The sequence below is a fragment of the uncultured Roseovarius sp. genome (assembly GCF_913057115.1).
Classification (GTDB): Bacteria; Pseudomonadota; Alphaproteobacteria; order Rhodobacterales; family Rhodobacteraceae; genus Roseovarius.
The window spans coordinates 1-50,359 of record NZ_CAJXNN010000027.1; the positions used below are offsets into that span (position 1 = coordinate 1).

A 50,359-nucleotide genomic window follows, 5' to 3' on the forward strand; every position below is an offset into this window, starting at 1 on the left:
CAAGCCAGCGTTGGATCGCCGCGCCGCGGCCCGTCGCTGTCGCGGCTTGTCACGCTTGATGAACGTCCACTCCGTCCGCACTTCGGTCACGCGACTTGCCATGCGCGAAGGGCCGCTCCAACCAATCGGCCCACAGGGCGCTTTCTACGGGTCGGGCCTGACAGCAGTCATTGCTTGCGCGGGAGACCACGACCTCGCCCTCCCGCATCACTGACCTTCACACAGATACCCTCCGCGAAGAAGCCCGTCAGGGCTGATGAGCACGCACCGCCGGACCGTACGAAACTCACGTAGGTTTCGTACGTTTCTCACCGCGCGCTCTGTTAACCTGCGGGGTCGCAGAGAAAAATACCGACGCGATACCGACGTTATGCCGACGTGATGCAGTCCGGGGTTTTTATCGTTAACCCAAGGGCTTACCCCCGATTCGCAGCTCCCGGCTTGCCGCCATCCAGAACCTTCGTTTAGATACCCCAGAACAGCACCCCGAGGTCCCCATGGCACACCCGCAAAACATCGTCGTCATAGGCGCAGGCATCTGTGGGCTCAGTTCCGCCATCTGGCTGCGCCGCGCGGGTCATGAGGTCACGCTGGTTGACCGCGACCACCCCGGCGCCGGGGCCTCCTTCGGCAACGCGGGGCTTTTGGCGCAATGGGCCGTGGTGCCGGTCAACACGCCCGATATCATCACTACCGGCTTGAAATACCTCGCAAATCCCGGCTCACCGCTTTTCATGCAATGGTCCTACCTGCCGCGCATGTTGCCGTGGCTGGCACGCTTTGCCGCCCAATCGCGCAACTGCGATCACATGGTCGAAAGCCTGATTCCGCTTCTCACCGATAGCCTCGACCAACACCGTGCCCTGACGCGCGGCACCCGCGCCGAACGCTGGATCGCCAGCAGCGATTTCAGCTATGCCTATGAATCCAAAGCAGATTTTGAGGCCGATAAGCTCAGTTGGGATTATAAGCGCGAGGCCGGGTTCATCCCAGAAGTGCATGAAGGCCCCGCCGTACAAGAGGTCGAACCGATCCTGGGTCCAACTATCCAATGCCTCGCCACCCTCAAAGGCCACGGCCATATCCTCAATCCCGGCGCCTACATGGAGGATCTGGCGCGCGTTCTGGAGGACGAGGGTGGCACATACGCCCGCTCCGAAGTCACTGATATCACTTTGGAAAATGGCCGCGTGACGCAAGTGGAAACCGATACCGGCCCGCTGCCCTGCGACGCCGCCGTGATGGCCGCTGGCATCTGGTCCAAACCCCTCCTGCGCAAGCTGGGCCTCAAGGTGCCGCTTGAGGCCGAGCGCGGCTATCACCTGCATTTTTCCAACCCCTCGCAAATGGTCCGTAACCCGATGATGGTGGCCAAGGGAAAATTCGCCGTGAACCCCATGGAAAACGGGTTGCGCTGCGCCGGAACGGTGGAACTGGGCGGGATCGAAAAAGGCCCCTCCAAGGCCCCCCTCGCCCTTATTCACAAGCACGCCAAACGCGTCTTCCCAAACCTCACCTACAGCCATACCGAGGAATGGATGGGCTTTCGCCCCTCCACCCCCGACAGCCTGCCCTTGATCGGGGAAATCGGCCAAACCGGGGTCCACGCCGCCTTCGGCCATCAGCATATCGGCCTCACGGCTGGCCCCAAAACGGGCCGCCTTCTGGCCGACCGCCTTAGCGGTCGACACCCCAATATCGACATGACGCCCTACGAAGCCAACCGTTTCTAATTAAACGTTTTTCCGGCTCAGTCGTAGCTGCGCTGATCCTCGATCACCTTGCCGTCATTGGGCAAGCTCCCGGGGGCCACGACCTCGATCTTGCCTTTCAGCTTCAGGGCATCGGCCACCGACCCGGCATAGCCATCGGCATCGCCGCCCTCGGCCTCGATCTGCACGGTCATGACGTCCATCTCGCCCTCGCGGCTGGCAATGACCCGCGCCTTGGCAATCTCGGCATGCTTGGCGACAAGCGCCGCCACCTGCTCGGGTCGCACGAACATGCCCTTGATCTTGGTGGTCTGATCCGCCCGGCCCATCCAACCCTTGATGCGGGTATTGGTCCGTCCACAGGGGCTTTCGCCCTCCATGATCGCGCTCAGATCACCCGTGGCAAAGCGGATAAGCGGATAGTCGGGGTTCAACGTGGTCACAACCACCTCGCCCACCTCGCCGGGGGCCACAGGGTCACCGGTGCCGGGCGTCACGATCTCAACGATCACCCCCTCGTCGATGATCAACCCCTCCTGCGCCTCGCTTTCATAGGCGATATTGCCCAAATCGGCGGTGGCATAGCACTGCAAACAGGCGATTCCCCTGTCTGCATATTCCTGCCTGAGCGACGGGAACAGCGCCCCACCGCCCACAGCGGCCTTGGTAATTCCAAGCGAAAGGCCCATCTCGTCGGCCTTATCCAGAATGATCTTCAGGTAATCCGGCGTCCCGGCATAGGCGGTCACGCCAATATCATGTGCCGCCCGCGCCTGAAGCTCGGTCTGGCCCGTCCCGGCGGGCAAAACAGCCGCGCCAACCGCCCGCGCACCATTCTCGAAAATCATCCCCGCCGGCGTCAGGTGATAGCCAAAACAGTTCTGCACAATATCGCCCTTGCCGACGCCGCAGGCATGCAAAAACCGGCCCATGCGCCACCAGTCATGGCTATCGCCGCCCGGTTCGTAAATCGGGCCAGGCGATTGGAAAACATGCGCAAATTGCGAAGCCGCCCGCGTGGTCAGCCCACCGAAGGGGGCCGATGCCCCCTGCGCTTGGCCAAGGTCGGATTTGCGCAGCACCGGAAGCGCCGCCAAGTCCGCCACGGTTTTCACATCCGCCGCATCAACCGCCTTCAAACGATCACCATAACCGGCCAGACCCTTGGCGCGTTCGATTTGCTCAGGCAACGCTTTGCCGATACCCGCGGCACGCTCATCCGCGCTCCGATTTTCCAGATTGTCGAAGTACTTGCTCATACCTTCATCCCCCAAGCGCCACTCTGCTTTACGTTGCGACAGCTTGACCAGTTGCTGTGAGGCGCCGAATAGGCGCATGTTCTGTGAACTTTTGTATACCGCCTTGCGCGCAGCGGTTGGCCAAGGAGGTGCCCACCATGACACAAACGCAGACAGCTATTTCCGATACCGATCTTGACGCTCGCATATCTTTTCACGACGCCGACCAGATCATGGAAGCCAACTTTTCCAACTTCCACTTTCACGACACACAGACCGTCAACCGCTTTTACGATCGCCTTGAAGACCGCATTGCGCAAACCGGCGAAGACCTCTGGTTTTTTCTGGTAAACCTCAACGGCACCCGCATCGACCCCGAGGCCTGGACCGCCTACTCGCGGCGAGGGCGTGCGCTCAACCTGTCTCACTCCATGGGCTCGGTCCGCTTTGACGCCTCCGAAGAAACCCGCCGCCAGATCGAACGCGCCGCCAACACCGAAGCGTTTGACCCCAACCTCTTCTCGGATCGTGACAGCGCCCTCGCGCGGCTGCGCGACTTGCCCAGCAAACGGCGCAAGCGCATCGTGCATGACCCCAATTACGTCACCGCCGATTTCGTCCGCCGCCTGTCGTTTGATGAAGATACTCTCATCATGGAGGTGGACTTCTCGCATTTCACCTTCCACCACAGCCGCGATGTCGATGACTTTTATGACTTCATCCAAGACAGGATCATTGCGACGGATCGCAAGTGGTTCTTCCTCGTCAACCTCAACGGCTGCGAAATCCTGCCCGGAGCCTGGGTCCAATACGCCCTGCGCGGCAAGCGGCTGAACGAGGCCGCCTCGCTTGGGACCGCCCGCTTCGCCGCCGGTTCGGAAACCGAGGCCGACATTCGCCTGCGCGCCGAAACCCAAGGCTTCCGCCCCAACATCCGCAACACGCGGGACGAGGCGATCGCCCTGATCGGTGAAATGAGAAAAGACCTGACCCAAGGGTGAAATCCTCAGCTCAGCCACCGCTTGCGGCGGCGATAGCTACGAACGTCGCGGAATGATTTCCGGCCCTCCTCCGAGACACCCAGGTAGAATTCCTTCACATCCGGGTTCTCGCGCAAGTCCTTGGCCGGACCATCCATCACCACGCGGCCCGATTCAAGGATATAGCCGTAGTGCGCAAAGCGCAGGGCGACATTGGTGTTCTGCTCGGCCAGCAGGAAGGTATAGCCCTCCTCCTCGTTGAGCGATTTGACGATATTGAAGATTTGCTCCACCAACTGAGGCGCAAGCCCCATGCTGGGTTCGTCCAGAAGGATCGTCTCGGGACGGCTCATCAGTGCGCGGCCAATCGCGACCATTTGCTGTTCCCCGCCCGAGGTATAGCCCGCCTGTGATTTGCGGCGCTCCTTGAGACGCGGGAAATAGTCGTAAACCATGTTCAGGTCGGCATCGATCTCGCCGCGGCTCGACCCGCGGGTATAGGCACCCGTCAACAGGTTTTCCTCGACAGTCAGGTGTTCGAAGCAATGCCGCCCTTCCATCACCTGGATGACGCCCTTTTTCACCAGATCAGACGGAACCAAGTCCTGAATCCGCTCACCGCGATAAGTGATCGAGCCTTTCGTCACCTCGCCGCGTTCCGATTTCAGAAGGTTGGAAATCGACTTGAGTGTCGTCGTCTTGCCCGCGCCATTACCGCCCAATAGCGCGGTGATCCCGCCCTTGGGCACGCTCAGGCTGACGCCCTTCAGCACAAGGATCACGTGGTTATAGATCACCTCGATATTGTTGATCTCCAGCAGCTTCTCTTCGGTGCGTCCTGCGTCGAGCATGGGAATTCTCCGTCACGGTCCCGGATATCGGGGCCCTCGTGTGTCTGTGATGGGCGCGGCAGCCATCCCGCCGCGCCCGGTGTCGTCGCAATCAAATCAATTGCAACGCATTTCGATGTCGTTTTCCTCGGCAAACGCCTGGCTATCCGCAGCGATAAGCGGCTGAAGGATTTCCTGATCAGACTGGAAATACTCGGTGATCAGCTTGAACTCGCCAGCCTCCGCATCCCACTGCGACACGGCACCAAAGCCGTTTCCGCCGTGGTTCTCGCAGGTCACCTTGAACTCGGGGCCAAAGTTCGGAAGGCCAAGCGCGGCCATCTTCTCTTCGGTGATCTCAAGGTTTTCCATGCCGTCCCGCATCTGGGCCGAGGTAATGGCCGCGGTACCGTGGATTTCCTGCGCAGTCTTGATCGCTTCGGCAGCCAGCATCGCGGCATACATGCCACGGTTATAAAGCACCGTGCCGATCTGATCACCCGCACCGGCGGCATTGCCGGTCTCGACAACATGCGTCTGGATGTCGTCATAGATCGGGTAATCGCTGCCGATGTTGTGGAAGGTCAGCGCCTTGTAGCCATCGGCACGGTCGCCCGCCGCTTTCACGTCGTTCTCCGAACCCGACCACCAGACACCGATGAAATTCTCCATCGGGTAACGGATGTTCACAGCTTCCTGGATGGCCACCTGGTTCATCACACCCCAGCCCCACATAATCACGTTGTCGGGCTTCTCACGACGGATTTGCAGCCACTGCGATTTTTGCTCCTGACCGGGGTGATCGACGGGCAGCAGGGTCAGGTCAAACCCGTGCTTTTCCGCCAGACCTTCGAGGGTCCGGATCGGCTCCTTGCCGTAGGCAGAGTTGTGATAGACAAGCGCGATGGTCTTCCCGCTGATGTCACCATCGTTCTGGTCCAGAATGTGGGTGATGGCGTGGCTCGCCCCGTCCCAGTAGTTGGCGGGATAGTTGAAGACCCACTCGAAGACCTTACCGTTCTTGGCCGAAGTCCGGCCATAACCCATGGTGTGAAGCGGGATACCATCAGCCGTCGCTTTCGGGATCAGCTGATAGGTGATGCCGGTCGACAGCGGCTGATACACAAGTGCGCCTTCGCCCTTGGTCGACTCGTAGCATTCCACACCCTTCTCGGTGTTATAGCCGGTCTCGCATTCCACGAGGTTGATCATCTCACCGCCGATGCCGCCATCGCGTTCATTCAGCAGGGTGAAGTAATCCTGATAGCCGTCCGAGAACGGGATCCCGTTCGCGGCATAAGGCCCGGTGCGATAGCTGGTATCGACGATCGTCAGATCCGCCAGCGCCGGGGCTGCGGCCATCACGGCCGCCACGGCTGCGCCAAAGATTGTCTTTTTCATCGGTTCATTTCCTCCCTTGGTGTTGTTCCGATGTTGCGATGCGCCGGGGGTTACGCGCCCCCGATCCATTCTCTCCTCTCAGGCCCGCCCCTAGTGCGGGAAGGGCCAAAGCCTCAGTTTTTCCTTCGCCACGCGCCAAAGCTGCGCAAGGCCATGCGGTTCGGCGATCAGGAAGACAATGATCAAGCCCCCCACGATCACGAATTCGAGGTGCGCGGCCAGATCGGTGGGCCAGCCAAGCGTGCCCACCAGCACGTTCTTCAACAGAACCGGCAACAGCACGAGGAAGGCCGCCCCGGCAAAGCTACCAAATATCGAGCCAAGCCCGCCGATGATGACCATGAACAAGACAAGGAATGACTTGTTGATGCCAAAGACCTCCCCAACCTCGACAGCGCCAAGGTACACCGCGAAAAACAATGCCCCGGCGATGCCGACGAAAAAGCCCGAAATCATGAAGGCCGTCAGCTTCGCGCGCAGCGGGTTCACACCGATGATCTCGGCGGCGATGTCCATGTCACGAATGGCCATCCACTTGCGGCCCGCCATGCCCCGCGTCAGGTTCCGCGCAAGGATCGCGCAGGCCACGGTAAAGACCAGGCAGAACAGGTACGCGGCCCAGGGCGCTGTTTCCGCACCGGTCACCGGGACGCCAAAGACGGTCCGCTCAGGTGCGTTGATCTGCCCCGAGGCCGAGTAGTTGTAAAACCACCCCACGCGGTTGAACAACCACACCAGAAAGAACTGTGCCGCCAAGGTGGCAACGGCAAGGTAAAACCCCTTGATCCGCAAACTGGGCAGGCCAAAGAGCACACAGACCGCCGCCGTCACGCCGCCCGACAGGATGACGTGGAACAGGATGTTCACATCGGGAAAGGCGGTCATCAGCTTGTAACAGGCATAAGCCCCGACAGCCATGAAGCCACCGGTGCCAAGCGACACCTGCCCACAGTAGCCCACAAGGATATTCAGGCCAATCGCCGCGATCGAGTAGATCAGGAACGGCAGAAAGACGGCGTTCACCCAGTAATCATTGATGATAAAGGGCACCACGGCAAAAGCCGCGATGAGAACCGCGTAATACCGGTAGCGGTCGAACTTGATCGGGAAGGTCTGGCCGTCCTCGACATAGGAGGTCTTGAAATCCCCCGCCTCACGATAGAACATTACAGAACCTCCCCATGAATTTCGTCTTCCTCGCGCTTTTCCGCGCGGTTTGCGGGCTTGGCATATCCCGTTTCCTCCGAATGGCGCACCAGCCAGAAGTAGGCCAGCATTCCCACCCCACCGCCGAGCGCGGCGAGAATGGCGGCGGTGACCATCTGCCCGGTCTGGTCCACCCCCGCCGTAAGAGCGAGGTAACCAAAGGCCCAGAAGCCCGACCAGGCGATGACATTGGCAATGGCAATCAGCTTATGCATCGCTACACCCTCTCGATGATCTTCTCACCGAACAGGCCCTGCGGCCGGAACACGAGGACGATCAGCGCCAGAACATAGGCAAACCAGTTTTCGGTCGCGCCACCCATCATTCCGCCGAAGGTGAATTCGAACAGCTTTTCCCCCACCCCGATGATCAGGCCGCCCACGATGGCCCCGGGGATCGAGGTGAAGCCGCCAAGCATCAGGACCGGCAATGCCTTGAGCGCGATAAGCGACAGCGAGAATTGCACACCCGATTTGGTGCCCCACATGATACCGGCCACGATGGCAACGAACCCGGCCAGCGACCACACCATCACCCAGATGAAGTTGAGCGAGATACCCACCGAAAGCGCCGCCTGGTGGTCGTCGGCCACCGCCCGCATGGCACGGCCATGTTTCGAATACTGCGCGAACAGCACCAGGCCGATAACCAGCAGGATCGCGATGAAGGTCGCCCAGAGGTCCAGATTGTCGATGAAAAAGCCATAACCGAACAGGTTGTACGTGACCTCGTCGATCGTGCCGTTGATGCCCTGTGGCAGGCCGACATCCAGCTTCTTGATATCAGCACCCCACATGATGTCGCCAAATCCTTCCAGGAAATAGGCCAGCCCGATTGTGGCCATAAAGAGAATGATCGGCTCCTGGTTCACGAGATGTCGGAAAATGAAGTGGTTCACCAGCCAGGCCAGCAAAACCATGACCACCATGGTCAACAAGATCGCGGCCAGCGCCGGGACATGCCAGCCGAAATGGTGGATTTCCGTACCGAACACCGCGTTGATCAGGTGGCTGAACGGCACCTGCCCCTCCATGATGCCCACCAGCGTCAGCGCCGCGAAGAGCGCCATCACGCCCTGACTGAAATTGAAGATCCCCGAGGCCTTGAAAATCAGGACGAAGCCCAGCGCAACCAGCGCATACAGAACCCCAGCCATGAGGCCGTTCAGGAAGACCTCCATTCCCCAAAGTAGCTGTTCAGGCATGATGCGCCTCCTTTTGCGTCCCCACGCTCCGGGCCTGACCCGGAGCCTCTCGCCAGTTGAGGTCCCGGGACAGGCCCGGGACGGGTGTTTGGAAATCAGTCATGCGCCACCCCCAGATAGGCGTCGATCACCGCCTGATTGCTGCGCACTTCGTCCGGTGTGCCGTCACCGATCTTCTTGCCATAATCCATCACGACCACCCGGTCGGACAGGTCCATGACCACGCCCATGTCGTGCTCAATCAGGGCAATCGTGGTGCCGAACTCGTCGTTCACGTCTAGAATAAAGCGGCTCATGTCCTCTTTTTCCTCGACGTTCATCCCCGCCATCGGCTCATCCAGCAGCAGGATCGACGGCTCGGCGGCAAGCGCCCGGGCGAGCTCCACCCGTTTTTTCAAACCATAGGGCAAGCGGCCAACCGGGGTCTTTCGGATGTGCTGAATCTCAAGGAAATCAATAATCTTTTCAACGGCCTCGCGGTTTTCCACTTCTTCGCGCTCGGCCTTGCCCTTCCAAATGGCCTGCGCGAAAAGTCCCGCCTCCATCTGCCGAATGCGGCCGGTCATGATGTTGTCCAGCACCGACATGCCATCGAACAAGGCAATATTCTGGAAGGTCCGTGCGATCCCTTGGCGTGCCACCTGATAGGGCTTCATCGGCGGGCGCAGGTCCCCCTTGTAGAAAACCTGCCCCTCCTGCGGGTTATAAAATCCGCTGATGACGTTCAGCATCGAGGATTTCCCGGCCCCGTTCGGGCCAATGATGGCGCGGATTTCGCCCTCGCGAATATCAAAACTGATATCCTTGATCGCCACCACCCCGCCAAAGCGCAGCGTGATGTTTTTCATCTCCATCACCACCCCGCCGATCTTGCGGCCATCCTCGGTGGTATACCCTTCTGAGGCATCAAGCATCTGTTCTCTCCTTCAGCCGGGGTGCGTTCATCAAGGCCCATGGGCCTTTCTTCACGAAGAAGGCCGTCAGGCCTGATGAGTGTTGCGCGCGTGATTCCATCATTCCGCCGCCACCTTGCCCGGGGCCTCCACCGGCACCACCTTTGCGTCGACGATCTGCAACGTCGCACTGATGCTGCCCTTGCGGCCATCCTCATAGGTCACTTCGGTCGTGGTGTAGATTTCGCCTGACCCGTCATAAAGCGCGCCCAGCAGGTCCTCGAACTTCTCGGCAATCACACCACGGCGCACCTTGCGGGTGCGGGTCATTTCGCCATCGTCGGCGTCCAGTTCCTTGTGCAGCACAAGGAAACGATGCACCTGGCAATGGGCCAGCATAGGGTCCTCGGCAAGGCTGCGGTTCACCTCTTCGACATGCTCTTTGATGGTTTCAAGAACGCGCGGATGCCCGGCCAATTCCTGATACGAGGCATAGCCGATGTTGTTGCGCTCGGCCCAGTTGCCCACTGCCGTCAGGTCGATGTTGATAAAGGCCGTGCATTGCTCGCGCTGGTTGCCGAACACCACGGCTTCCAGGATGTTCGGGAAGAACTTGAGCTTGTTTTCCACATACTTGGGCGCAAACATCCGTCCATCGGCCATCTTGCCCACATCCTTGGCACGGTCGATGATCCGCAGGTGGCCGGTGCCTTCCTCGAAGAACCCCGCATCACCGGTGGCGACCCAGCCTTCCGGGTCCTTGGTCTTCTTGGTGCTTTCCTCGTTCTTGTAATAATACTCGAACGTCCCCGCACTCCGATAGAAGACCTCGCCCGACTCGTCGATCCTGATCTCGACACCGGGGGCCGGAACACCCACCGTATCGTTGCGCACCTCGCCATCCGGCTGCACGGTGATGAAAACGCTGGCCTCGGTCTGGCCATAAAGCTGCTTCAGGTTGATGCCGAGCGACCGGTAGAATTCGAAAATCTCGGGCCCGATCGCTTCACCAGCCGTGTAACCAACCCGCACGTTGCCAAACCCAAGCGTGTCCTTGAGCGGGCCATAAACGAACATATTGCCCAAAGCATACTTGAACCGGTCCCAGCCCCCCACGGGCTTGCCATCAAGAATGGCCGGCCCAACCTTGCGGGCATGCGCCATGAAATGATCGAACAGCCATTTCTTGAAACGGCCCGCATCCTCCATCCGGATCATCACGTTGGTCAGCTGAGTCTCGAACACCCGCGGCGGGGCAAAGTAATAGGTCGGCCCGATCTCGCGCAGATCGGTCTGCATCGTGTCGGCGCTTTCCGGGCAGTTCACGCAAAAGCCCGTCCAATAGGCCTGCCCGATCGAGAAGATGAAATCGCCCACCCATGCCATCGGCAGATAGGCCAGAACTTCGTCATCCTTGTTCAGGTTGTCGAACTCGGCCGAGGATTTCGACGCCTCGATGATATTGCGGTTCGACAGGACGACGCCCTTGGGCTTGCCCGTCGTCCCCGAGGTGTAAAGCATCACGCAAATGCTGTCGTAAGTCAGCTTCTCACGCCGCGCCTTGAGGTCCTCGATAAACTCCCAATAGGCCGCGCGCCCCTGCTCCTGAATGCCGGTGAAGGTGTGCAACTTGTGGTGATCGTATTTCCGAAGGCCCCGAGGGTCGACGTAGATCATGTGCTCGAACTGATGCAGGTCGTCCTGAATCTCGATCAGCTTATCAACCTGCTCCTGGTCCTCGACAATCGCAAACCGCGCGCCGCAGTGGTCCATCACATAGGCCATCTCTTCGGCAGCCGCGTCTTGATACAGCGGCACCGGGATTGCCCCAACCGACTGCGCGGCGACCATCGACCAATAGAAATGCGGTCGGTTGCGCCCGATCACGGCGACGAAATCGCCCTCCTTGATACCAAGATTGATGAAGCCAAGCGCAAGCGCCTCGATCTCTTTCTCGGTTTCCGCCCAGGTCCAGCACTGCCAGATGCCGTATTCTTTTTCGCGATACGCCATTTTCGACGCAAATTGCGTGGCGTTGCGTTGCAATAGCGCCGGAATGGACGCAAGCCCTTCCGCCGCCTGAGACGACTGTACCAAGTTTTCTCCTCCCATTGTCCGCCGAGCGAACCATGCGCCCTTGAGCAAGGCGATTCTTGTGCCCCCTAAGGGTGCTGGACAAAATCTCGCCGTCAACTTTTTCCTGATGTTTTCGCAAACCTTTCGAATTGTAACAGCGTAGCCCCGGCGCTTGACACTCTGCCCGGCGGACCGGAAACCTGTCATACCCACTCCGCAATCCGAGGCGCGCATGACCCGGCCAAAGCTCGAATTCTGGTTCGACTTCGCATCAACCTATTCGTACCTCAGCGCGATGCGCTTGCCCGGCCTTGCGCAGAAGGCCGGCGTCGATGTGGTCTGGCGCCCGTTCCTTTTGGGGCCAATCTTTGCCGCACAGGGCTGGACCACCTCGCCGTTCCTCATCTACCCGGCCAAGGGCAAATACATGTGGCGCGACATGGAGCGTCGCACGCAGGCGCTCGGCCTGCCATTGGTGTGGTCCGACAGCTTCCCGCAAAACAGCGTGCTGGCGGCACGCGTGGCGCAATTGGCCTTGCAAACCAGTCAGGGGGTCGCTTTCTGCCAGGCGGTCTTTTCCGCCGAATTCGGTCAGGGCCACGACATCTCGCAAACCGCCGTCATAACGGATTGCCTGGCGCAATCCGGCCTGCCCGACGGCCTCATTGACGGCGCCGTCGAGGACGACAACAAACTGGCCCTGCGCCATACCACCGAAGAGGCCAGCGCCCGCGGCCTCTTCGGGGCCCCGAGTTTCACGGTTGCCTCCGAACTCTTCTGGGGCGACGACCGGCTGGAAGAGGCAATCCATTGGGCCATCCATCATGGCGAAGCGGGCCGAGGCCGTGACCATGGATAGCATCGACCGCACCCGGCAAGAGATGACCAGTGCAGGCCTGAACCTGATTCAGCAGGCCATTTCGATCTATGACGCGAACCTGCAACTGGCCGTCTGCAATCACCGCTTCCAGGAAATGTTCGATCTCCCCGACCACCTTGTAACGCCGGGGGCCTCCTTCGCCGATACCATCCGGTTTCTGGCCGAACGCGGCGATTATGGCGAGGTGACCGACTTCGACGACTTCGTGCGTACCCGAGTCGAACAGGCCCGCGCGTTCGAACCGCACTACATGGAACGCACCCGCGCCAACGGCCACATCATCAGCGTCGAAGGCACGCCCCTTCCGCAAGGCGGCTGGGTCACCGTTTATACCGACATCACCCGCACCAAGCGGCAAGAGAGCCTGCTGCGCGCCCGGTCCGAGGAACTCTCGGGCCAACTCCTCACCTATTCCGAGGAACTGGCCGCCACCAACCGCGAGCTTTCGGCCACCATCACCGCGCTGGAAGAAACCAAGCGACAGCTCACCGCCTCCGAGGCCCGCACCCGCCTGACAACCGAAATGATGCCCGCGCATATCGCGCACGTCGGCGCCGACCGGCGCTATACCTATTCCAACCGGCGGCTCAGCGCGGTCATGCCCGGCAGCAAATCGGACATCATCGGGGTTCCCATCGACGAGGCACTGGGGCCGAAACCCTATGCCGCGATCGAACCCTATCTCGAAGATGCCTTCCGCGGCAAAGCATCGGTTTTTGAGTTCACGCATGAACCAAGCTCGCGCCGCATTCGCGTGGCCTTCACCCCCGAAGACACCCAGGGCGGCGTCTATATCCTTTCGATGGATATCACCGAAGAGGCGCAAACCCGCTCGGTCCTGCAACAAACCCGCCGCCGGGAAATGGCCGCGCAACTGACCAGCGGTCTGGCACATGATTTCTCCAACCTGCTCACCATCATCCTCGGCATGCAGTCGAAATTGCAACGCATGGATCTGGGCGAAGAGGCCGATACCCTGATCACCGCCACCCTCGGCGCGGCGCGGCGCGGCGGTGGTTTGCTCAACCGGATCGCCGATATGACCGGCCCGCGCGAACACACGCCCGCCGCCACCGATCTGCGCGCCTTTTTGGCAGACCTCGAAACCTTGGCCCGTTCCACCCTGCCCGAACAGGTGCATTTCACCATCAACAACCTCGCGCATCCCGGACGGTATCTTCTGGATGCGGGCATGTTGCAGGATTCGCTGCTGAACCTCGTGATCAACGCCCGCGACGCGGTAGGCCCACAGGGTGCGATCACCTTGACCACCGCCTGCCTGCAAGACACCTGGATCGAGTTCACCGTCACCGATACCGGGCCGGGGTTTTCCAAATCAGCCCTGAGTCATGCGCTTGATCCCTTCTACACCACCAAGGGCGGCGAAGGCTCCGGGCTTGGCCTGTCGATGGTCTACGACATGACCAAACTCGCCGGTGGCCGCGTGAAACTCTCGAATACCGACACCGGCGGGCGTGTCTCGCTTCGCTTACCCATGCGTCTGGCCGGCACGGTGGACACCACTGGCATGGTATTGCTCGTGGAAGACAGCCCCGATTTGCGCGACACCATCCGCGACATGCTCCGCAACCGCGGCCATACGGTGATCGAAGCCAGCTCGGCGGATGAGGCGCTGGCCCTGCTTGACGATTTACCCCAGATTTCCGCACTCCTGTCCGATATCTCGCTGGAAGGCGACAAGACCGGCCTCGACCTGATCCAATCCCTGCCCAAGGGGCATTGCCCGGCGTACCTGATGACCTCGTTACCACCTGGCGACCCGCTTTATGACGCAGCCTGCAAATCCGCACCGGTGCTGCGAAAACCATTCGATGCCACACGCCTCGATGCCTTCCTCAACCCGGATGCCACGCCATGACACAGCCGCTTGTCACAATCCTAGACGATGAACCCGCCATCCGCACGATGCTGGCCGACGCGCTGGAGGAAGCCGGTTTTCAAACCATGGCCTTCGGCCGCGCGACCGAATTCGAAGCCGCCCTGCGCAACGCCGCCCCCGATGTCTGCCTTGTGGACCTGTCGCTGCCCGACCGGGACGGGCTGACGCTGGTTCATCGGCTGGCGCTTGAACAGGGGGCCACCGTTATCATCATCTCGGGCCGCGCCGAGGTGCAGGACAAGATCACCGGGCTGGAACTTGGGGCCGATGACTACATCATCAAACCTTTTGATCCAGCCGAGGTGGTGGCCCGCATCCGCGCCCGCCTGCGCCGCGAAAGTGCCACACCCCAAACCGGCGAAACCGCCCGCTTCAACGGCTGGACCGCCCATTTCGACCGTTATGTGCTTGAGGATGACACCGGTGCCGAAACGCCCTTTTCCCACGCCGAAGGCGAAGTGTTGCGCCTGTTTCTCGAACGCCCCAAGCGCCTGATCTCGCGAAACGCCATGCAAGAGGCGCTTGGCGGCGCGGCGGGCGAGAGTTTTGACAGGGCCATGGACGTGCGCATCTCGCGCCTGCGCACCAAACTACGCGAAGACCCGAAAAACCCGCGTCTGATCAAAACGATCTACGGCGCGGGCTATATTTTTCTGGGCGATGTGAACTGGACCTGACGGGTGTTGCGCGCCCTGCGGCGCGCCCGGGTTGGGGGCGCTGCCCCCGCCGCCCTGCGGGCGACTCCCCCGGAGTATTTTCAGAAAGATGAAGTCTAAAGGCAAAACCTCTTCATCTTTCCCCAAATACTCCCGCCGGAGGCATCCGACAGTGGCCAAAAGCGCCAAGCGGCAGGTTATTCCGCCGCCACTTGCCCGTCTGCCGCCTCAACCCGGACCGCCGAGTATTTGAACTCGGGGATCTTGCCATAGGGATCCAGCGCTGGATTGGTCAGGATATTGGCCGCCGCCTCCACGTAGGCAAAGGGCAGGAAAACCATATCCGGCGCAATGGCCCGGTCGGCGCGGGCCATGACATTGACGCTCCCGCGCTTGGTGGTCAGGCGCACCATACCGCCCGGCTCCACGCCCAGTTTGCGCAGGGTCGAAGGGTGCAACGAACAGTTCGCTTCGGGCTCCACCGCATCCAAGACACTGGCGCGCCGCGTCATCGACCCGGTGTGCCAATGCTCCAATTGCCGCCCCGTGGTCAGAACCATCGGGTAATCGGCATCGGGCAGGTCATCGGGCGGGATGACGCTGGCGGGTGTAAACCGCGCGCGCCCTTCGGGCCGCGGGAAGCCATCGCCAAAGACCACCGGCTCGCCGGGGCCTTCCGGATCATGGCAGGGGTAAGTTACGGCGTTTTCACGCTCCAACCGGTCCCACGAGATGTTGTTGAGCGATTTCATGTTCAGCTTCATCTCGGCAAAGACATCCGCCGGGCTGTCATAGCCCCATTGCAGGCCCATCCGATTGGCCAGCTCCACCGTGATCGCCCAATCCTCACGTGCCTCACCCGGGGGGGTGACCGCCGGGCGTCCCATCTGCACCTGACGGTTGGTATTGGTCACCGTGCCGGATTTTTCATAGAAGGCCGAGGCGGGCAGGATCACATCGGCATAATTCGCCGTTTCGGTGATGAAGATATCCTGCACCACCAGATGCTCCAGCTTGGCCAGCGCATCACGCGCATGCTCCACATCCGGGTCCGACATCGCCGGGTTTTCGCCAAGGATATACATCCCCTTGATCTGATCATCGTGCACCGCATCCATGATCTCGGTCACCGTCAGGCCCTTCTCATCCGAGAAGTCGCCCGAGTTCCAGACCTCGGTAAAGGCATTGCGCACGCCATCGTCGGTCACCGATTGGTAATCGGGCAGGAACATCGGGATAAGCCCCGCGTCCGAGGCGCCTTGCACGTTGTTCTGACCCCGCAGCGGGTGCAGGCCCGCACCCGGGCGGCCCACCTGCCCCGTCATCAGCGCCAGCGAAATCAGGCAGCGCGAGTTATCGGTGCCGTGGATGTGCTGGCTCACGCCCATCCCCCAGAAGATCATCGCGGCCTTGGCACCTGCAAAATCGCGCGCCACCTGCCGCAGGGTCTCGGCGGGGATGCCACACAACTCTTGCATCTTTTCAGGCGGGAACTGCGCCAGATGCTCTTTCTCGGCCTCCCAGTTCTCGGTGAAGGCCTCGATATATTGCTGGTCGTAGAGCCCCTCTTCGACGATCACATGCATGATCGCGTTGAGCATCGAAACATCCGCCCCCGGCTTGAACTGCAACATATGCGTCGCGAACCGGCGCAAGCCCACACCCCGCGGGTCCATGACAATCAGCTTGCCACCACGCTTGGTGAACTGCTTGAAATAGGTCGCGGCGACGGGGTGGTTTTCAATCGGGTTGGCCCCGATCACGATCGCCACATCGGCGTTCTCAATCTCGTTGAAGGTGGCCGTCACAGCGCCCGAGCCGACGTTCTCCATCAGCGCGGCAACCGACGACGCATGGCACAGCCGCGTGCAGTGATCGACGTTGTTGTGGCCAAAGCCCTGCCGGATGAATTTCTGGAAGAGGTACGCCTCTTCGTTGGTGCATTTGGCACTGCCGAAGCCCGCCACCGACTTGCCGCCATGCTCATCCTTCAGGCGTTTCAGCCCACCGGCGGCCAGATCCAGCGCCTCGTCCCACTCCGCCTCGCGGAAGAACTGCTGCCAGTTGCCCGGGTCCACGTTCAGCCCCTTGTCCGGCGCATCCTCGCGCCGAATGAGCGGCTTGGTCAGGCGGTGATCGTGGTGGATGTAGTCAAAGCCAAAGCGCCCCTTCACACAAAGGCGGCCTTCGTTCGCGGGGCCATTGATCCCCTCGACGTATTTCACCTTACCGTCCTTGACCTTGAGGCTCACCTGACAACCCACGCCACAGAACGGACAAACACTATCGACTTCGCTGTCATAATCGGCGCTGTCGCCGACTTGCGCCTCATCCACCACCGTGGCGGGCATCAAGGCCCCGGTCGGGCAGGCCTGCACACATTCGCCACAGGCGACACAGGTGCTGGCGCCCATCGGATCGTCGAAATCGAAGACCGGATAGGCATCATGCCCCCGGCCCGCCATGCCGATCACGTCGTTGACCTGCACATCGCGGCAGGCGCGCACGCAAAGATTACACTGAATGCAGGCGTCCAGATTGACACGCATCGCCACATGGCTGTCATCCAGAAGCGGCACGCGGTCCTGTTCCAGCTTGGGAAAGCGGCTTTCCGTGACACCGTTCAGCTCGGCCATATCCCACAGGTGGCTCGATTGGTCATGCGAGGTATCGCGCTCGGGCTGGTCGGCCAGCAAAAGCTCCATCACCATCTTGCGCGAGGTTTCGGCACGCGCCGAATCCGTGGTCACCACCATGCCATCGGCGGCCTCGCGAATGCAGGAGGCCACAAGCGTGCGCTCGCCTTCCACCTCGACCATGCAGGCCCGGCAGTTTCCGTCCGGCTTGTACCCCGGCGCAGGCTTGTGACACAGGTGCGGAATCGTCAGACCCCGGCCATTGGCCACTTCCCAAAGGGTCATGCCTTTCTCGGCTTCAACTTCCTTGCCGTTCAGGGTCAGTTTGATGGTCTCGGACATGGCGCGCCTCCTTGCTGATGCATGGTAAAGCACGTGCGACAAATTGGGAGTCTTACAATCCCGACACCTCGCCGCGAATTTGCGCCGTGAAAGGCGCGTAAGTTTCCGATCCGCAACAGATTGCGCCTTGGGAAAAATCCCGCGCGCCGCCTTCCAAGTCCAGCCGCGCTATCCTATGCATGGGCGTCGGAGGGAAACGCATGACCGAAATCACACTGGTTCGGCACGGACAGGCCAATGCGGCGGCCAAGGACCCGGACAGTTACGATTACCTGTCCGATCTGGGCCATGATCAGGCTCGGTGGCTGGGCGACTATATCGCGCCCTTGGGCCAATATGACCGCGTGATCTCCGGCACCCTGCGCCGCCAGTTGGGCACCGCCGAAGGGGCCAACCCCACCGGCCTGCCCCATACCCACGATGCCCGCCTCAATGAACTGGATTACTACGGCCTCGCCCATTCCCTGCGCGACAGCCACGGCATCCCCTTCCCCGACAGCCCCGAAGGTTTCGCCGCCCATGTGCCGCATGTTCTCGATGTCTGGCGCTCGGGCGGCATGTCGCCCGATCTGGAAAGCTACGAGGCGTTTCGCACGCGCATCACCGAGTCGCTAAACGAAATCGCCAAGGATGGTCCCGGCGCGCTCGTCGTCACCTCCACCGGTGTCATCGCCACGCTGACGGCCATTGCCCTTGGGCTGGACACCTCGGCGAAAACCAAGATGTTCCTGACCGTGGCCCATACCTCCATGCATAAATTCGAACTGCGCCGCGATGGGGTTTACCTCACCCAATACGGGGCGACACCACACCTCGATGCGCCCGACCGGGCCTTTGCCCGCACTTTCGTCTGAAAGGCCTGACCCTATGAAGTTCTACTACGCCCCCAAAACCATTTCCGTCGCCACCGCCGTGATGCTCGAAGAAACCGGCCTGCCCTACGAAGGCATCCGCGTCGATTTCGCCGCTGGCGAACAAACCAGCCCCGAATACCTTGCCATCAACCCCAAGGGCCGGGTGCCCGCCCTCGTGACCGACGCGGGTATCCTGACCGAGACCGGCGCGATCCTCGAATACCTCGCCACCCAAGCCCCCGACAAGGTGACCCTGCCCAGCGACCCGTGGCAGGCCGCGCAACTGCGCAGCGTGATGTATTACCTCGCCTCGACCTTCCACGTGAACCACGCCCACCTGCGGCGCGGCCACCGCTGGGCGAACGAGGAAAGCTCCCTGCGCGACATGACCGCCAAGGTGCCCGAAACCATGGCCGCCTCCGCACGCTTCATCGAGGAAAACTGCGCCCTTACACCCTTCGTCATGGGTAAGGCTATCACCCCCGCCGACCCTTGGCTTTTCGCCATTTGCACATGGCTTGAAGGCGATGGCGTGGACATCACCAAAACCCCGAAACTCGCCGCGCATTTCGCGATGATGAACGCCCGCCCATCCGTCGCCGCCGTGCGCAAGATGGGCCTTCTGGACTAAGGATAACAGGCATGACACACCTCTGGGTCCGATCCGAGCAACGCCCCAACGAAGACCGCACCGGCCTGACCCCCGAAGGCGCGGAAAAACTCATCGCCAAGGGCCTGCGCGTCACGGTCGAAGAAAGCAGCAGCCGCATCATCCCGATTGACGGCTACCGCGAGGCGGGATGCGAGATTGCGCCGGAAAATTCATGGCCCGATGCCCCCCGAGATGCCATCATCTTCGGCCTCAAGGAGCTGCCCGACGATGGCACCCCCCTGCCGCATCGCCACATCATGTTCGGCCATGCCTTCAAGGGCCAGCACTCGGGCCGCCGCCTTCTGGAACGCTTCAAGGCCGGGGGCGGCACGCTTTACGATCTGGAATACCTCGTCGATGAAAAAGGCCGCCGCGTCGCCGCTTTCGGCTATTGGGCGGGCTACGCGGGCGCGGCGGTCAGCCTCATGGCATGGGCGGCGCAAAAATCCGGCGGCCTCTGCGGCCCGGTCTCGGCCTACCCCGACAAAGACGCGATGCTGGCCGATCTGGCGCAACAACTCGACGCCACCAGCCTGCCCCGCCCCTCAGCTATCGTCATCGGCGCGTTGGGGCGCGTCGGCACGGGCGCCGCCGACCTCTGCACCGCCATGGATGTCACCCCCACCCGCTGGGATATGCAGGAAACCGCCCACGGCGGCCCCTTCCCCGAAATCCTCGCGCATGACATCTTCCTGAACTGCATCTTCGCACGCCCCGGCACGCCCGTGTTCGTCCCGAAAGACGCGCTCACGGCGGATCGCGCCCTCTCGGTCATCGGCGATGTCGCCTGCGACCCGGATAGCGATTACAACCCTGTGCCGGTCTATAGGCAGGCCACCACTTGGGATGCCCCGGCCACCCGCGTGCACGACACACCGCCGCTGGACGTCATGGCAATCGACAACCTGCCCTCCCTCCTGCCGCTGGAATCGTCGCAGGACTACGCCGAACAACTCTTGCCTTCGCTCCTGACCCTCGACACCCTGACCGAAGGTGTCTGGGCACGGGCCGAGGCCACATTCAACGACAACATGAAAGGTATCTGAGCGATGACAATTCACTGGTGCGGCACTGGCCTTTCGGCCATCCCCGGGCTCCGTCGCCTGATCAAGGCGGGCCACGACATCTGCGTCTGGAACCGCTCGACCGACAAGGCACAAGCCGCCGTGGGCGACCTCACGGACAAGATCAAAGCCTTCGATTTCGACACCCTCTCGGGCGAGGTCTCCGAGGGCGATCTGGTGGTCTCCATGCTGCCCGGCGACTGGCATGTGCCGCTGGCCGAAATGTGCATCAACAAGGGCGCGCATTTCGTCTCAAGCTCCTACATCGCACCGGAAATGCGCGCGCTACATGCCAAGGCTGTCGTGCGCGGTATCTGTGCCGTCAATGAAATCGGGCTTGATCCGGGCATCGACCACCTGATGGCGCATCACCTCGTGGCCGACTACAAAGCCTCCGACGCTTACGATCCTGAAAATGACCTCAGCTTCATTTCCTACTGCGGCGGCATCCCGAAAACCCCCAACCCCTTCCGGTACAAGTTCAGCTGGTCGCCCTTGGGCGTGCTCAAGGCGCTGCGCTCCCCCTCGCGCTCCATCCGCGACTTCGAGGAACTCAACGTCGCTCGCCCATGGGACGCGATCAGCAGCTACACCGCGCCGCTGCCCGAGGCGGAAACATTCGAGGTCTACCCCAACCGCGATTCCATTCCCTTCATGGAGGATTACCAATTCGCCCCCGACTGGCGGGTCAAACAATTCGTCCGCGGCACCCTGCGCCTGAATGGCTGGACCGAGGCTTGGGCCGATGTCTTCCGCGAAATCGAAACGCTGGAAGGCGAAGCCGGTGAGGCCCGCCTCAAGGAAATGTCCGATCAGTTCTGGCGCGAGAACGCCTATGACGAAGGCGAGCCTGACCGGGTGGTGCTCTGCGTCTCGCTCAAAGCCGAACGCGACGGTAAAACCGTCTGGCACAAGACATACGTGATGGACGCATGGGGCGATGAGGATGGCACCGCCATGGCGCGGCTCGTCTCGATCCCCCTGTCGCTGGCCATCGAATCCGTCTTGGGTGGCGAGATCGAACCGGGCGTCTCCCCCGCCCCGAACGACCCCGCCTTGGTGGAACGCTACTTGGGCGAAGTGAGCAAACTCGCCCAACACCTCGCCGTGGTCGACCACCTCGCCTAAGGTACAACACCCGTAGGGTGCGCAGTCTCTGCGCACCCAAACCGATTTCTTCAAAAGAAATCGGTCCGAAATCTTTTAAAGATTTCGGCCTCAAACCGGCAGCGCGGTGGTCTCTTTCAAATCCTCCATAACGAAGCTGGCCGAGACATCGGCGATCTGCACCTTCTCGATCAGGCGCTGATAAAACCGGTCATAGGCCACCATATCGGCCACCCTGACCCGCAGCACGTAATCCAAATCCCCGCTCATCCGCTGCGCCGACATGATCTCGGGCATCTCGCGCACGGCCCGGCGAAAGGCCTCCAGCCATTTGGCGCTATGGTCATTGGTTCGGATCAGAACAAGCGCCTGCAAGGCCAGCCCAAGCGCCTGAGGGTCCACGATGGCCACCCGCTTTTGAATGATCCCATCCGCTTCAAGCCGCTTCACCCGCCGCCAACAGGCATTACGCGACAGATTCACATTCTCGGCAAGCTGATCCACGCTCAGCGAGGCGTCACGCTGAAGCAGGTTGAGGATTTTTCGATCAATATCGTCGATCATTTGAACCATAAACGGGATATTATCTCAACTTAACCCGAACTGAAAATGCAATTTGGGACACTTGCTTAGACGCCATCGCATAAATTACCCCAAACACCGCGAACAGGAGGCCAAAACATGACCCGCACATTCCAGCGTATCTTTGTCGAACACCCGCAATCCGTCGATGAAACCTATTTTCAACACATGCGCTTTGCCGGATGGTTCGCCGCGCAACTTCTGGGCGCAGGCTTTGCCGCCCTCGTACACGCGGTCATTCCCTGCCTCTTTGAAAAAACCGCCAGCCGCATGATCCAAAACATGCACGCCCGGCTGACCAATCGGCGCTGACACGCTGGTAGCAAAACGTACGAAACGCGCGTACGTTTTGTACGTTTCTCACCGCGCGCCCTGTTAATTCCGGGGGGTGCGGTAAAAAATACCGACGCAATACCGACGTGAAACCGACGCGATGCAGACAGGGGTTTTTGTCGTTAATACAGTGGCTTAGGCCCGATTCGCGGGTCTTAGGTCGGATCGCGCCACCGGTTAACAATCGGATACCGCCGATCCAACCAGAACGCCCGCTTGGAAAGCCGCGTGCCCGGGGCTGACTGGAACCGTTTGTATTCCGAGATATAAAGCAGGTGCTCCACGCGCTTTGCCTCGTCGCGGTCATACCCTGCGGCCACGCAATCGGCGATGCTGCCGTCCTGATCCACAAGGATATCAAGGATACCATCCAGCACCGCGTATTCCGGTAAGCTGTCCTCGTCCTTCTGATCGGGGGCCAGTTCGGCACTGGGCGGGCGGTCGATGATCCGCTGCGGGATAACCACTCCACCGGGGCCTTGCATCCAGTCACGATGCTCCTCATTGCGCCAGCGGCAAGTCTCAAAGACACGAGTTTTATACATGTCTTTCAACGGGTTATATCCACCGGACATATCGCCATAAATGGTCGCATAGCCCACGGCGACCTCGGATTTATTGCCTGTCGTCAACAGCATTTCACCGAACTTGTTGCTGATCGCCATCAACAACAATCCCCGCAACCGCGACTGGATATTCTCCTCGGTCACATTGGGTTCTGTGCCCTCGAATAGCGGGGCCAGCGTGTTGGTGATCGCCTCCCGCCCCTCTGCAATCGGAACAAAATCATACCGGCAGCCAAGGTTTTCCGCCAGCGCTTTGGCATCCTCAAGCGAGATGTCGGCGGTGTATTCAGAAGGCAGCATCACGCAGCGCACGTTTTCCGGGCCGAGCGCATCCACGGCCACCGTCGCCACCAAGGCCGAGTCGATTCCACCCGATAAGCCCAACAAAACCTTGGAAAATCCCGTTTTGCGCATGTAATCCCGCAAGGCCAGAACCATGGCATGATAGTCCTGCTCATGCGCCTTTGGGATTGGTGCAAGACCGCCCTTCTCGATACGCCAGCCATCAGGCCCGCGCACCATATCCACATGCGCGATCCCCTCTTGCATCAGTGGCATTTGCAGCGCCAGTTCACCACCGGGGTTCAAGGCGAATGTGCCGCCATCAAACACCTGATCGTCCTGCGCGCCCACGAGGTTAAGGTATATCAGCGGCAATCCCGTCTCGACCACGCGCGACACCATAAGCTGATGCCGAACCGCCAATTTGTCGCGGTAATAGGGCGAACCGTTTGGAACCAAAAGGAATTCTGCCCCCGTTTCGGCCAGCGTTTCGGCCACATCTTCGTACCAGCTATCCTCGCAAATGGGCGAGCCGATCCGAACACCGTCTACAGCGTAAGGCCCATTGACCGCACCCGAAGCATAGAGCCGCTCTTCATCGAAGACGGTTTCATTCGGCAAATGATGCTTAAGCACACAGGCCGTGATCCGCCCGCCTGACAGAATGTAATACGCATTGAAAAGGCTTGCCCCTTCAAGTGCCGGACCACCGATACCAAGCGCGGGACCATCCGCACATTCCTGCGCCAAAACCTCAATCGCGGCAATTGCGGCTTGATGGAAAACTGGTTTCATTACAAGGTCTTGGGTATTGTAACCCGTGATGAACATCTCCGGCAGCGCGACCAGATTTGCGCCTGCCTGCTTGCCTGCCTCCCAAGCTGCACGCGCTTGGGTGGCATTGCCGTCAATATCACCCACGGTCGGGTTCAGCTGCGCCAATGTCAGGCGAAAGCGATCAGACATGCATTTACCCCCGGGCTTGCATTCTGCGCCAGATTTAGCAGATCGTCGCGCAAGGGAAAGCCGATTTGGGCAAAAGCCGTTGTCAGCCCTGCGCGCCTCCTCTAAATTTCCCCAAAGCCGCTACACTGTGGCGTGCCGGGGCATTGGGGGCAGTCTATGACGAAATCGCTGATTACATCCGTTTTGTTTGGGGTCACGCTCGCCAGCTTTGCCTATGCGCAGGACGGCGAAGTTCAAACCAAGCAATACGACGATGGAGGGGTCTACGAAGGCACTTTCAAGAACGGGCTGCAACACGGGACTGGCACCTACACCCTTCCTAACGGGTATGAGTATGTCGGCGAATGGGTCGATGGGGAAATCAAGGGCCAAGGCGTTGCACGGTTTCCCAATGGCTCGGTCTATGAAGGTGAGTTCGAGAAAGGCAAACCCCACGGTGTCGGAAAGATCGTCTTCACCGACGGGGGCACCTATGAAGGCACTTGGTCGGAAGGGAAAATCACCGGTCAGGGCCTTGCGGTCTATGCCAATGGCACCCGATACGAAGGCGGCTTTCGCAACGCCATGCACCATGGCCGCGGCCGCATGGAAAGCCCGGGCGGATACGTCTACGAAGGCGATTGGGTGAATGGCGTCAAGGAAGGGCAGGCCTCGATCACCTATCCGGACGGTGCCGTCTATGAAGGCGCTGTTCAGCGCGGAGCCCGGCATGGCGAAGGTAAGCTGACCATGCCGGACGGCCTGATCTACGAAGGCCTTTGGAAAGAGGGCCAGATTGATGGTGAAGGCCGTTTGATCCAGCCGAATGGGGATGTCTACGAGGGGCAACTCGTCAGCGGACGGCGTGAAGGCAAGGGCAAAGTCACCTATGAGAATGGGGACATCTACGAAGGGGATTTCGCCGATGATCGTCGCCATGGTCAGGGTGTTTTCACCGGGACCGACGGATACCGCTATGAAGGCTCTTGGGTTGCCGGAAAAATCTCAGGCCAAGGTAAGGTGACTTATCCCGATGGCTCTGTCTATGAAGGCGAGTTCCGCGACGATCTGGCGAATGGGCAAGGCAAGATTGTTTATCCCGATGGTTCGACCTACGAGGGCGAATGGCGTGGCGGTGTGATTGACGGACAAGGCACGGCCACCTATCCCAACGGGCTTGTCTACGAAGGTGAATTTGAAAACGCCAAGAACGATGGCTATGGCGTGATGACCTATGCCGACGGCTATCGCTACGAAGGCGAATGGCAAGATGGTCAACGCCACGGTGAAGGCACGGCGACCTACCCTGACGGCACGATCTATGAAGGCGAGTTCGCCAATGGCCAGCGGCACGGTCAAGGCAAAATCACGATGCCTGATGGGTTCACCTATGAAGGTGAATGGAAAGAAGGCGAAATTTCCGGGCAGGGGGTCGCCACATATGTCAACGGGGACGTCTATGAAGGGACATTCCTGGACGGCAAGCGCCAAGGCGAAGGCACGATGCGCTATGCCACGGGCGAAGAGGCGACCGGCCAATGGCAAGACGGCGCCTTAACCGAGGCCACGACCACCACGACGGAAGACACCGAGGCAACCTCGGAAGATCCACAAAACGACACATCCACCGAATAAGCTCATACCGCCGTATGGAGTGAAGAGGGCCGGTCAACGACCGGCCCATTGTTTGTGTGGACGTTTGTAAGGACACTGAATTCAAGTTTCCGTTTCGGCATCCTCTAGCCATTCCCAAGGCCGCACGAATTGTCCCAGAACATCGGCGATGGCAGCCTCATCGACGTCGCCGGTTTTCTCAATTTGCGCAACCAGGCCGCGCTTTTTCGAATCAACGACGCTCACCACGCGCGCATCGACGCCGGCCTCCTCAAGGGCGGCGTTATAGACCCGCGTGATGGCACGCTTGCGAAGATCCGGCTTGAAGACCTTGCCGACAGCGGTTTTCGGAAGTTCATCCAGAACTTCGACATATTTCGGAACCGCGGCGCGTTCGTGAACATGGACCTTGCAGTGTTCACGCAGATCCTCTCCGGTAGCCGAACCGCCTTCGACCAGCTCTACGTAGGCACAGGGAATTTCCCCCGAATGTGCGTCAGGTTGCCCGATGGCCCCGGCCATTCCCACGTCATGGTGCGCCATCAATGCTTCTTCGATGTCAGCAGGGTCAATGTTGTGTCCGCCACGGATGATCAGGTCCTTTGCTCGCCCGGTGATCCAAACGTATCCGTCCGGGTCGATGCGGCCCAAATCACCCGTCCGCAGGTGCGTCCCATAGTGATACAGGTCTTTGTTCTTCGCTGCCTCGGTATAGGTGTTGCCTGCGTAGACGCCGGGGCTTGATATACAGATTTCACCAACCTCGTCGGCGGCGCATTCGAGCGGTTCGCCATCTGAACCGACATTGATGATACGGACGTCAGTGTAGGGGAACGCCACGCCAACCGAACCAACCTTCTTTTCACCGGTCGGCGGGTTGCAGGACACAAGACAGGTTGCCTCGGTCAGGCCATATCCCTCGATTACGGTCATACCAGTCGCCGACTCGAAGCGCTTGAAGAGTTCGAGCGGCATCGGGGCCGAACCGGAGAACGCGTTTTTCACCGTCGAGATATCCGCATCAACCGGACGCTGCATCAAAGCCGATACAGCAGTCGGCACGGTAATCACGAAGGTCGTCTTCCAGCGCTCCAAGAGCTTCCAGAAGTTGTCGAAAACGCCATCACCGCGATAACCGGCCGGTGTCGGAAACACCACATGCGCCCCGGATTTAATCATCGCCATCAGAATCACGTGACAGGCGAAGACATGGAACAACGGCAGTGGACACATCACGCTGTCTTCTTCGGTAAACAACAGACGATGACCAAGCCAACCGTTGTAGACCATTCCGGAATAGCGATGCTGCGCAACCTTTGGCATGCCGGTTGTACCACCCGTGTGGAAATAGGCAGCCACCCGATCCCCGGCGCTGTCATCGAAGGACAACGTGTTCGGGTATTTTGCCATTTCCTTTGCAAAGCACTTCACATCCGCATGGTGATTGCCCGGGTTCTTCGGCCGCACCAAAGGCACGATCCAACTTTTGGGCGGACTGAGGTATCGGTTCAGATCGATCTCGAGCACAGTATGGACCGCAGGCGCGTGGCGCACCGCTTCGGCGGTTTTCTGTGCGATATCCGTCTTGGGAAAGGCCTTTAGCGTCACAACGACCTTGGCATTGGTTTCGCGAAGGATTGCACCGATTTGCTCAGGTTCAAGCAACGGGTTGATCGGATTCACGATACCCGCAACGGCACCTCCAATCGTGGCGACTGCGGTTTCCAAAGAGTTCGGCAGCACAAGCGCCACGACATCCGATTCGCCGATCTTGAGATCGCGAAACAGGTTTGCCGCGCGGCAAACCTGATCGTGGAACTGTTGCCACGTCATTGTCTGCGCCTTGTCGGTCGGACCGGACAGAAGCTGGTAGCTTATCGCCGGACGGTCGGGGAATGCATCCACCGAGTCGCGCAGCATGGAATACAGCGTTGCTGGCCGGTCACGCTTTTCCCATGGCATTTCATTTTGAATATCAATCGCATCCTGCCGCGAGGCAAAACTCATCTTCGATCCTCCCCGAAACACGCCATTTTTCTTGGCGCGGTTTTCTTCCCTGCGTGTCAGCATGGTCAGCTTTGGCCGCCCACGCAAGTTTTACGCTACGTTTCGGGAGTTTTCAGCTATCACACGCACGGCAGGCCATCCGTTGTCAGATCGCAGCATTTGGTTTTAACCCTCCGCGGACGACGTGGCGCCATGGGCACTTTGCTCGAAGTATCACCCCATTAGGCCACGGCGGATCAGATTACCCCCGGCGAGGAGCAAAACCAGAAGAGTCAGGCGTCTGAAGGCGGTTTGGTTTATCCGATCCTGTATCGCAAAGCCAAAGCCGATCCCGATCACGGCGGGCACAACCAATAATGCGGAAAACGGTGCTGTTTCATGGCGGAAAACGCCAGAGGCCATATGCGCGAACATCAGGGCAACCGCACCCAGCCCAAAGATCACTCCCTGAATGCGCATCTGCTCGTTCTTGTTGATGTGCTGCGCCGTCAGCATCGCAACCGTGGTCGCTCCCCAAACACCCGACACACCGCCAAAGAAGCCCGTCAGACCGCCAATAAGCCCTTCGGCGAATGGACTTGGGTTCGGCGGAAAGCGCAAGGGTCGCCCCAAGAGGGATGATAGCGCGAATAGCAGAATGGGCACACCAATGATCAACAGGACAATATTCTGCGGAAGAATCGCCACTAGCTGCGCGGCAAAGATCAAAACGGCCACCCCAGCCAGCAGGAAAACCCGAAAGCGTATGATCGCAGTCCATGCCGCTCTCGGGCCTTGCCGCAGGGCTTGCCAGAGATTTGTCACGAGCGCGGGCAAAATCATCCCCGCAATCGCCATTTCAGCCGAAACGACGGACCCAAGCCCCGAGACCATGACCATCGGCATTGAAAACCCGACAACGCCCTTAACGAGGCCGGCGAAAAACGCGACGCAAAGCATGATAATCCATGCGGAAGGCGAGGCGATCTGCACTACATAATCCATTCACACCTCTTAGCAGCTTGGGCTAGCGCTGTAGCGCAAAAATTCAAGGCGCAACTTTTGAACAATAATGACGCAGTTTTGGCATAATAGTTGCGCTGCACCTGCGAAATAGCTAGGTAAGGACAACTCGGAAAAGGATATGATTCATGGCACATGACGGACAAGACATCGCAATGGCAGAGTCGATCATTCTGGATGACCTGCTTGACCTGACGGGCAAAGCCGTTGCCCCTGCTGAATCAGTGCTGGATCAGGCCCGAGACAAGCTGCGCGAGCAGGTGGTCTCCGATGGTCGTGTTTCAGGCGGCTTGGTTGAGGAAAACCAAACCGCGGCACATGGGCTTGCTTGGCTTGCCACTTACGTCGAGTCCCTGCGTCAGATGCAGAACTGGGCCACAGGCCTGAACAGCGAGGGCAAATTCGGCGAAGTCGAACAATTGATTCATCAAATTGCCTTCGGGGAGTATCTCCAACAGATCGCTGGCGGTATTCCGATGAACCAAGGTGAAATCGTGCGGGTGCAAGACCTTGGCCTTGGCTGGGACGCGCTTAAAGGTTTCCAGGCCCCCGAAGTGCAAACGCTTATTGCAAAGGGCAATACGCAGGCCGCGCGCACCCGTCTGGTGCAATTGATGCAAGAGCGCAGCGCCGAAGTAACCGTTGGCAACAGCGGCCTGGATGACGAACTCGAAATGATCCGCGAACAGTTTCGCCGTTTCGCCATCGACAAAGTAGAGCCATACGCCCACGAGTGGCACCTCAAAGACGAACTGATCCCGATGGAGATCATCGAAGAGCTGGCCGAGATGGGTGTTTTCGGCCTGACCATCCCAGAAGAATATGGCGGGCTTGGCCTTTCGAAAGCCTCCATGTGTGTGGTCTCGGAAGAACTCAGCCGTGGGTACATTGGCGTTGGCAGCCTTGGCACCCGCTCGGAAATCGCTGCGGAACTCATCATTGCGGGCGGAACCGAAGAGCAGAAGCAAAAATGGCTGCCCCGTCTGGCCAGTGCCGAAACCCTACCGACTGCCGTTTTCACCGAACCCAACACCGGCTCGGACCTTGGCAGCCTGCGCACCCGTGCGGTGCAGGACGAAAACGGCGATTGGAAGGTCACCGGCAACAAAACCTGGATCACCCACGCGGCCCGGACCCATGTGATGACGCTTCTGGCGCGGACCAAGCCCGACACCACCGATCATCGGGGCCTGTCGATGTTCCTGGCCGAAAAAACCCCGGGCACCGACGAAAACCCCTTCCCCACCGAGGGTATGACCGGCGGCGAGATCGAGGTGTTGGGTTATCGCGGGATGAAGGAGTACGAACTGGGCTTTGATAACTTCCATGTGAAGGGCGAAAACCTTCTGGGCGGCGAAGAGGGCAAAGGCTTCAAGCAGTTGATGGAGACTTTTGAATCCGCGCGCATCCAAACCGCGGCTCGGGCAATTGGTGTGGCACAGTCGGCCCTAGATATCGGCATGCAGTATGCGCAGGACCGCAAGCAATTCGGCAAATCCCTGATCGAATTTCCGCGCGTCAGCGGGAAATTGGCGATGATGGCGGTTGAGATCATGGTCGCCCGCCAGCTGACATATTTCAGCGCATGGGAAAAGGACAACGGCCACCGTTGCGACCTGGAGGCTGGCATGGCGAAACTGCTTGGTGCGCGTGTGGCTTGGGCCGCCGCGGACAACGGCCTGCAAATCCATGGTGGTAACGGATTCGCCATGGAATATGCCATCAGCAGGGTGCTGTGTGATGCTCGGATCCTGAACATTTTCGAAGGAGCGGCCGAGATTCAGGCGCAGGTGATCGCGCGCCGGTTGCTCGGCTAATCACCAGCTAGAACAGACGAGAAGGGCCGCCGAATGGCGGCCCTTGCTGTTTCTGGCGTCACATGGTTCAGAAGCTGAGAACGGTTGTGTTGTCCGCGATCAAGGCTGCCGCCATGGCCGGTGGCTTCGCCGCGGTCACCCCATCCAACAGGGCCGAAGCATCGACGCCTTTGTTTGGAAGATAGATTGCGCAGACTTCGACCTTGGTGTCAGTTTTATCCATGATCATTTTCATCAGACCCTGGGGGCTCATGTCCTTGGGTTTCTGTGGTGCAGTTGCGCTTTCAGGTGCGTCCTTCAGCGCCATGTCAGCGGCGGGACCGCACAACAAGATTTGCGCCTTGGCACCCTGCTGCACCGATTGCATGGTCAGCACCATCGACATGAGTTGTGTCTGCGCGTCGGGCGAGGTGACGACCGTCACCAAGTTCTTTGCTTCTTCTGCCTGAACAGGTGCAGAGATAGCAGTCGCCGCCGCGAGGGTTAGGGAAGCCAGCGTTTTACGCATTGGAAGTCCTTTTCAAGTTGGAGTGAGAAACATATGCCGTTCATTCAGGTTGGAAGACCGCGCCAGACGTCACGGCACGAAACGTACGAAGCAAAAGCGCGGCAAGGGTGACAGACAGGATCAACAGGAGGCCAATTCCGATGACGCGATGCGCATCAGAGCCGGTCGCTTCAGCATAATGCAAACTCGCGATTGTCAGCGCCGCAATAGGAAAACTGAGCGCCCAAAATGACATCGCGAAGGGCAGGCGCAGGATGCGCGGGATTTGAACCGCAATGATCAGAGCGAACAAATACGCGCTATTGAGCAGAATGCGCGCGAAATGATCGATCTCGCCAGTCAAGGTGATCCACGCCAAAAAGCCAACTGCGGGCGGGGCAATAAGGATCACCAAGGTTGGCTGCAAACGCTCCGGTAGAGGATCGTGGAAGACGAGCCGGTTCACAACCAAGGTCAAAAGAACAATCCAAAACACCAAGCCCGCGGATAGAAAAAACCAACTGAGCTCGACATATCCCAAAGGAGCACCTGCAATCGGTACAATCACGTTGCCAACGGCCGGAATGAACCACGCAGGCGACAAATGTCCGTGCAGGAAAGACCGCGCGCCGATCCAACCCGAGATCACGGCAAGCGTCAAAACGCCTTGCCCCATAGCACCCGCCACCCACATCACATGAGCTGTGGGGACGGAGATTGGCAAAGTTGCCGCCGCCAACAGAAGCAGACCGATTGATATGGCAGGAAAGAACGCAAGCTTAACCGGATGCGCCCATTCGGCGCGTACGGCCTGTGGAAATCGAATTGCCTTTGCGACATAGCCGCTGGCGATCAGGGCGAAAAGCACAAGAGTCAGCAGGTAAGTCGCACTGGACGCCAAATGCCTGAAGCCAAGGCTAAGCTCTCCCGCGCGCAAGGCAAGGGCTAGTCCCGCCATACCCATCACAATGGTGAAAAGGGTCACTGGATAGTTCTCTAGTGCCGAGTGGTCTTCGCCATGCATGGAATGCCTCCCAAAAGATACATTCCATATTCAGCATATAAATGAAGATGTCTCGTTGATCCAGATCAACCCGGAAATGGAATAATGCGCCGCAACATCACGCGCGCCTAATTCACTCGCATTGTCCTATTGAAACACTGACCGATTGTAGCCCGTCGACCTCTCCCAACAAGGTACTTCCAGGCGCGATTGCCCCCACACCCGCCGGCGTTCCTGTATAGATCAAATCACCGGGCAGAAGGTGGTAGTACTGCGACAAATGCGCAATCAACTCAGGCACGGACCAGACCATATCGGACAACTGAGCATCCTGCACCACGATGCCGTTGTGGCTCAGCGCGATGCGCTGTGATTCGGGTTGCCCGAACTTGTCGGCTCTCGTGATCGGCGCGATGACAGCTGCATTCTCAAAATCCTTGCCAAGATCCCAAGGGCGGCGCTTTTCCTTGGCGGCAGCCTGCAAATCCCTGCGTGTCAGGTCGATACCACAAGCGTATCCATATACGGCTTCAAGGGCTGTTTCTTGGCGCGCCCGGAATGCTTCTTCGCCAATTGCCACGACAAATTCCATCTCATAGTGGCAATCCTCGGTCGCAAGCGGAAAAGAAATTTCTGAACCGGAAAGGCATAAGGCATGAGCTGATTTCGTAAAATAGAACGGGGCCTCGCGATCCACTTCATTGCCCATCTCGGCCGCATGAGCCGCGTAATTGCGTCCAACACAGAATATTCTGCGAACAGGAAACTTGCGCTCCTCCCCGTCTATGGGGATGGCGGGCGGCAGCGGTGCGTCAAAAAGCAGATCGTTGATCATGTCTTGCTTATGCGGGCAGAAACATGCGCTGTCAAAAGGTCATGCAACTCGCGCGCCCTTGGACCAGACCGACCGCAAGGCTGGCGCACCTCCGCGCATCGCAAAGTGGATCAAATCCGCACGTTTGCCTATGGCAATCTCACCGCGATCATCCAAGCCAACCGCATGCGCAGGATTGCATGTCACCGTCGCCAACCCCTTGGCCCAATCATCCCATTGCTCTGAAAGACGCACGGCCGCCAGCAAGAGAGCGGCGGGCACATAATCGGAGGATAGAATATCCAAATACCCGGCCTCGGCTAGTTCATGCGCTGCGACATTGCCGGAATGCGATCCACCGCGAATAAGGTTCGGAGCCCCCATGATCACGGGAATATCATGTGCGTGACAGGCCCTTGCGGCCTCCAACGTCGTTGGAAACTCGGCCATGCTGATACCATACCCGGCTGACACCTTCACCTGCCCTTCGGTGGTATCATCATGGCTGGCTAAAACCGCACCATACCGCTTTGCAGCGGCCACTGCTTCGGTTTCGTGATGGTCACCATGTGTTTCACGCAGTGCCTTCAACTGGGCGACATGATTGGTGAACTCCTCATCCGACATAGAAAGCTTACCTTTCACATAGGCTTCCAGTTTCGAGATATCTCGAAACTGCCTTTGACCTGGCGTGTGGTCCATGAGGCTGACGATCCCCACACGGTCTTCGGGGCCAAATTCTTCCATTTCCTCAACCAGAGTTTCAGAACAAACCTCGGCGCGCAGGTGCAAGAAATGACTGATTTTCAAGGCATCATCGGCGCGCAGCGCCAAAAGCTCACTTGCCAATTCCCGCGCATATTTAAGGTATCGCCCCTTTCCTGAAGGGATCGACCCCACGCGCATCGCATCGAATACTGTCGTGATCCCGGTGCTGGCCAGTTCCGCGTCATGCGCGAGGATCGCGGCGTTGTGAGGCCAGTCGACCTTTGGTCGCGGCTGAATATGACGTTCCAGATTGTCGGTGTGCAACTCGATCAATCCCGGTGCCACGATATCGCCACCACAATCAATCGCACCTCTGGGCACATTGGGCCCGGTCGCGATATCCATGATTACCCCATCTTTTATCACAAGGGAGCCGGTCAAGGATTCTTCCGGCAAAACGAGGCTGGCATTGGCGAGAATGAAGTCTTGTGTCATGGGAAGGTTACACTGTCTTGGCATGCGGTCATGCGGTTTCGGAGGCATCCATGGAATTCAAAAGATACGCGATCTATTTCACGCCCGCGCCGGGGCTCTTGGCCGATTTCGGAGCGGCGTGGCTGGGGTGGGATCCTGTTCAAGGTGTGGCCGTGGCGCACCCGGAGATTGACGGCCTGCCGCGACCCATTGCGGAGGTCACGGAAACACCTCGCAAGTACGGGCTGCACGCCACGATCAAACCACCTTTTCGACCGAATGCCGCGGCCACCGAAAGCGCGCTTTGCGCGGTGCTTGAGGCGTTTTGCGCCGATCAGCCAGTTATCACATTGGACGGCCTCAACGTCGCACAGCTTGGCCGATTTCTGGCGCTGCGGCCCGTTGGGGATGAGGTCAAGCTCAACAGCATGGCCAACAACGCGGTACGCGCCTTCGATCCATTCCGCGCCCCACTTACCGAGGACGAACTGGCCAAGCGCCGCGCCGGGGGCCTGACAGCGGCTCAGGATGCATTGCTGCAATCTTGGGGCTACCCCTACGTGATGGAAGAATTCCGCTTTCACATCACCCTGACAGGTAAAATGCCCAAGACTGAAGGCAAAGTACTTGTTCCCCGACTGGAAACCCTGATGCAACCCCTTTTGCCACGGCCATTTCTTATCGATGGGTTGGCCTTGATGGGCGAAGATTTGACAGGAAGATTCCATCAGATCACACGGCTTTCTTTTTCCGGGTAGAGCGCGGCAAGCACCAAGTTTGCTGTATCCTCAAGTTGCCCGTCGTTACGGATTCCGATAACTGCGTCCAGCCCTTGAGGAAGTGCGAAATCCCTGCGCGCCAATCGTCCCTCGACCTCGGACTGGCTTTCGCGCCCACGCTCAATCAACCTTTGGCGTAGGATCTCCTCCGATGCCCTCAAAACCAGCGTCGTGAAGCCAGGAAACTGCGCTTGCGCATGCCCTAAGACCGATCTCGACAGGTTGACCAGCAGGTCATGCCCCTCGGCCAATTGACTTTCAATGTCCCGAGGCACGCCATAGCTCATGCCATGGGCTTGCCAATGCAGGGCAAACGCCCCGGCCTCGCACCTCGTCTCAAACTCTCGCTCGGTGACGACATCGCAGTCTTCGCCCACAGCGCCCCCTGTGCGGGTGATCACCCGTCGTACTAGACGCAGTCCGGGATGCGCCTCTGACAAGGCCCGCATTACGGTGTCCTTGCCCACACCCGAGGGTCCTACAACCCCGATAAGGCGCCCTTGTCCCGTCATGCTGCCACCGGCGTAAAGGCGGTTACGTCAATCTCGCGGTCGCAAACCCTCTGGCGCGCGGCCTCGTCATGGAAAATCCCCACTATGGCCGCCCCGCGCTCCTTGGCCTCTTCAACCAATGACAAAACCGTGTCTCGGTTTTGGGCATCAAGGCTTGCCGTAGGTTCGTCCAACAATAGCGCGGGATAGGCATGGGCAAATCCCCGGGCGATATTGACCCGCTGTTGCTCGCCCCCGGAAAAGGTCGTGGGGCTGAGGCCCCAGAGCCGTTCGGGGATATTGAGGCGGGTCAGCAACTCACCGGCACGGGCAAGCGAAGCCTGGCGCGGCTCCCCCACCATCAAGAGCGGCTCGGCCACCACCTCAAGAGTCGGTACACGCGGCACCACCCGCAAGAACTGGCTGACGTAACCAAGTGTATGGCGGCGCAGGGTCAGGATTTCGCGGGGTGCGGCTTGGGCCACGTCGACCTCGCCCACCACGATACGCCCAGAGGCCGCAAGGTAATTACCGTAGATCATCCGCATCAGGGTGGATTTGCCCGCTCCCGAGGCGCCGATCAAAGCCACACATTCACCTGGCTGGACACTCAGCTTCGCCCCCTCCATCACCGGGATAACGGCGCTACCCTGATTATGCAGCGTGAAGGTTTTGCTGACGTTCTCGATCTCGATCATTTCATCAATCCCCCGTCACACCTGCAACACGCTGGAAACCAGAAGCTGCGTATAGCCATGCTGCGGGTCGTCCAGCACCTGATCGGTGAGGCCGGTTTCCACCACATGGCCGTCTTTCATCACCATAAGTCGATCCGCCAACAGGCGCACCACGGCCAAGTCATGCGTCACGATGATCGCCGAAAGGCCCATCTCGCGCACCAGCCCACGCAGCAGATCCAAAAGCCTTGCTTGCACGCTGACATCCAGCCCCCCTGTCGGTTCATCCATGAACACCAACCGCGGTCCCGTCACCAGATTCCGGGCAATCTGCAACCGCTGCTGCATCCCTCCGGAAAAGGCTGTGGGCTTGTCATCCACCCGATCTTCGGAAATCTCGACTCGCCCCAGCCAGTCAATCGCTTGGTCACGAATATCGCCGTAGTGCCGCGCGCCCACGGCCATCAGGCGCTCACCAACATTCCCGCCAGCACTTACCCCCATTCGAAGGCCTTCCCGTGCGTGTTGATGGACAAAGGCCCAATCGGTCCGCGCCAGCATCCGGCGCTCAGGTTCGGACATCTTCAGCGTATCGCGCGGCCCTTCGCCGCGCGTGTCGAACAAAACCTCGCCGGTATCAGGAGCTAACTGACCGGCGAGGCAGCCGAGAAGAGTGGATTTCCCCGAGCCACTCTCCCCGACAATCCCCATGACCTCTCCGGGGTAAAGGTCAAAGCCCACATCGCGACACCCAAGCCGCGCACCATAGAACTTCGAAATATCACGGACCTGCAAAAGCGGTTTCATGCACCTGCCCCCTCTTTCATAGCGGGTGCTTGCGCCCCGACATGCCCCGCCTCTCGCCGCGCCCGGCAATAATCCGTGTCCGAGCAGACAAACATGCGGCCGCCCGCGTCATCCGTGATGACCTCATCAAGGTAGCTGTCCTCAGCCCCGCAAAGATCACAGGGGTGATCGGCTTTGCTGGGATCAAAGGGATGATCTTCGAAATCCAGGCTGACCACTCGGCTGTAAGGCGGCAGGGCGTAAATCCTTTGCTCCCGGCCCGCCCCGAACAGTTGGATCGCCGGGCAATCGGCCATTTTCGGGTTGTCAAATTTCGGGATCGGGGACGGGTCCATCACATAGCGGCCTTCCACCTTCACCGGATAGGCGTAAGAGGTGGCAATCGCACCATGCTGACTGATGTCTTCATAGAGCTTCACATGCATCAGCCCATATTCCTCAAGGCTGTGCATCTTGCGTGTCTCGGTCTCGCGAGGCTCCAGAAAGCGCAGCGGTTCAGGGATCGGCACTTGGTAGACAAGCACCTGATCTTCGTGCAGCGGGGTTTCCGGGATCCGGTGCCGGGTCTGGATGACCGTTGCCTTCTCGGTTTCCTCGGTGGTCGCCACCCCCGCCGTTTTCTCAAAGAACTTGCGGATCGAAACCGCATTCGTCGTGTCATCGGCCCCTTGGTCGATCACCTTGAAGGTATCATCGGGCATCAGGGTGGCGGCACTGACCTGCACGCCGCCGGTGCCCCAACCATAGGGCATCGGCATCTCGCGACTGGCGAAAGGCACCTGATAACCGGGAATGGCAAGCCCCTTGAGAATCGCGCGGCGGATCATCCGTTTGGTCTGTTCGTCCAGATAGGCAAAGTTATAGGATTGGTCAGTCATTCCGCAGCCTCCGGCATGGATGTAGCTTGTGCTTCGCGCCGCAGTTTGCGCACCAGTTCCAACTCGGATTGAAAATCAACGTAATGGGGCAGCTTGATGTGCTCCAAAAAGCCCGTTGCCTGAATATTGTCGGCGTGCATCAAGACAAACTCTTCGTCCTGCGCCGGGGCACCCTGGTCTTCCTCGCCCAACTCTTTCCACCGCAACGCGCGATCGACAAGCGCCATGGAAATCGCCTTGCGCTCGGTCTGTCCGAAGACAAGGCCATAGCCGCGCGTGAACTGCGCCGGTTCGGTTTTGGAGCCGGTGAACTGGTTTACCGTTTCGCATTCCGTCAGGGTGATCTCGCCAATCTCGATGGCGAATCCCAATTCAGGCACCTCCATCTCGACCGCCACGGCACCGATGCGCAATTCCCCCACAAAGGCATGGTTGCGGGCATATCCGCGTTGCGTGGAATAGGCCATCGACAGGATGAATCCCTCATCCCCCCGGCTTAGCGATTGCAGGCGCAAGGATCGGTTCGCCGGAAGCTCCATCGGCTCGCGCGTCAGATCAGGCGGGATCTCATCGCCCTCAGGCTCGGACTGGATCACCCCCTCACGGTTTAAAAACCCGGTGATGTGCGGCGTCGGCCCTCCTGCCGGTTCGGCCTCTGGCGCTTGCGGTGTCTCCCCTTCGGCAGCCAACTTGAAATCAAGCAAGCGGTGCGTATAGTCGAACGTCGGCCCCAGAACCTGCCCACCCGGCGCATCCTTGAAGGTGGCCGAAATCCTGCGGTCACAAGCCATCTTGGCGGTCTCCACAGGCTCCGATGCACCCAACCGGGGCAGCGTGGTGCGATAGGCCCGGATCAGGAAGATTGCCTCGATCAAATCACCCCGCGCTTGTTTGATCGCAAGCGCCGCGAGGTCAGGATCGTAAAGCGACCCCTCTGCCATGACCCGGTTCACGGCCAGAGCCAACTGTTCGCGAATTTGCGAGGTCGAGAGCTCGGCCACTGACGTGTCTCCACGACGCTCTTCGGCCAGCCAAGCGTGGGCATTGTCGATGGCACGCTCGCCACCTTTGACTGCAACATACATCAGGTACTCTCCACCTTGGTTGAACGTGGCAACGCGGCGGCTTCGGACCCGCAGGTAAAAAAGAAATCCAACCCCAAAGGATAGAGAGCTGCGTTTGCTTGAAAAGACGCCACTTCGGGCAAGGCAAATCCGGTCACATCCTTGACGCCCGGCCCTGATAGCCTCGCACCGGTGGCGCTCAGTTCCGGCATTTCGACAATCAGGGTTGCCGACCGATCAGGGTAGTCAGGCGTGCCTTTGGGGAATCGTGAAATCGGATGAAGCGACGGCCAGTTGCCAAGAACAAAACTTGCGGATTCCGGCTCTGCGATCGGTGCTCCGGTATGGAAGGCAATCCAGGCTCTTACATCCGGGCAATCATGCATACCCGCAAGGTGGATCGGAGTTTCCGGATCGCACAGTGTCAGGATCAACGCACCCGCCGCACGCGACATCGGGGCCGGGGGCCGGGCACCATCCAAGAGTTCGATCCGTCCGGGGCGCGCCATGGCGTTCATGGCGGCACGAAACGCCTTCGCCGACTGGACGGAGGCGTCGGCGAAGCCTCCTTTCAATGTATCCGCCTGCATCAGTCTTCCCCCCGTGCCATGGTAAAGAAATCAACCTTCGTAGCGGCGGCGCGGGCAGCACGCGCGGCGCGCGCCTGCTCAAGGTCTTCACGTAGAGGATCAAGGATATGCTCACGCAGTGTATCAGCCTTGCCGGTCTGCATAAGCGCATCGATAACCGCGGCCTGGGTGGCATGTGTTTTGTCACGACCTTGGACATAAGCGTGGCCGATTTCGCCGCCCTCAAGCTGCACCGAACAGCGCGCAACTGTCATCTCGCCAAGATTAAACGGGGCACCCGTTGCTCCCGCCCTGCCACGAACCATGACAGCCCCGACTTCGGGCACGCGGAGAAAGCTGAACTGCACGTCCATCGACACTTTGGCCCAAAGACGCGCAAGATCTTGGGGGGCGGCCTTTGCAAGCAGGCCCATCCAGTGTTTTCGCGATGCATCATCCGTCATCTAGACACCTTGCAGATTTGTCTATTTTCCTATACAACTAGACAAATAGTTACCCGATTCCCGCTGATCCAACAATCCCCAATGACGTGAAGTTTTCGTGACATGAACAAGAAGACACCAGTTTGGAAGTCCATTCACAGTAGCCTGAGCACGGATATCGCCGAGGGGCGGTATCATCCCGGAGACAAGCTGCCGACGGAGGCGGCTTTGTCGAAACGCTTTGGCGTGAACCGGCATACGGTCAGGCGCGCGTTGGGACAGTTGGCCGAGGATGGAATTGTGCATGCCAGGCGGGGGGCCGGAGTGTTTGTGGCGATGTCGCCGGCAGAGTATCCGATTGGCCGCAGGGTTCGATTTCACCAAAACCTCGAAGCGGCGGGGCGGATGCCCGCGAAGGAAATACTGTCGATCGAAACCCGTTCTTGCGACACGCGAGAGGCGGAGGCGCTCAATCTGCACATGGGCGATCTCGTGCATGTCTATTATGGCCTGTCACTCGCGGATGGACAGCCTATCGCCCTGTTTCGCAGCGTCTTTCCAGCCCAGAGGTTCCCCGATCTGCCGCAACTTTTGGAGCAAAAGCGCTCGGTGACCGCAGCCCTTAAACATATGGGAGTAAAGGATTATACCCGCTTTTCAACGCAGCTTACCGCAAAGCTGGCCAGTGCCGCTCAGGCGCTTCACCTGCGGGTCACAGAGGGTGCCCCAATTCTGCGGTCGGTGGGTGTCAATGTGGATGAGGACGGAGCACCCATAGAATACGGGCGCACATGGTTTGCTGGTGATCGGGTGACACTGACCCTGAACGAAGATGACATGACATGACATGAAGTCGTTACAGATTCGAGATAACATTCTGCATATTCTTTGTCCCCATTATTTGAGCACCTAACCGGGGGTGACCCCAGGGTCGCCCCCTTTTCGCCTGCGTACGACTCGTACGTTTTGCATGCGAGTTTCGTACAAAAACAGGGTGTTCGGCCAAGGCCTCGTACGGGTCGTACGAAAGTCTGGCCCCAAACGTCAAACAAAGCACAATTGCCGAGACCAATCAGCGTCAGGTGGAGGTATCCGCGCGCGATGCCTCAATCGCGTGGTTCGCCAAACTTCGTCCCGCTTCGCGCATGGTCAAGTAAGTTCGGCTGGCACCAGCTTCCTGGATCATTCCAACATGTTCTTCGTGCAAGGCATGGCTTACGATTGGCCCGGCGAACCCCTTGGATCGTAGTGTCCGCGTCGCAATGAGTTTGGCCTCCAAATCATCCATGGCCAGAACCGCCGCCTTGATGCCATCAAGGGTGACACCGTTCCAGAAATTGCTGTCTTCGGCATCGGCAAAGACCACATTGCGCCCTGCATCGGCATGGGCGCTTGCCTTGTAGGTATCCGCATCCAGCCCAACGGGACGAAGGCCGCTTCCGGACAAGGCCTCATAGGCTGCGGACCCGGTTCGCCCCATCCCGAAGATCAAGACATTCGCGTCCCCTAAATCGGTGGGCTGCTCGTCGGGATGCCGGGTCTTGCGCTCGAAACGCTGAAGCTGTGTCTCGAAGCGTTCAAAGAGCGGATGGGCCATACGGTTGAGAGGCGCGCCGATCAGGAAGGACACCGAAACCGCGATGGCCAGCGGCACAAGAAACGGCTCCGCCGCCGGAATGCCCGCCGCCACGATGAGCCCGAATTCGCTGTAGACCCCCAAGGCCAGCGACGTCAGGAAGGCTGTTCGGGCGCGCAGGCGGAAGGCCACGAGCAAGAAGAAAAACGCGATCGCCTTGAGTGGCAACAGCACGCCCATTGCCACCGCGAATACAATCGCATTCCAGTCCGGTAGGCCCGACATTCCGATCGACAGGAAGAAGCCGACAAGGAAAAGCTCTTTCAGGGACCAGAGTGACTTGGACAATTCGCTGGCCCGGGGGTGGTTGGACAGCATCAGCCCCATGACAAGTGCGCCGATCTCGCCCTTCAAGCCGATGACCTCGAAACCATACCCCCCGATCACAAGCGCCAGTGCCATCCCGGCAAGGATCAGAACTTCGTCATGCCCCGCGAGATCAAGGAGCTTGTAAAGCATGGGCCGCAGCAAGGGCACGGCAAAGATCAACAGCGCCCAAGGCCCCGGCACCTTGCCCGAGAAGATCGCAAGCACCACGAGCGCGATGATATCCTGCACAATCAGGATGCCGATGGCCGCGCGGCCGTGGAAATTGCCCATTTCGCGCTTGGCTTCCAGCATTTTGGCCGCAAGCACGGTGGACGAAAATGCCAACCCGATCCCCACGAGCAACGCGACCGTCCAGTCTGACGTAAAAAACAACCGCGCGATTGGTGTGAACAGCACCACGGAGAGCGCGAAATGCAAAAGCGATACCCCGATCACATGCGGTTCACCAATCTGCCGAAGTTTGAGCTTCAGCCCGACGGTGAACAACAGGATCAAAACGCCAAGATTGGCGATATAATCGAGGATCGGCCCAGTTTCTGATGGCATGCCAAAGCGTGGGCCAATTGCATTTATGAAAAACCCGGCGGCGAGAAACCCGACAAGTGGCGGCAGGCCAAGCGGCCGAACAGCCAAGCCAAAAACAAACGCCGCGCCGATGGCAAAAACCTCAAAGACCATGTGAATATCCCAATGATACTGTTCGTGTCGTGGTTTCAAATGACTGCAATGCGTAGGGACGCAGTATTTGATTTTGCAAATAAAGACGCGTTGCGGCAACACAAACATGCCGAGTGCCATTGCTTGAGCGCTGAATGCTTACTCAGAAACTCATTCAAAGGGCGTTTTCACCAGTGATCGGCGCGCAAAGTCGATCAGCGCCCCCACTTGCAAAGGCGAGCGGTGTATACTCGACTTACTTCGGGGTCGGTGGTCACCCCCCATGTTTCTCCAAGAATGCCTCGACCGAGAAACTACGGAAGTCTTCAAGCGCGGCGCGCAACTGGTCATGGCTCCAATCCCACCAAGCAAGCGCAATGAGGCGCTCGGAGATGGCGGGCGGGAAGCGATCACGAACGGGTTTCGCGGGAAGGCCCGCAACGATGGTATAGGGGGCCACATCGCGCGTGACCACGGCCCCGGAGGCAACGACAGCGCCATGGCCGATGGTCACCTCGGGTTTGATTTGCGCATTATGCCCGATCCAGGTGTCATGGCCGATATAGGACAGCCGACTGCGGCGATGATCGAACCAATCGGTATCGTCTTGGGCGTCATCCCAATAGCTGGCGGAACGATACATGAAGTGGTGCAGGCTTGCGCGATCAAGCGGGTGATCGGTGGCGCCGATGCGCGTGAAGCTGGCGATATTGGCAAACTTGCCGATGCGGGCATTGGCGATGTCGCAATAACGGTCGCAATAGGAGTAATCGCCCACCACGGAATGCGCTACGCGGCTGCCCCGACCGATTTCGGTATAGGCCCCGAAGCTGGTATCGGTGATCTCGCATTCAGGGTGAATGGCGGGCGTTGTGGCGGAAAGTTTGGGCATTGGGATTGGTCCTTTTTCCGCCGCCGTAGCCCGCCAATATGACAGTTTCTTGATGCGCAACAAAAAAACCCCCGCAGGTGGCCTGCGGGGGTCATTCAGCTTGATATCCTGGCGAAAACTCAGCTGGTTTTCTTGCCCTTGATCGGCGCCCAGATACGCTTGTTCGTGAGATAGAGCAGCACGGTCAGAACGGTGAGGAAGATCACACCGGTCAGGCCAGCCTGTTTGCGCGCCATCATCTTGGGCTCAGCCGCCCACATCAGGAAGGCGGCGACGTCCTCGGCCTCGTGTTTGAGGCTGTTGGAATGGCCATCGGCATACTCGACATCCTCACCATAAAGCGCGGGAGCCATCGAAATCCAGCCGCCGGGGAAGGCGGTGTTTTCGTAAAGGGTCACGCCCGCTTGGGTCTTGGTCTCGCCCGTATAGCCTTCGAGCAGCGACACGATGTATTCCGGTCCGCCCATACCTTTGAACAATTGGTTCAGACCGGTGCCATAGGGCCCGCTGAACCCGGCGCGGGCTTTGGCCATCAGGCTGAGGTCCGGCGCGGTTTCCATATTCGACTCGGGGAAGTGATCGGTGGGCTTGGCGGTGCGGAACTCATCAAGCTCCTCGTCGTAGACTTCGAATTGAGCCGCGTAGGCGCGCATCTGATCTTCGGGCAGATGTGGGCCGCCCTCGTCCGAGAGCGTGCGCAGCGGCACGTATTTCAGGCCGTGGCAAGCCGCGCAGACCTCGGTGTACACCTGAAGGCCGCGTTGCAGCTGGTTCTGATCGAAGGACCCGAAGGGCCCTTCGAAAGAGAAGTCGACGTCTTTGACTTTACCGGCACCACCCGCCGCAACCGCGGCCCCCGTCGAAAGGGTCAGGGCGGCAACTGCGGAAATCGCGAGTTTCTTAAACATTATCCCGTTTCCTTTCTTATTCAGCCGGCGTGCCGGATTTCGGGTAGTGCGATGCGAAGTCGTCTTCGATCGTTTCGGGCTGGGCTTGCGGCTTCTCGATCACGCCAAGCAGCGGCAGAATCACGAGGAAGTAGGCAAACCAGTAGGTCGAACCGATGAGCGAGATCGTCGAATAAGGTGGTTCCGCGGGCATGGCCCCGGCCCACATCAGCACCATGAAGTCCACGACCAGCAGCGCAAACCACCACTTGAACATAGGGCGATAACGCCCCGAGCGGACCGACGAGGTATCGAGCCAAGGTGCCAGCGCCATCACGATGATCGCGCCGAACATCGCCAGAACGCCGAAGAACTTGGCGTCGATGATGCCGCCGGTGATCCAGCTTGCGAACATCACAACCCAGACATCCGAGGTGAAGGCGCGCAGGATCGCGTAGAACGGCAGGAAGTACCATTCGGGCACGATGTGTGCGGGGGTCACCAGCGGGTTGGCCTCGATGTAGTTGTCGGGGTGGCCCAGGTAGTTGGGCATGAAGCCGACGACGGCAAAGAAGATCACCATGATCAGGGCGAGTGCGAAGAGGTCCTTGATCACGAAGTAGGGCCAGAAGGGTACGGTATCTTTCTCGGCCTCGGCCTTGGAGCCGCGGCGCACTTCGACACCGGTGGGGTTGTTGTTGCCCGTGGTGTGGAAGGCCCAGATGTGCACGGCGACAAGCGCCGCGATCACGAAGGGCAGCAGGTAGTGCAGCGAGAAGAAGCGGTTCAGCGTGGCGTTATCCACCGCCGGTCCGCCCAGAAGCCACGTCTGGATCGGTTCACCGATGAAGGGGATCGCGCCGAAGAGGCCGGTAATCACCGTGGCGCCCCAGAAGGACATCTGACCCCAGGGCAGCACGTAGCCCATGAAGGCGGTGCCCATCATCATCAGGTAGATCAGCATGCCGATGATCCACGTCACCTCGCGCGGGGCCTTGTAGGAGCCATAGTAGAGGCCGCGGAAGATGTGCAGGTAAACGGCAAGGAAGAAGAGCGATGCCCCGTTCATATGCAGGTAGCGGATCATATGGCCGCCGTTCACGTTGCGCATGATGTGTTCGACGCTGGCGAAGGCCAGATCGACATGCGGCGTGTAGTGCATCACCAGGATGATGCCGGTGATGATCTGCAAGGCAAGGCAGAAAGTGAGGACGATCCCCCAGATCCACATCCAGTTGAGGTTCTTGGGTGTGGGGATCATGATGGTGTCATAGAGCAGCCCGACGATGGGCAGGCGCGAATGAAGCCATTTCTCGCCGCCCGTTTTGGGCTCGTAATGATCGTGCGGAATTCCGGACATTTGCGCGTTTCCTTATCCCAGTTTGATCGTCGATTCGTCGACGAATTCGGCCACCGGTACCGGCAGGTTTTCCGGCGCGGGCCCTTTGCGGATGCGGCCCGAACTGTCGTAGTGCGAGCCGTGGCAGGGGCAGAACCAGCCGCCGACGCCCTCGGGGCCGACGTAATCGCCCGCGTCGTTGAGCGGAACGCAGCCAAGGTGGGTGCAAACGCCCATCTGGACCAGCCATTCACCGCTTTCATCGAGGGCACGGTTTTCATCGGTGGCGGGAACTTCGCCGTCGATATTGTTGTTACGCGCGATGGGGTCGGGCAGATCATCGAGTGCGACAGAACGCGCCTCCTCGATCTCGGCGGGGGTGCGGCGGCGGATGAACACCGGCTTGCCCAGCCATTTGACCGTGATTTGGGTTCCTTCCGAGATGCTCGCGACATCAACCCGGATCGAGCTGAGCGCCTGAACGTCTGCGGAGGGGTTCATCTGGTCCACAAGCGGCCAAACGGCGGCCCCTGCGGTTACGGCACCTGCACCGGCGGTAGCGTAGTAGAGGAAATCCCTACGGGTGCCTTCGTGATCTTCTGCGTGGGACACGAGGTTTTCTCCATTCTCAAAGCCGGGACCGGCCACATACGGATTCGCAGGCCGTCCAAATTTGAAAAGCCTTCTGGCGCGCTATTTAGCCGGGGTTTGAAGGGCAGTCCAGTGTGCAATGCGCCCGAAATGAAGGTGGTGCGGATGTGTCGCGCTTGCGACACCGCGCACGCGTGCCCACGTGTCGCGCTTGTGGCACCGCCATGGCGGGTGTAAGCAGACGCCGAGATAACCGTTCAACTGGAAGGTCCAGCCGATGAAACGCCTTGCAAAAACCGCGATTGCTGCCAGCGTGGCGGCGATGATTGCCGCCCCCGCCGCGGCGGAAATGGAATTGAGCCTCTATCTGGGTGTGCAAAGCGTACAGGACAGCACGGCCTCTGGGACGGTCCCGGGCGCCGGAGCTGTCAGCCAATCAGTCGACTGGGAAGGCAAGCCGCTTGAGAATCCTTTTTACTATGGTGCGCGCGCAACATGGTGGACAGCCAACAACCTTGGCTTTAGCGTGGAACTGACCCATGCCAAGGCCTATGCCGACGCGGCATCCCAAGCCGCACTTGGCCTGAACCGCCTTGAGCTATCGGATGGGCACAACATCATCACTGCCAACGTGATGAAACGCTGGCCCGGGGCTTTCCCGAAAACCCCGAAATTCACGCCTTACGTTGGTGCGGGCCTTGGTTTTGCCATGCCGCATGTCGATGCACAGCCCACTGCGGGCGGTGCGGTTCGGACCTTCGGATATGAAGTGACAGGCCCCGCCGCGCGCGGGATTGCGGGCCTGAAATACGACCTAAACCAGGATTGGGCCTTGTTCGGCGAATACCAGGTGACATGGTCGGACAACGACCTGACCATTGATGGCACCCCGGCGGGCAAGCTGAGCACCGAGATCGTGACTCATGCGGTCAATTTCGGCGTCAGCTACAGTTTCTGAGGTCACTTGACCTGAGGTGCCGCAGCCAAGACCCGGCGTTTCAGGCCAACCGCGAAAACGGGGCGTTCGCGCCCCGTTTTTCATGCGTGGTTACGAGCGGGGCAGTTCAGGCGTCAGCGGGGATACAAGGTTCGCGGCGCCCCATGCGTCTCGGCCAGCAAACGTCAAACCGACATAAAAAAACCGCCGTCCCTGAGTCCCTATGGGATCACCATGAGCTTGGTAGCTTCCAGCAAAAGCTGTGAATTTGCGCGGCGTCCGCCGTAAGGCGAAGAAACCGCTCGGTTCGGTGCTTGTTACAAACTGCACGCTAGCATGCCGCTCGCACCTTACTCACAATTGTCTCCAGAACATCATCAAGTAGACCCAAGTTCTCGGCCTCGGCCATGACACGGATCAATGGTTCCGTCCCCGACTTCCTGATCAGCAACCGCCCCGACCGACCAAGTCGTTCTTCGGCCTGTTTGATGGCCGCCTGGACAGCATCCTCCTCCAAAGGGGCTTTGTGTTCCGCATACCTCAGGTTGATAAGCTTTTGTGGGACCGGCGTGAAAACACGTGTAAGGCTGCTGGCTTTGTCGCCGGTTTCGACCATGGCCGACAGGAATTGCAACGCGCCGATCAACCCGTCGCCGGTGGTGGCATAATCTGTCATAACGATATGGCCTGATTGCTCGCCACCCAGATTAAATCCACCCTCGCGCATACGCTCCACCACATAGCGATCACCGACTTTAGTCCGCTCTAGCGCGATACCTTTATCTTCTAGGAAACGTTCCAGCCCGAGATTGGACATAACCGTCGCCACGAGCGCATCGCCAGCCAACCGACCCTGCGCCGCCCATCGTTCGGCGATCAGGCCCATGATCTGGTCCCCGTCGGCAATATCCCCTTGCTCGTCAATCAGGATCACTCGGTCAGCATCCCCATCCAGACAAATGCCGAGATCAGCGCGCGTTTCACAGACCCGCTGCGCTGCAACCTGCGGATGGGTCGATCCGCATTTCTCGTTTATATTGAACCCGTCCGGTGACACTCCAATCGGGATCACCTCAGCGCCCAGTTCCCAAAGAACTTTGGGCGCAGCGTTATAGGCAGCACCATTGGCGCAATCTAAGACAATACGCAGACCGTCCAGCCTTTGCCGTCTCGGAAAGGTTGTTTTGGCATATTCAATATAGCGCCCTCTCGCATCCTCAAGACGACGGGCACGACCGATCGCATCAGGTTTCGCAGGAGAAACGCCTTTGTTAAAAAGCCGCATGATCTCCGCCTCAGCCTCATCCGAGAGCTTGAAGCCATCGGGCCCAAAAAACTTGATACCGTTGTCGGCAGCCGGATTGTGACTAGCAGATATCATGACGCCAACATCCGCCCTTAGGGAATGCGTCAAATACCCTATCGCTGGTGTCGGAACCGGGCCTAACAGAAAAACATTCATACCAGTTGAAGTGAAGCCTGCAGTCAGAGCATTCTCGATCATGTAACCCGAAAGTCGCGTATCTTTTCCGATCACAACGCGGTGCTCTTGCTGGTCGCGGCGGAAATAGCGCCCTGCCGCAGCGGCAAGATTCATAGCCACTTCTGCCGTCATTGGCCATGAATTTGCTTCGCCACGCACTCCATCGGTACCAAACAACGTCTTTTGGCTCATTTCAAAATTCCCTCACAACAGTTTGAGTGCTGAGCACGCATGTCTTAAAGGAAGCAACGCGCGGCAACAACATCCCCTTATACCCCTGCAGCGCGTTTTGGCCTCAATAACGTACCGCTTGAGCTTGAAACGCATGAAGCCCCCATAAAGGGTATAAACCCCAGTAGCAAAAAGTGAGCCGCTTTTGGGTTCTGACCTGCCCCCGAAACTTCCCTCGTTGTGATGTAGAGTTTGCTCGACCTTTCGAAGGAGCAAACGAATGCGAAAGAGCCGTTTCAGTGAAGCTCAAAGCATCGGGATGATCAAAGAACAGGAAGCCGGAATGCCGACGGCGGAGGTGTGCCGCAAGCACGGCCTCAGCCAAGGCACCTTTTACAAATATAAATCGAAATATGGCGGCATGGAGGTGTCCGACGTCGCGAAGCTGAGAGCAATGGAAGACGAGAACGCCCGGCTTAAACGTCTGCTCGCTGACACGATGCTGGACAATGCTGTTCTGAAGGATCTGCTGGGAAAGAACTGACGACACCGATTGAGCGGCGAGAGGCAGCGCTCAGGGCGATGCGGGATCATGACATCTCGCAGCGCCGGGCCTGCCGACTTGTCCATTGCCCGGCAGGGCATTGCGAAGCAATGTCCCGAGAGGGGGGTGTCGATCCAAAGACGGTACGGCGTGAACGCCCGCCGGATAACCCTGAGATACGCAAGGAGATGAAAACCGTCGCGGCCAAGCGCCGCCGGTTCGGCTACCGGCGGATCGGGGTGATGTTGGAACGCAAAGGGATGATCAGGAACCACAAGAAGCTCTATCGGCTTTACACCGACGAGAAGCTGGGCGTCAGGCGACGACGAGGCCGGAAACAGACCCGTGGCTCTCGGACACCGATGTTAGAGGCGCTGAGGCCGGGCGAACGCTGGTCGTTGGGCTTTCTGTCCGACACCTTCGGGGCCTCGCGTCGGTTCCGCATCCTGGCGGTGAACGATGATTGCTGCCGCGAGAACCTGTGCCTGATGGCGGATACCAGCATCTCGGGTGCCCGGGTTGCGCGGGAGTTGGATGCACTGGTCCGGGTCTATGGCAAGCCCGCCAGTATTGTCAGCGACAACGGGACCGAGTTCACCAGACGGGCGATCCTGAAATGGGCTAACGGCAACAGTGTCCAGTGGCATTGCATCGACCCGGGCAAGCCGCAGCAGAATGCCTTCATCGCGTCATTCAACGGAAGCCTGCGCGATGCGCTTCTGAACGAGGAGATGTTCGACAACCTGGATGATGCACGTCGAAAGCTGGCGCTTTGGCGCTACGACTACAACAATGTCAGACCACACTCATCGATCGGAAATCAAACGCCCGCAGAAGCGCGTCGGACGCTTGAGCAATTTGAGGGCTCCGCGCCCGGCGCGCTTGCCCAAACTGACGACGAAGAATATGAAAACCAGAC

47 protein-coding genes are annotated in these 50,359 nt (G+C 59.3%); 17 read left to right on the forward strand and 30 right to left on the reverse strand.

The features are described from left to right. Nucleotides 1–214 (forward strand): hypothetical protein (locus QZ498_RS11860; RefSeq protein WP_294622495.1); only part of this gene is annotated, 214 nt, incomplete at its 5' end. A gap of 283 nt (nucleotides 215–497) precedes the next feature. Next, a complete protein-coding gene (locus QZ498_RS11865) occupies nucleotides 498–1,733 on the forward strand; it encodes an FAD-binding oxidoreductase (protein ID WP_294622497.1) in 1,236 nt (411 codons plus the stop codon). Nucleotides 1,734–1,750: 17 nt separating this feature from the next. Here the strand turns inward: QZ498_RS11865 and QZ498_RS11870 are convergent, their stop codons facing one another. Then, nucleotides 1,751–2,971, reverse strand: coding sequence for a phenylacetate--CoA ligase family protein (locus QZ498_RS11870; RefSeq protein WP_294622499.1), 1,221 nt, complete (start codon nucleotides 2,969–2,971; stop codon nucleotides 1,751–1,753). 137 nt (nucleotides 2,972–3,108) lie between these two features. Here QZ498_RS11870 and QZ498_RS11875 point away from each other — a divergent pair, with 137 nt between their 5' ends. Then, on the forward strand, nucleotides 3,109–3,951 hold the full coding sequence (locus QZ498_RS11875) for a hypothetical protein (protein ID WP_294622501.1): 843 nt from the start codon (nucleotides 3,109–3,111) through the stop codon (nucleotides 3,949–3,951). A 5-nt stretch (nucleotides 3,952–3,956) separates the two neighbouring features. On the opposite strand, the gene QZ498_RS11880 is transcribed toward QZ498_RS11875, so the two are convergent. The 7 genes from QZ498_RS11880 to QZ498_RS11910 all read right to left on the reverse strand — a co-directional run bounded on the left by QZ498_RS11880 (nucleotide 3,957) and on the right by QZ498_RS11910 (nucleotide 11,561). Beyond that, on the reverse strand, nucleotides 3,957–4,781 hold the full coding sequence (locus QZ498_RS11880; RefSeq protein WP_294622503.1) for an ABC transporter ATP-binding protein: 825 nt from the start codon (nucleotides 4,779–4,781) through the stop codon (nucleotides 3,957–3,959). A 96-nt stretch (nucleotides 4,782–4,877) separates the two neighbouring features. After that, the gene (locus QZ498_RS11885) at nucleotides 4,878–6,161 is read right to left on the reverse strand and encodes an ABC transporter substrate-binding protein (protein WP_294622505.1); all 1,284 of its coding nucleotides are present in this window, start codon (nucleotides 6,159–6,161) and stop codon (nucleotides 4,878–4,880) included. Between the two features lie 90 nt (nucleotides 6,162–6,251). Further along, nucleotides 6,252–7,328 (reverse strand): branched-chain amino acid ABC transporter permease, encoded by a 1,077-nt coding sequence (locus tag QZ498_RS11890; protein ID WP_294622507.1) that lies wholly within the window; start codon nucleotides 7,326–7,328, stop codon nucleotides 6,252–6,254. Next, nucleotides 7,328–7,582 (reverse strand): hypothetical protein, encoded by a 255-nt coding sequence (locus QZ498_RS11895; RefSeq protein WP_294622509.1) that lies wholly within the window; start codon nucleotides 7,580–7,582, stop codon nucleotides 7,328–7,330. The genes QZ498_RS11890 and QZ498_RS11895 overlap by 1 nt, the downstream gene beginning before the upstream one ends. Before the next feature lie 2 nt (nucleotides 7,583–7,584). Further along, a complete protein-coding gene (locus tag QZ498_RS11900) occupies nucleotides 7,585–8,571 on the reverse strand; it encodes a branched-chain amino acid ABC transporter permease (protein ID WP_294622511.1) in 987 nt (328 codons plus the stop codon). Between the two features lie 95 nt (nucleotides 8,572–8,666). Beyond that, on the reverse strand, nucleotides 8,667–9,485 hold the full coding sequence (locus QZ498_RS11905; RefSeq protein ID WP_294622513.1) for an ABC transporter ATP-binding protein: 819 nt from the start codon (nucleotides 9,483–9,485) through the stop codon (nucleotides 8,667–8,669). 99 nt (nucleotides 9,486–9,584) lie between these two features. After that, entirely contained in the window at nucleotides 9,585–11,561 is a 1,977-nt protein-coding gene (locus QZ498_RS11910; protein WP_294622515.1) for an AMP-binding protein, read from the reverse strand. 211 nt (nucleotides 11,562–11,772) lie between these two features. On the opposite strand from QZ498_RS11910, the gene QZ498_RS11915 reads away from it, so the two are divergent. The 3 genes from QZ498_RS11915 to QZ498_RS11925 are packed head-to-tail and all read left to right on the forward strand — an operon-like array spanning nucleotide 11,773 to nucleotide 14,997. After that, entirely contained in the window at nucleotides 11,773–12,399 is a 627-nt protein-coding gene (locus tag QZ498_RS11915; protein ID WP_294622517.1) for a 2-hydroxychromene-2-carboxylate isomerase, read from the forward strand. Continuing rightward, complete coding sequence (locus tag QZ498_RS11920) at nucleotides 12,392–14,299, forward strand: PAS-domain containing protein (RefSeq protein WP_294622570.1); 1,908 nt, start codon at nucleotides 12,392–12,394, stop codon at nucleotides 14,297–14,299. The genes QZ498_RS11915 and QZ498_RS11920 overlap by 8 nt, the downstream gene beginning before the upstream one ends. Beyond that, nucleotides 14,296–14,997 carry a response regulator transcription factor gene (locus tag QZ498_RS11925; protein ID WP_294622518.1) on the forward strand — a complete coding sequence of 234 codons (702 nt, stop codon included), beginning with the start codon at nucleotides 14,296–14,298 and terminating at the stop codon, nucleotides 14,995–14,997. The genes QZ498_RS11920 and QZ498_RS11925 overlap by 4 nt, the downstream gene beginning before the upstream one ends. Nucleotides 14,998–15,173: 176 nt before the next feature. Here QZ498_RS11925 and fdhF read toward each other — a convergent pair whose 3' ends face one another. Continuing rightward, nucleotides 15,174–17,954: a formate dehydrogenase subunit alpha gene (gene fdhF, locus QZ498_RS11930; RefSeq protein WP_294622520.1), complete on the reverse strand. Its 2,781-nt coding sequence runs from the start codon at nucleotides 17,952–17,954 to the stop codon at nucleotides 15,174–15,176. A 200-nt stretch (nucleotides 17,955–18,154) separates the two neighbouring features. Between fdhF and QZ498_RS11935 the strand changes: the two genes are divergently transcribed. From QZ498_RS11935 to QZ498_RS11950, 4 genes are read left to right on the forward strand one after another with little or no spacing between them, the layout of a single operon-like run. Further along, the gene (locus QZ498_RS11935) at nucleotides 18,155–18,808 is read left to right on the forward strand and encodes a histidine phosphatase family protein (RefSeq protein ID WP_294622522.1); all 654 of its coding nucleotides are present in this window, start codon (nucleotides 18,155–18,157) and stop codon (nucleotides 18,806–18,808) included. Between the two features lie 13 nt (nucleotides 18,809–18,821). Beyond that, nucleotides 18,822–19,439, forward strand: coding sequence for a glutathione S-transferase family protein (locus tag QZ498_RS11940; RefSeq protein ID WP_294622524.1), 618 nt, complete (start codon nucleotides 18,822–18,824; stop codon nucleotides 19,437–19,439). Between the two features lie 11 nt (nucleotides 19,440–19,450). After that, the gene (locus QZ498_RS11945; protein ID WP_294622526.1) at nucleotides 19,451–20,506 is read left to right on the forward strand and encodes a saccharopine dehydrogenase; all 1,056 of its coding nucleotides are present in this window, start codon (nucleotides 19,451–19,453) and stop codon (nucleotides 20,504–20,506) included. 3 nt (nucleotides 20,507–20,509) lie between these two features. Next, nucleotides 20,510–21,652, forward strand: coding sequence for a saccharopine dehydrogenase family protein (locus tag QZ498_RS11950; protein WP_294622527.1), 1,143 nt, complete (start codon nucleotides 20,510–20,512; stop codon nucleotides 21,650–21,652). Nucleotides 21,653–21,742: 90 nt separating this feature from the next. On the opposite strand, the gene QZ498_RS11955 is transcribed toward QZ498_RS11950, so the two are convergent. Next, a complete protein-coding gene (locus QZ498_RS11955) occupies nucleotides 21,743–22,204 on the reverse strand; it encodes an Lrp/AsnC family transcriptional regulator (RefSeq protein WP_294622528.1) in 462 nt (153 codons plus the stop codon). Nucleotides 22,205–22,312: 108 nt separating this feature from the next. On the opposite strand from QZ498_RS11955, the gene QZ498_RS11960 reads away from it, so the two are divergent. Continuing rightward, entirely contained in the window at nucleotides 22,313–22,525 is a 213-nt protein-coding gene (locus QZ498_RS11960) for a DUF6356 family protein (protein WP_294622530.1), read from the forward strand. A 176-nt stretch (nucleotides 22,526–22,701) separates the two neighbouring features. Here the strand turns inward: QZ498_RS11960 and QZ498_RS11965 are convergent, their stop codons facing one another. Next, complete coding sequence (locus tag QZ498_RS11965; protein WP_294622531.1) at nucleotides 22,702–24,360, reverse strand: NAD+ synthase; 1,659 nt, start codon at nucleotides 24,358–24,360, stop codon at nucleotides 22,702–22,704. Nucleotides 24,361–24,516: 156 nt separating this feature from the next. Between QZ498_RS11965 and QZ498_RS11970 the strand changes: the two genes are divergently transcribed. After that, the gene (locus QZ498_RS11970; RefSeq protein ID WP_294622532.1) at nucleotides 24,517–25,974 is read left to right on the forward strand and encodes a 2-isopropylmalate synthase; all 1,458 of its coding nucleotides are present in this window, start codon (nucleotides 24,517–24,519) and stop codon (nucleotides 25,972–25,974) included. 81 nt (nucleotides 25,975–26,055) lie between these two features. Here QZ498_RS11970 and QZ498_RS11975 read toward each other — a convergent pair whose 3' ends face one another. Both QZ498_RS11975 and QZ498_RS11980 read right to left on the reverse strand, forming a co-directional pair. Beyond that, nucleotides 26,056–27,960: an acyl-CoA synthetase gene (locus QZ498_RS11975; protein WP_294622533.1), complete on the reverse strand. Its 1,905-nt coding sequence runs from the start codon at nucleotides 27,958–27,960 to the stop codon at nucleotides 26,056–26,058. A gap of 213 nt (nucleotides 27,961–28,173) precedes the next feature. After that, entirely contained in the window at nucleotides 28,174–28,944 is a 771-nt protein-coding gene (locus tag QZ498_RS11980) for a sulfite exporter TauE/SafE family protein (RefSeq protein WP_294622534.1), read from the reverse strand. A gap of 146 nt (nucleotides 28,945–29,090) precedes the next feature. On the opposite strand from QZ498_RS11980, the gene QZ498_RS11985 reads away from it, so the two are divergent. Further along, nucleotides 29,091–30,779: an acyl-CoA dehydrogenase family protein gene (locus QZ498_RS11985; RefSeq protein WP_294622535.1), complete on the forward strand. Its 1,689-nt coding sequence runs from the start codon at nucleotides 29,091–29,093 to the stop codon at nucleotides 30,777–30,779. A gap of 67 nt (nucleotides 30,780–30,846) precedes the next feature. Here QZ498_RS11985 and QZ498_RS11990 read toward each other — a convergent pair whose 3' ends face one another. From QZ498_RS11990 to QZ498_RS12005, 4 genes are all read right to left on the reverse strand, one after another. Further along, the gene (locus QZ498_RS11990) at nucleotides 30,847–31,287 is read right to left on the reverse strand and encodes a hypothetical protein (RefSeq protein WP_294622536.1); all 441 of its coding nucleotides are present in this window, start codon (nucleotides 31,285–31,287) and stop codon (nucleotides 30,847–30,849) included. 40 nt (nucleotides 31,288–31,327) lie between these two features. Next, a complete protein-coding gene (locus tag QZ498_RS11995; protein ID WP_294622537.1) occupies nucleotides 31,328–32,290 on the reverse strand; it encodes an SLAC1 anion channel family protein in 963 nt (320 codons plus the stop codon). A gap of 112 nt (nucleotides 32,291–32,402) precedes the next feature. Continuing rightward, the gene (locus QZ498_RS12000; protein WP_294622538.1) at nucleotides 32,403–33,104 is read right to left on the reverse strand and encodes a fumarylacetoacetate hydrolase family protein; all 702 of its coding nucleotides are present in this window, start codon (nucleotides 33,102–33,104) and stop codon (nucleotides 32,403–32,405) included. Between the two features lie 39 nt (nucleotides 33,105–33,143). Continuing rightward, nucleotides 33,144–34,286 carry an alpha-D-ribose 1-methylphosphonate 5-triphosphate diphosphatase gene (locus QZ498_RS12005; RefSeq protein ID WP_294622539.1) on the reverse strand — a complete coding sequence of 381 codons (1,143 nt, stop codon included), beginning with the start codon at nucleotides 34,284–34,286 and terminating at the stop codon, nucleotides 33,144–33,146. A 50-nt stretch (nucleotides 34,287–34,336) separates the two neighbouring features. Here QZ498_RS12005 and QZ498_RS12010 point away from each other — a divergent pair, with 50 nt between their 5' ends. Further along, a complete protein-coding gene (locus QZ498_RS12010; RefSeq protein WP_294622540.1) occupies nucleotides 34,337–35,023 on the forward strand; it encodes a DUF1045 domain-containing protein in 687 nt (228 codons plus the stop codon). Here QZ498_RS12010 and phnN read toward each other — a convergent pair. Genes phnN through phnG form a run of 7 tightly spaced genes read right to left on the reverse strand, consistent with a single transcriptional unit; the run spans nucleotide 34,993 to nucleotide 39,994 of the window. Next, nucleotides 34,993–35,556 (reverse strand): phosphonate metabolism protein/1,5-bisphosphokinase (PRPP-forming) PhnN, encoded by a 564-nt coding sequence (gene phnN / locus QZ498_RS12015; RefSeq protein WP_294622541.1) that lies wholly within the window; start codon nucleotides 35,554–35,556, stop codon nucleotides 34,993–34,995. The two genes, QZ498_RS12010 and phnN, sit on opposite strands and share 31 nt — an antisense overlap. Next, the gene (gene phnL / locus QZ498_RS12020; RefSeq protein WP_294622542.1) at nucleotides 35,553–36,233 is read right to left on the reverse strand and encodes a phosphonate C-P lyase system protein PhnL; all 681 of its coding nucleotides are present in this window, start codon (nucleotides 36,231–36,233) and stop codon (nucleotides 35,553–35,555) included. The genes phnN and phnL overlap by 4 nt, the downstream gene beginning before the upstream one ends. A 15-nt stretch (nucleotides 36,234–36,248) precedes the next feature. Further along, nucleotides 36,249–37,019: a phosphonate C-P lyase system protein PhnK gene (gene phnK, locus QZ498_RS12025; RefSeq protein ID WP_294622543.1), complete on the reverse strand. Its 771-nt coding sequence runs from the start codon at nucleotides 37,017–37,019 to the stop codon at nucleotides 36,249–36,251. Continuing rightward, nucleotides 37,016–37,897: an alpha-D-ribose 1-methylphosphonate 5-phosphate C-P-lyase PhnJ gene (locus tag QZ498_RS12030; RefSeq protein ID WP_294622545.1), complete on the reverse strand. Its 882-nt coding sequence runs from the start codon at nucleotides 37,895–37,897 to the stop codon at nucleotides 37,016–37,018. Before QZ498_RS12030 ends, phnK begins: the two co-directional genes overlap by 4 nt. Further along, nucleotides 37,894–38,982, reverse strand: a complete 1,089-nt coding sequence (locus QZ498_RS12035) for a carbon-phosphorus lyase complex subunit PhnI (RefSeq protein ID WP_294622547.1) — start codon at nucleotides 38,980–38,982, stop codon at nucleotides 37,894–37,896. The genes QZ498_RS12030 and QZ498_RS12035 overlap by 4 nt, the downstream gene beginning before the upstream one ends. Then, nucleotides 38,982–39,551, reverse strand: a complete 570-nt coding sequence (gene phnH, locus QZ498_RS12040; RefSeq protein WP_294622549.1) for a phosphonate C-P lyase system protein PhnH — start codon at nucleotides 39,549–39,551, stop codon at nucleotides 38,982–38,984. The genes QZ498_RS12035 and phnH overlap by 1 nt, the downstream gene beginning before the upstream one ends. Continuing rightward, nucleotides 39,551–39,994 carry a phosphonate C-P lyase system protein PhnG gene (gene phnG / locus QZ498_RS12045; RefSeq protein WP_294622551.1) on the reverse strand — a complete coding sequence of 148 codons (444 nt, stop codon included), beginning with the start codon at nucleotides 39,992–39,994 and terminating at the stop codon, nucleotides 39,551–39,553. Before phnG ends, phnH begins: the two co-directional genes overlap by 1 nt. Nucleotides 39,995–40,096: 102 nt before the next feature. On the opposite strand from phnG, the gene phnF reads away from it, so the two are divergent. Continuing rightward, nucleotides 40,097–40,819 carry a phosphonate metabolism transcriptional regulator PhnF gene (gene phnF, locus QZ498_RS12050; RefSeq protein ID WP_294622553.1) on the forward strand — a complete coding sequence of 241 codons (723 nt, stop codon included), beginning with the start codon at nucleotides 40,097–40,099 and terminating at the stop codon, nucleotides 40,817–40,819. A gap of 232 nt (nucleotides 40,820–41,051) precedes the next feature. Here the strand turns inward: phnF and QZ498_RS12055 are convergent, their stop codons facing one another. The 5 genes from QZ498_RS12055 to petA form a co-directional block, all read right to left on the reverse strand. Next, on the reverse strand, nucleotides 41,052–42,617 hold the full coding sequence (locus QZ498_RS12055; RefSeq protein ID WP_294622555.1) for a cation:proton antiporter: 1,566 nt from the start codon (nucleotides 42,615–42,617) through the stop codon (nucleotides 41,052–41,054). Between the two features lie 253 nt (nucleotides 42,618–42,870). Next, a complete protein-coding gene (locus QZ498_RS12060) occupies nucleotides 42,871–43,488 on the reverse strand; it encodes a chloramphenicol acetyltransferase (RefSeq protein WP_294622557.1) in 618 nt (205 codons plus the stop codon). Between the two features lie 119 nt (nucleotides 43,489–43,607). Continuing rightward, on the reverse strand, nucleotides 43,608–44,396 hold the full coding sequence (locus QZ498_RS12065; protein WP_294622559.1) for a cytochrome c1: 789 nt from the start codon (nucleotides 44,394–44,396) through the stop codon (nucleotides 43,608–43,610). A gap of 16 nt (nucleotides 44,397–44,412) precedes the next feature. Next, on the reverse strand, nucleotides 44,413–45,735 hold the full coding sequence (petB, locus tag QZ498_RS12070) for a cytochrome b (protein WP_294622561.1): 1,323 nt from the start codon (nucleotides 45,733–45,735) through the stop codon (nucleotides 44,413–44,415). 12 nt (nucleotides 45,736–45,747) lie between these two features. Beyond that, nucleotides 45,748–46,326 (reverse strand): ubiquinol-cytochrome c reductase iron-sulfur subunit, encoded by a 579-nt coding sequence (petA, locus tag QZ498_RS12075; protein ID WP_294622563.1) that lies wholly within the window; start codon nucleotides 46,324–46,326, stop codon nucleotides 45,748–45,750. A 256-nt stretch (nucleotides 46,327–46,582) separates the two neighbouring features. Between petA and QZ498_RS12080 the strand changes: the two genes are divergently transcribed. Beyond that, nucleotides 46,583–47,263: an outer membrane beta-barrel protein gene (locus tag QZ498_RS12080; RefSeq protein WP_294622565.1), complete on the forward strand. Its 681-nt coding sequence runs from the start codon at nucleotides 46,583–46,585 to the stop codon at nucleotides 47,261–47,263. A gap of 310 nt (nucleotides 47,264–47,573) precedes the next feature. Here QZ498_RS12080 and glmM read toward each other — a convergent pair whose 3' ends face one another. Then, nucleotides 47,574–48,917, reverse strand: a complete 1,344-nt coding sequence (gene glmM, locus QZ498_RS12085) for a phosphoglucosamine mutase (protein ID WP_294622567.1) — start codon at nucleotides 48,915–48,917, stop codon at nucleotides 47,574–47,576. 259 nt (nucleotides 48,918–49,176) lie between these two features. On the opposite strand from glmM, the gene QZ498_RS12090 reads away from it, so the two are divergent. Continuing rightward, nucleotides 49,177–50,359, forward strand: a protein-coding gene (locus QZ498_RS12090; RefSeq protein WP_294622568.1) for an IS3 family transposase whose coding sequence is annotated in 2 segments (ribosomal slippage) — nucleotides 49,177–49,426 and nucleotides 49,426–50,359 — 1,184 coding nt annotated over the 2 segments. Because the reading frame shifts where the segments join, the coding sequence is not laid out codon by codon here. This gene is flagged as partial in the annotation.

Coding starts and splice junctions, on each gene's coding strand:
- QZ498_RS11865 (WP_294622497.1), top strand. CDS start 498: ATGGCACACCCGCAAAACATCGTCGTCATAGGCGCAGGCATCTGTGGG.
- QZ498_RS11870 (WP_294622499.1), bottom strand. CDS start 2,971: ATGAGCAAGTACTTCGACAATCTGGAAAATCGGAGCGCGGATGAGCGT.
- QZ498_RS11875 (WP_294622501.1), top strand. CDS start 3,109: ATGACACAAACGCAGACAGCTATTTCCGATACCGATCTTGACGCTCGC.
- QZ498_RS11880 (WP_294622503.1), bottom strand. CDS start 4,781: ATGCTCGACGCAGGACGCACCGAAGAGAAGCTGCTGGAGATCAACAAT.
- QZ498_RS11885 (WP_294622505.1), bottom strand. CDS start 6,161: ATGAAAAAGACAATCTTTGGCGCAGCCGTGGCGGCCGTGATGGCCGCA.
- QZ498_RS11890 (WP_294622507.1), bottom strand. CDS start 7,328: ATGTTCTATCGTGAGGCGGGGGATTTCAAGACCTCCTATGTCGAGGAC.
- QZ498_RS11895 (WP_294622509.1), bottom strand. CDS start 7,582: ATGCATAAGCTGATTGCCATTGCCAATGTCATCGCCTGGTCGGGCTTC.
- QZ498_RS11900 (WP_294622511.1), bottom strand. CDS start 8,571: ATGCCTGAACAGCTACTTTGGGGAATGGAGGTCTTCCTGAACGGCCTC.
- QZ498_RS11905 (WP_294622513.1), bottom strand. CDS start 9,485: ATGCTTGATGCCTCAGAAGGGTATACCACCGAGGATGGCCGCAAGATC.
- QZ498_RS11915 (WP_294622517.1), top strand. CDS start 11,773: ATGACCCGGCCAAAGCTCGAATTCTGGTTCGACTTCGCATCAACCTAT.
- QZ498_RS11920 (WP_294622570.1), top strand. CDS start 12,392: ATGGATAGCATCGACCGCACCCGGCAAGAGATGACCAGTGCAGGCCTG.
- QZ498_RS11925 (WP_294622518.1), top strand. CDS start 14,296: ATGACACAGCCGCTTGTCACAATCCTAGACGATGAACCCGCCATCCGC.
- fdhF (WP_294622520.1), bottom strand. CDS start 17,954: ATGTCCGAGACCATCAAACTGACCCTGAACGGCAAGGAAGTTGAAGCC.
- QZ498_RS11935 (WP_294622522.1), top strand. CDS start 18,155: ATGACCGAAATCACACTGGTTCGGCACGGACAGGCCAATGCGGCGGCC.
- QZ498_RS11940 (WP_294622524.1), top strand. CDS start 18,822: ATGAAGTTCTACTACGCCCCCAAAACCATTTCCGTCGCCACCGCCGTG.
- QZ498_RS11945 (WP_294622526.1), top strand. CDS start 19,451: ATGACACACCTCTGGGTCCGATCCGAGCAACGCCCCAACGAAGACCGC.
- QZ498_RS11950 (WP_294622527.1), top strand. CDS start 20,510: ATGACAATTCACTGGTGCGGCACTGGCCTTTCGGCCATCCCCGGGCTC.
- QZ498_RS11955 (WP_294622528.1), bottom strand. CDS start 22,204: ATGGTTCAAATGATCGACGATATTGATCGAAAAATCCTCAACCTGCTT.
- QZ498_RS11960 (WP_294622530.1), top strand. CDS start 22,313: ATGACCCGCACATTCCAGCGTATCTTTGTCGAACACCCGCAATCCGTC.
- QZ498_RS11965 (WP_294622531.1), bottom strand. CDS start 24,360: ATGTCTGATCGCTTTCGCCTGACATTGGCGCAGCTGAACCCGACCGTG.
- QZ498_RS11970 (WP_294622532.1), top strand. CDS start 24,517: ATGACGAAATCGCTGATTACATCCGTTTTGTTTGGGGTCACGCTCGCC.
- QZ498_RS11975 (WP_294622533.1), bottom strand. CDS start 27,960: ATGAGTTTTGCCTCGCGGCAGGATGCGATTGATATTCAAAATGAAATG.
- QZ498_RS11980 (WP_294622534.1), bottom strand. CDS start 28,944: ATGGATTATGTAGTGCAGATCGCCTCGCCTTCCGCATGGATTATCATG.
- QZ498_RS11985 (WP_294622535.1), top strand. CDS start 29,091: ATGGCACATGACGGACAAGACATCGCAATGGCAGAGTCGATCATTCTG.
- QZ498_RS11990 (WP_294622536.1), bottom strand. CDS start 31,287: ATGCGTAAAACGCTGGCTTCCCTAACCCTCGCGGCGGCGACTGCTATC.
- QZ498_RS11995 (WP_294622537.1), bottom strand. CDS start 32,290: ATGCATGGCGAAGACCACTCGGCACTAGAGAACTATCCAGTGACCCTT.
- QZ498_RS12000 (WP_294622538.1), bottom strand. CDS start 33,104: ATGATCAACGATCTGCTTTTTGACGCACCGCTGCCGCCCGCCATCCCC.
- QZ498_RS12005 (WP_294622539.1), bottom strand. CDS start 34,286: ATGACACAAGACTTCATTCTCGCCAATGCCAGCCTCGTTTTGCCGGAA.
- QZ498_RS12010 (WP_294622540.1), top strand. CDS start 34,337: ATGGAATTCAAAAGATACGCGATCTATTTCACGCCCGCGCCGGGGCTC.
- phnN (WP_294622541.1), bottom strand. CDS start 35,556: ATGACGGGACAAGGGCGCCTTATCGGGGTTGTAGGACCCTCGGGTGTG.
- phnL (WP_294622542.1), bottom strand. CDS start 36,233: ATGATCGAGATCGAGAACGTCAGCAAAACCTTCACGCTGCATAATCAG.
- phnK (WP_294622543.1), bottom strand. CDS start 37,019: ATGAAACCGCTTTTGCAGGTCCGTGATATTTCGAAGTTCTATGGTGCG.
- QZ498_RS12030 (WP_294622545.1), bottom strand. CDS start 37,897: ATGACTGACCAATCCTATAACTTTGCCTATCTGGACGAACAGACCAAA.
- QZ498_RS12035 (WP_294622547.1), bottom strand. CDS start 38,982: ATGTATGTTGCAGTCAAAGGTGGCGAGCGTGCCATCGACAATGCCCAC.
- phnH (WP_294622549.1), bottom strand. CDS start 39,551: ATGCAGGCGGATACATTGAAAGGAGGCTTCGCCGACGCCTCCGTCCAG.
- phnG (WP_294622551.1), bottom strand. CDS start 39,994: ATGACGGATGATGCATCGCGAAAACACTGGATGGGCCTGCTTGCAAAG.
- phnF (WP_294622553.1), top strand. CDS start 40,097: ATGAACAAGAAGACACCAGTTTGGAAGTCCATTCACAGTAGCCTGAGC.
- QZ498_RS12055 (WP_294622555.1), bottom strand. CDS start 42,617: ATGGTCTTTGAGGTTTTTGCCATCGGCGCGGCGTTTGTTTTTGGCTTG.
- QZ498_RS12060 (WP_294622557.1), bottom strand. CDS start 43,488: ATGCCCAAACTTTCCGCCACAACGCCCGCCATTCACCCTGAATGCGAG.
- QZ498_RS12065 (WP_294622559.1), bottom strand. CDS start 44,396: ATGTTTAAGAAACTCGCGATTTCCGCAGTTGCCGCCCTGACCCTTTCG.
- petB (WP_294622561.1), bottom strand. CDS start 45,735: ATGTCCGGAATTCCGCACGATCATTACGAGCCCAAAACGGGCGGCGAG.
- QZ498_RS12080 (WP_294622565.1), top strand. CDS start 46,583: ATGAAACGCCTTGCAAAAACCGCGATTGCTGCCAGCGTGGCGGCGATG.
- glmM (WP_294622567.1), bottom strand. CDS start 48,917: ATGAGCCAAAAGACGTTGTTTGGTACCGATGGAGTGCGTGGCGAAGCA.